46 protein-coding genes, 1 tRNA gene and 1 pseudogene (1 of these 48 running past the window's edge) are annotated in these 57,671 nt (G+C 69.4%); 19 read left to right on the top strand and 29 right to left on the bottom strand.

What is annotated here, in order from left to right:
- Positions 1-84: the beginning of a type II toxin-antitoxin system Phd/YefM family antitoxin gene (locus tag BL254_RS19880; protein WP_047223212.1), read on the bottom strand. Its footprint begins 162 nt before the window's first position; 84 of the gene's 246 nt are visible here — the first part of the coding sequence; the start codon lies at positions 82-84; its stop codon lies off the left edge, out of view.
- A gap of 978 nt (positions 85-1,062) precedes the next feature.
- Here BL254_RS19880 and modA point away from each other — a divergent pair.
- Positions 1,063-1,869: a molybdate ABC transporter substrate-binding protein gene (modA, locus tag BL254_RS19875; protein ID WP_047223213.1), complete on the top strand. Its 807-nt coding sequence runs from the start codon at positions 1,063-1,065 to the stop codon at positions 1,867-1,869.
- Between the two features lie 263 nt (positions 1,870-2,132).
- Here the strand turns inward: modA and BL254_RS19870 are convergent, their stop codons facing one another.
- Entirely contained in the window at positions 2,133-2,393 is a 261-nt protein-coding gene (locus tag BL254_RS19870; protein WP_052914614.1) for a hypothetical protein, read from the bottom strand.
- A 3-nt stretch (positions 2,394-2,396) separates the two neighbouring features.
- On the opposite strand from BL254_RS19870, the gene BL254_RS28675 reads away from it, so the two are divergent.
- Positions 2,397-4,094 carry an aspartate-semialdehyde dehydrogenase gene (locus tag BL254_RS28675; protein ID WP_254858317.1) on the top strand — a complete coding sequence of 566 codons (1,698 nt, stop codon included), beginning with the start codon at positions 2,397-2,399 and terminating at the stop codon, positions 4,092-4,094.
- Positions 4,091-5,317, top strand: coding sequence for a hypothetical protein (locus BL254_RS19860; RefSeq protein ID WP_052914615.1), 1,227 nt, complete (start codon positions 4,091-4,093; stop codon positions 5,315-5,317). Before BL254_RS28675 ends, BL254_RS19860 begins: the two co-directional genes overlap by 4 nt.
- A gap of 112 nt (positions 5,318-5,429) precedes the next feature.
- Here the strand turns inward: BL254_RS19860 and BL254_RS28670 are convergent.
- From BL254_RS28670 to BL254_RS19845, 3 genes and pseudogenes are all read right to left on the bottom strand, one after another.
- Positions 5,430-6,497 (bottom strand): annotated as a pseudogene (locus tag BL254_RS28670) (M14 family metallopeptidase).
- A gap of 42 nt (positions 6,498-6,539) precedes the next feature.
- Entirely contained in the window at positions 6,540-7,829 is a 1,290-nt protein-coding gene (locus BL254_RS19850) for an MFS transporter (protein WP_047223215.1), read from the bottom strand.
- Between the two features lie 548 nt (positions 7,830-8,377).
- Positions 8,378-8,575: a hypothetical protein gene (locus BL254_RS19845; protein WP_013872887.1), complete on the bottom strand. Its 198-nt coding sequence runs from the start codon at positions 8,573-8,575 to the stop codon at positions 8,378-8,380.
- Positions 8,576-9,492: 917 nt separating this feature from the next.
- Here BL254_RS19845 and BL254_RS19840 point away from each other — a divergent pair.
- Complete coding sequence (locus BL254_RS19840) at positions 9,493-9,726, top strand: ferredoxin (protein WP_083731228.1); 234 nt, start codon at positions 9,493-9,495, stop codon at positions 9,724-9,726.
- Positions 9,727-10,250: 524 nt separating this feature from the next.
- A complete protein-coding gene (locus tag BL254_RS19835; protein ID WP_371391002.1) occupies positions 10,251-11,423 on the top strand; it encodes an aminotransferase class I/II-fold pyridoxal phosphate-dependent enzyme in 1,173 nt (390 codons plus the stop codon).
- Positions 11,424-11,673: 250 nt separating this feature from the next.
- Here the strand turns inward: BL254_RS19835 and aat are convergent, their stop codons facing one another.
- The 5 genes from aat to BL254_RS19810 all read right to left on the bottom strand — a co-directional run bounded on the left by aat (position 11,674) and on the right by BL254_RS19810 (position 18,028).
- Positions 11,674-12,594 (bottom strand): leucyl/phenylalanyl-tRNA--protein transferase, encoded by a 921-nt coding sequence (gene aat, locus BL254_RS19830; protein WP_047223293.1) that lies wholly within the window; start codon positions 12,592-12,594, stop codon positions 11,674-11,676.
- A 5-nt stretch (positions 12,595-12,599) separates the two neighbouring features.
- Positions 12,600-14,492, bottom strand: coding sequence for a bifunctional diguanylate cyclase/phosphodiesterase (locus BL254_RS19825; protein ID WP_076844522.1), 1,893 nt, complete (start codon positions 14,490-14,492; stop codon positions 12,600-12,602).
- The gene (locus BL254_RS28665) at positions 14,477-14,965 is read right to left on the bottom strand and encodes a hypothetical protein (protein ID WP_254858314.1); all 489 of its coding nucleotides are present in this window, start codon (positions 14,963-14,965) and stop codon (positions 14,477-14,479) included. Before BL254_RS28665 ends, BL254_RS19825 begins: the two co-directional genes overlap by 16 nt.
- A gap of 640 nt (positions 14,966-15,605) precedes the next feature.
- Positions 15,606-16,601, bottom strand: a complete 996-nt coding sequence (locus BL254_RS19815; protein ID WP_076844518.1) for a pirin family protein — start codon at positions 16,599-16,601, stop codon at positions 15,606-15,608.
- Positions 16,602-16,924: 323 nt separating this feature from the next.
- The gene (locus BL254_RS19810) at positions 16,925-18,028 is read right to left on the bottom strand and encodes a ferritin-like domain-containing protein (RefSeq protein ID WP_371391012.1); all 1,104 of its coding nucleotides are present in this window, start codon (positions 18,026-18,028) and stop codon (positions 16,925-16,927) included.
- Between the two features lie 783 nt (positions 18,029-18,811).
- Between BL254_RS19810 and BL254_RS19805 the strand changes: the two genes are divergently transcribed.
- From BL254_RS19805 to BL254_RS19795, 3 genes are all read left to right on the top strand, one after another.
- Complete coding sequence (locus tag BL254_RS19805) at positions 18,812-20,320, top strand: CoA transferase (protein ID WP_139342412.1); 1,509 nt, start codon at positions 18,812-18,814, stop codon at positions 20,318-20,320.
- A 99-nt stretch (positions 20,321-20,419) separates the two neighbouring features.
- Positions 20,420-21,172: an oligoribonuclease gene (gene orn / locus BL254_RS19800; protein WP_076844513.1), complete on the top strand. Its 753-nt coding sequence runs from the start codon at positions 20,420-20,422 to the stop codon at positions 21,170-21,172.
- Positions 21,173-21,422: 250 nt separating this feature from the next.
- Positions 21,423-21,495, top strand: a tRNA-His gene (locus tag BL254_RS19795).
- Positions 21,496-21,668: 173 nt separating this feature from the next.
- Here BL254_RS19795 and BL254_RS19790 read toward each other — a convergent pair.
- The 4 genes from BL254_RS19790 to BL254_RS19775 form a co-directional block, all read right to left on the bottom strand.
- Positions 21,669-22,658 carry a 2-hydroxyacid dehydrogenase gene (locus BL254_RS19790; RefSeq protein ID WP_047223221.1) on the bottom strand — a complete coding sequence of 330 codons (990 nt, stop codon included), beginning with the start codon at positions 22,656-22,658 and terminating at the stop codon, positions 21,669-21,671.
- A 123-nt stretch (positions 22,659-22,781) separates the two neighbouring features.
- Positions 22,782-23,828: a hemolysin family protein gene (locus BL254_RS19785; protein WP_047223222.1), complete on the bottom strand. Its 1,047-nt coding sequence runs from the start codon at positions 23,826-23,828 to the stop codon at positions 22,782-22,784.
- Complete coding sequence (locus BL254_RS19780) at positions 23,825-25,321, bottom strand: hemolysin family protein (RefSeq protein ID WP_076844511.1); 1,497 nt, start codon at positions 25,319-25,321, stop codon at positions 23,825-23,827. Before BL254_RS19780 ends, BL254_RS19785 begins: the two co-directional genes overlap by 4 nt.
- Before the next feature lie 389 nt (positions 25,322-25,710).
- Entirely contained in the window at positions 25,711-26,412 is a 702-nt protein-coding gene (locus BL254_RS19775) for a response regulator transcription factor (RefSeq protein ID WP_076844509.1), read from the bottom strand.
- 512 nt (positions 26,413-26,924) lie between these two features.
- Between BL254_RS19775 and BL254_RS19770 the strand changes: the two genes are divergently transcribed.
- Complete coding sequence (locus BL254_RS19770; RefSeq protein ID WP_047223296.1) at positions 26,925-28,493, top strand: aldehyde dehydrogenase family protein; 1,569 nt, start codon at positions 26,925-26,927, stop codon at positions 28,491-28,493.
- A gap of 222 nt (positions 28,494-28,715) precedes the next feature.
- Here BL254_RS19770 and BL254_RS19765 read toward each other — a convergent pair whose 3' ends face one another.
- Positions 28,716-29,636 carry a polysaccharide deacetylase family protein gene (locus BL254_RS19765; RefSeq protein WP_076844507.1) on the bottom strand — a complete coding sequence of 307 codons (921 nt, stop codon included), beginning with the start codon at positions 29,634-29,636 and terminating at the stop codon, positions 28,716-28,718.
- A gap of 178 nt (positions 29,637-29,814) precedes the next feature.
- Positions 29,815-31,908: a serine/threonine-protein kinase gene (locus BL254_RS19760; RefSeq protein ID WP_076844505.1), complete on the bottom strand. Its 2,094-nt coding sequence runs from the start codon at positions 31,906-31,908 to the stop codon at positions 29,815-29,817.
- A 407-nt stretch (positions 31,909-32,315) separates the two neighbouring features.
- Between BL254_RS19760 and thiO the strand changes: the two genes are divergently transcribed.
- The 10 genes from thiO (at position 32,316) to BL254_RS19710 (ending at position 44,231) form a co-directional block, all read left to right on the top strand.
- Positions 32,316-33,599 carry a glycine oxidase ThiO gene (gene thiO, locus BL254_RS19755; RefSeq protein ID WP_047223226.1) on the top strand — a complete coding sequence of 428 codons (1,284 nt, stop codon included), beginning with the start codon at positions 32,316-32,318 and terminating at the stop codon, positions 33,597-33,599.
- On the top strand, positions 33,596-33,802 hold the full coding sequence (gene thiS, locus BL254_RS19750) for a sulfur carrier protein ThiS (RefSeq protein WP_047223227.1): 207 nt from the start codon (positions 33,596-33,598) through the stop codon (positions 33,800-33,802). Before thiO ends, thiS begins: the two co-directional genes overlap by 4 nt.
- Before the next feature lies 1 nt (position 33,803).
- A complete protein-coding gene (locus tag BL254_RS19745) occupies positions 33,804-34,577 on the top strand; it encodes a thiazole synthase (protein ID WP_047223228.1) in 774 nt (257 codons plus the stop codon).
- A 269-nt stretch (positions 34,578-34,846) separates the two neighbouring features.
- Positions 34,847-35,401, top strand: a complete 555-nt coding sequence (locus BL254_RS19740) for an Hsp20/alpha crystallin family protein (RefSeq protein ID WP_052914621.1) — start codon at positions 34,847-34,849, stop codon at positions 35,399-35,401.
- Positions 35,402-35,922: 521 nt separating this feature from the next.
- Entirely contained in the window at positions 35,923-37,410 is a 1,488-nt protein-coding gene (locus tag BL254_RS19735; RefSeq protein ID WP_076844503.1) for an NAD-dependent malic enzyme, read from the top strand.
- Positions 37,411-37,635: 225 nt separating this feature from the next.
- Positions 37,636-38,001 carry a hypothetical protein gene (locus BL254_RS26365; RefSeq protein ID WP_139342411.1) on the top strand — a complete coding sequence of 122 codons (366 nt, stop codon included), beginning with the start codon at positions 37,636-37,638 and terminating at the stop codon, positions 37,999-38,001.
- A 249-nt stretch (positions 38,002-38,250) separates the two neighbouring features.
- Positions 38,251-39,069 carry a hypothetical protein gene (locus tag BL254_RS19725; protein WP_047223231.1) on the top strand — a complete coding sequence of 273 codons (819 nt, stop codon included), beginning with the start codon at positions 38,251-38,253 and terminating at the stop codon, positions 39,067-39,069.
- A gap of 232 nt (positions 39,070-39,301) precedes the next feature.
- Entirely contained in the window at positions 39,302-41,359 is a 2,058-nt protein-coding gene (locus BL254_RS19720; protein ID WP_076844499.1) for a fumarate reductase/succinate dehydrogenase flavoprotein subunit, read from the top strand.
- Positions 41,359-42,117: a succinate dehydrogenase/fumarate reductase iron-sulfur subunit gene (locus BL254_RS19715; RefSeq protein ID WP_047223233.1), complete on the top strand. Its 759-nt coding sequence runs from the start codon at positions 41,359-41,361 to the stop codon at positions 42,115-42,117. The genes BL254_RS19720 and BL254_RS19715 overlap by 1 nt, the downstream gene beginning before the upstream one ends.
- A gap of 281 nt (positions 42,118-42,398) precedes the next feature.
- Positions 42,399-44,231 carry an SdrD B-like domain-containing protein gene (locus BL254_RS19710; RefSeq protein WP_076844497.1) on the top strand — a complete coding sequence of 611 codons (1,833 nt, stop codon included), beginning with the start codon at positions 42,399-42,401 and terminating at the stop codon, positions 44,229-44,231.
- On the opposite strand, the gene BL254_RS19705 is transcribed toward BL254_RS19710, so the two are convergent.
- From BL254_RS19705 to BL254_RS19640, 13 genes are all read right to left on the bottom strand, one after another.
- Positions 44,188-45,426, bottom strand: coding sequence for a glycerate kinase (locus BL254_RS19705; protein ID WP_083731226.1), 1,239 nt, complete (start codon positions 45,424-45,426; stop codon positions 44,188-44,190). The two genes, BL254_RS19710 and BL254_RS19705, sit on opposite strands and share 44 nt — an antisense overlap.
- A gap of 546 nt (positions 45,427-45,972) precedes the next feature.
- Positions 45,973-46,821 carry an ABC transporter permease gene (locus BL254_RS19695; RefSeq protein WP_076844492.1) on the bottom strand — a complete coding sequence of 283 codons (849 nt, stop codon included), beginning with the start codon at positions 46,819-46,821 and terminating at the stop codon, positions 45,973-45,975.
- 13 nt (positions 46,822-46,834) lie between these two features.
- On the bottom strand, positions 46,835-47,626 hold the full coding sequence (locus tag BL254_RS19690) for an ABC transporter permease (protein WP_254858312.1): 792 nt from the start codon (positions 47,624-47,626) through the stop codon (positions 46,835-46,837).
- A gap of 902 nt (positions 47,627-48,528) precedes the next feature.
- The gene (locus BL254_RS19685) at positions 48,529-49,245 is read right to left on the bottom strand and encodes an SDR family NAD(P)-dependent oxidoreductase (protein ID WP_235433856.1); all 717 of its coding nucleotides are present in this window, start codon (positions 49,243-49,245) and stop codon (positions 48,529-48,531) included.
- 241 nt (positions 49,246-49,486) lie between these two features.
- Complete coding sequence (locus BL254_RS19680; protein ID WP_076844489.1) at positions 49,487-49,801, bottom strand: cytochrome C oxidase subunit IV family protein; 315 nt, start codon at positions 49,799-49,801, stop codon at positions 49,487-49,489.
- Between the two features lie 4 nt (positions 49,802-49,805).
- Positions 49,806-50,351, bottom strand: a complete 546-nt coding sequence (locus BL254_RS19675) for a cytochrome c oxidase subunit 3 (RefSeq protein WP_076844533.1) — start codon at positions 50,349-50,351, stop codon at positions 49,806-49,808.
- Between the two features lie 95 nt (positions 50,352-50,446).
- Complete coding sequence (locus tag BL254_RS19670) at positions 50,447-51,250, bottom strand: hypothetical protein (protein WP_139342410.1); 804 nt, start codon at positions 51,248-51,250, stop codon at positions 50,447-50,449.
- A gap of 334 nt (positions 51,251-51,584) precedes the next feature.
- A complete protein-coding gene (locus BL254_RS19665; RefSeq protein ID WP_076844485.1) occupies positions 51,585-52,505 on the bottom strand; it encodes a hypothetical protein in 921 nt (306 codons plus the stop codon).
- A 9-nt stretch (positions 52,506-52,514) separates the two neighbouring features.
- Positions 52,515-53,240, bottom strand: coding sequence for a VWA domain-containing protein (locus tag BL254_RS19660; protein ID WP_052914994.1), 726 nt, complete (start codon positions 53,238-53,240; stop codon positions 52,515-52,517).
- A gap of 118 nt (positions 53,241-53,358) precedes the next feature.
- Positions 53,359-54,537, bottom strand: a complete 1,179-nt coding sequence (locus tag BL254_RS19655) for a protein kinase domain-containing protein (protein WP_139342409.1) — start codon at positions 54,535-54,537, stop codon at positions 53,359-53,361.
- Positions 54,534-55,283 (bottom strand): protein phosphatase 2C domain-containing protein, encoded by a 750-nt coding sequence (locus BL254_RS19650; RefSeq protein ID WP_175648424.1) that lies wholly within the window; start codon positions 55,281-55,283, stop codon positions 54,534-54,536. Before BL254_RS19650 ends, BL254_RS19655 begins: the two co-directional genes overlap by 4 nt.
- A gap of 95 nt (positions 55,284-55,378) precedes the next feature.
- Positions 55,379-56,011 (bottom strand): VWA domain-containing protein, encoded by a 633-nt coding sequence (locus BL254_RS19645; protein ID WP_157180656.1) that lies wholly within the window; start codon positions 56,009-56,011, stop codon positions 55,379-55,381.
- A 147-nt stretch (positions 56,012-56,158) separates the two neighbouring features.
- On the bottom strand, positions 56,159-57,229 hold the full coding sequence (locus BL254_RS19640) for a hypothetical protein (RefSeq protein ID WP_139342408.1): 1,071 nt from the start codon (positions 57,227-57,229) through the stop codon (positions 56,159-56,161).
- Between the last annotated feature and the right edge of the window lie 442 nt (positions 57,230-57,671).

Here is a 57,671-nt window from a genome sequence, read left to right as displayed (position 1 = left end):
GATCTCGACTGGCTCCTGGTCGGCATTGACCTGCTCGATCAGCGGGAACAGACGCTTGCGGGCCTCACTGGCGGTGACAGCCATAGCAACCTCCAAAGTAGTACAAGATATTGTACCGCTCCAGCCGACATCCCGCCCCGCCGACCATGCCAGCCGTGCTGACGATCGTCCCAATGGATGYCAACGACCGCTGGCGCGTACGTAGCGCTACCACCTGRGACTCGGGGAGCCGTCCGCACACCCGGTGAACACCGGCATGGAACCCGGGGTGACCGGGATGTCGGATGGCTTTCCGCCATGGGATCCGATTGTCGAATCTCCGGTCCGGGCCACGTGGCCGCGGATTTCCACTGGGTGTCCCAGCTGTGTCCTAACGATTATCAACCCCATCCTCGACCGTCTTTTCCTGTAACGGGAAGACCCGGCCATGACATCCGAAAATCATGATCGTGCGTTCCTCGCGTCTCCGCATCCACCGGGAGCACGTCCACATCGCGGATCAGGAGAGAGAGGGGGAGACAAACCGTGGATACGCTCGATAAGGTGCCTGGGTGGCGAATCTGCGGATCTCGGATGAAGCCGGCCGACCGGTGGCGCTGACGGCACCGACCGGCAGCGGACAGGCGCCGGCGGGCTACTCCGCTTCAGGACGCAGACCCTCGGCGGGACGTCGGCGGCTCACCGTCGCGCTCCGGGCGGGCGGGGAGCGCACGGCATCGGCCCACGGGTTTCCGTGAGCATGACCGCGGACGCGGCGGTAACAGGCAGGTCTACCCGCAACTACCGACCAACATCATAATCTGTGCCAGGCACGACGGCGTGCCAGCTCAGATGAGGATCCGGACCGGTCCGCACCGGATCGCATCCTCGGCGTGCCGTGCGCCCACGGCCGGCCCCGGCCCCGGCCCTGACCCCGGCTCCGGCTCCGGCTCCGGCTCGGTCACCGCGATTTCGGCGAAATCCGCCGACGTGGTGACGGAATTTTCTCAGCAACGTCGCTGAACCATTGTCCGGCCGGCATCGCGACTCCGGCGGATATCTCGACGACAGTGAGGGGGACGCGTGAGAACACGTTCGAAGCTCTGGGCGCTGTGCGCACTGCTGTGCGCGCTCCTGGTGGGCTGTGGCTCGGACACGGACAACACCGGTCCGACGACTCCGTCCGGCACGGCGACGACGACACCGTCTGTGACCGGGACAGTGACGGTGTTCGCCGCCGCGTCGTTGACCGAGTCGTTCACCGAGCTCGGCAAGCAGTTCGAGGCGGCGCATCCCGGGGTGACCGTGAAGTTCAACTTCGCCGCGAGCTCGGCCCTGGCCACCCAGATCAACCAGGGGGCGCCGGCGGACGTCTTCGCCTCGGCCAGCACCACGAACATGACCACGGTCGTCGACGCCGGCAACGCCGCCGGCCCGAAGACGTTCGCCCAGAACAAGATGGCGATCGTTACTCCGCCCGACAATCCCGCGAACATCGCCTCCGTGGCCGACCTGGCGAGGCCCGGTGTGAAGGTCGCGCTCTGCCAGGTCCAGGTCCCGTGCGGCGCGGTCGCGGCGAAGGTCTTCTCGAACGCGGCTGTCACGGTCACGCCGAAGACCTACGGCGCCGACGTGAAGGGTGTGCTGACCACCGTCGAGCTCGGTGAGGTCGACGCTGGCGTGGTGTATGTCACCGACGCCCAGGCCGCCGCGGCAAAGGTGAAGAGCATCGAGATCCCCAAGGAGCAGAACGCCTCCACCACCTACCCGATCGCGGTCCTGGCCAAGGCGCCGAACGCGGGCGGCGGGCGGGCGTTCACGGAGTTCGTCCTGTCGTCGACCGGCCAGGAGGTACTTGCCAAGGCCGGCTTCGCCTCCCCCTCCTCATAAGGCTCCCTCCTCATAAGGCTCCCTCCTCCGTAGCTGGCATCCGCCTTCCTGCGCGAGCCCATTTCGGGGGTGTACTCCGGTTCCCCGTGAGCCGGAGTACACCCCCGAAAACGTCACCGGGACCTCTGCGCCGCATATCCGACGCGCCAGTGCACGGTCCATCGGACGCCGGTGGCCCCTGGTCACGTCCAGCTCCGCCGACGTGACCAGGGGCCACCGAAAGATGACCGACCCGACCGGGTTGCTCCAGCTGACAGGATCTGTCAGCTACCGACCTTGACGAGCTTTATGGAGACGATGCCGAAGACGTAGCGGCCGCCGTGCAGATCGCCCGGGGATGTCACCCGCGGGCCCTCATCGTCCAGCGGAGCAGCGTCCTCACTGACAGCCACCAGCACCTGCCGGCCGCCGAAGTTCGGGTCGATCTCCCCCCATGACCACACCGATTCGTAACCGTCGCTGGCCCTGCCCAGGCCGACCGGGTCGCGGACTTCACACTCGCCGCCAGCAGCCGTTACCAGCACCTCGTGGTCCAATCGCTTGAGGCCGGCGAAAGCCTCGAGTCCGCGCTCCGGGACGACCGCTGCCCGCCGGAGGCGGACATTCTCGTGATCTGCCCGGACCTTTTCCTCGTCTCGCCCAGCCCGGAGGCGGTGGGCGAGACACGCCGGATCGCGGTGCTGCCGTGTGGGTCGACCCCGGTCACGGACGAACAGGTCGCCTATTTCCTCTCTGTCGTCGAGCGGACCGACCCGGTCGCGCTGGAGGCACGCGCCATCCGGTTGTTCGAGGCCCTCGAGGACTCCGAGACCGTCACCCTCACCGACAGTGATCGTCAGGCGTCGGCGACCTTCGGGGTGTGGGGTGACTACGAGTGGAACCAGCAGGCAGGCGTCCTGGAAGCGGGCGAACAGCAGATCGCGCCCTCCGGTGAGGCCAGTGCCGTCCCGACGGATCTCTTCCGCTTCGACAGCTCGCGCCGGCTCGACCTGAACGGTTCGATCGCGGTCTACGGCGCGCCCATCGTGCACCGTGGCGACCAGCCCGAGATGCTGGCGGAGCAGGCCCGCCTGTTCGACGACCTGGACGTGCTGCGCGAGCATGCGATGATCTTCGAGGTGACCGACGGAATGGTCACCGGCTGCCGCCCCGTCGACCCGGGCGCGAAACGCGCGGTGGCCGCGCTGACCGAGCTCTACACCGTGGACGACAACTACCGACTGGTGTGGGAGTTCGGGATCGGCCTGAACACCGCTCTACGTCAGCAGCCGGGAAACTGCGGGATGAACGAGATGTACGGCGCCGGCAACGGCGTTGTCCATCTCGGTTTCGGGCTGACCCCGACGACCCGATACGCGCTCACGTTCACCCCCGCCGGGGTGGACGCGGCCGTCTTCAGCGCGGGGGCGCCGATCAGCCGGCAGTGGGCACCGACCGTCGGCGCCGCCGGGGCGCTCGTCGTGGACAACAGCTCCGCGTTCCGGATGGACGACGACGTGCCGCTGGTCGTGCCCGAGGTCAATCCCGACGCGCGCGCCACCAGGCCGGCGCGCAACATCGTGGCGAACCCGAACTGCTCGACCATCCAGCTCGTCCGCGCGCTGYACCCGCTGCGCTCACTCGGCACCCTCGAGTGGGTGGTCCTGTCCACCTACCAGTCCGGCYCCGGCGGCGGGCTGCGCGGTCTGGAGGAGCTCGCCGCGAGTACCCGGGCCGTGCTCGACGGTCTGCCCCCGGCCACCAGCCCGAGCAGGTTCGGGCATCCACTCGCCTTCAACCTCGTCCCCGAGATCGGTCTGCGGGACGACGACGGGATCTCCCACGAGGAACAGAAGCTGCGCCGGGAACCCCGCAAGATTCTCACGATGCCATCTCTGCGGATCACGGCGACCGCGGTCCGAGTGCCAGTGATCAACGGCCATTCGGAGGCGGTCCACCTGGGCTTCGACCGTCCGGTGTCGCCCGCCGACGCGATCGCCGCCCTGCGCGGCGCGCCGAACCTGCGGGTGTACGGCGCCGACGACGGCTACCCGATGCCCCGGCCGGTGTGCGAGTCGCCGACGCAGCGCAGGCTCGTCCACGTCGGACGGGTCCGCTCGGACCCCGACGACCCCCGCTCGCTGTGGCTGTGGGTGGTCGCGGACAACCTGATCGTCGGCACCGCGCTCAACGCCCTTGAGATCGTGCGTCTCGCCACCGGGACGACCTGGCTGACCCGGCGGTGACGGACGAATCGGGCGTCGCCACCGCCGTCCCCACCGGCATCACCGACGACGGCAACAGCGACGACGGCGACGTCCTCGTGCTGAAGTTCGGCGGTGCCGCGTTCGCGGCGGCAGGGGCGCACCGCGCCATCGCCCGCCATGTCACGAGCCGGCTCGCCGGCAGTGTCACGAGCCGGCACACCGGCGATGCCGTGGGCCGGCACACCGGCGGTGCGGCGGCGGGCACACGGACCGCCGTGGTGGTCGTCAGCGCGGCCGCGGGGGTGACGGACCGGCTCGGCGCTGCCCTGCGCGCCGTCAGCGCCAGCCCCGACCGGGATCTGCTCGCTGCCACGCTCATGACCGGTGAGACCATCAACGTCCAGCTCATGACCGCGGCCCTGCGCGACGCCGGGCTGGCCGCCGTGGCACTGACCGCCGCCGACACCGGTTTCCTCGCAGGAGGCGAACCCCACCACGCGGACCTGCACGAGGTGGACGCCCGGGCGCTGACGGATGCCGCCGCCCGCGCCACGGTGCTCGTGCTCCCGGGCGGGCAGGCCAGTGGGCCCGACGGACGGCCGGTGATGCTCGGCCGTAACAGCTCGGACCTGTCCGCGATAGCCGCCGCCATCGCCCTGGGCGCACCGGCGTGCGAGATCTTCTCCGACTCCCCAGGGATCTGCACCGCGGATCCCCAGCTCGTACCGGAGGCCCACACCCTGCCGCGGGTCGACTACCAGACGATGACCACGATGTCGGTCCACGGCGCGAAGGTCCTGCACCACTCGGCCGTCGCCTGGGCCCGGCGACACGGCGTCGAGATCCGGTGCCGGTCGCTGCTGCCGGACGGCCGCGTGCACTCGGTCGTCTCCGCGCGGGCGTCCGCCACCGCGGCGGTCATGGCGCACCGCAACGCGGCGGTGTGGGCGGGACGGGCCGAACAGGTCCGGTCGTTGCTCGACACCCCGCGCTGCGCCGGCTCGGACCTCCTCGTCGTTCCGGGAGCCGAGGACGGGGCCGATGTCACCTACCTGGTGCTCGCCGACACCGCCCGTGATCTGAGCGCCGTCGGGCTTGCCCGCCGTGATCTCCAGATGGTCACCACGCTGTTCCCGGACGGCCGGCTCGACCGTCATCTCGTCCCGGCTGCCGACGTACCCGCGCTGCCCGGGCGCAGCACCGGCTCGTCTGCTCCTGAGAGCCGGCTGTCGCCGCCTCGCTCCGGCCCCGACCTGGCTTGAGACGGACAGCCGGTCGGGAGCCGGGCCTGAGGTACATCCAACGCCCCGGAGCCGCCGTGTGCTGGCCGCATCCACCGCGTGCCTGCCCAGCCTCCTCAGTGGTGCCATCTGGTCAGGGATGGGCCGCGATCCGGGCGGCGGCCCGCTCGACGACGACCGACCCGTTGCGGAGCACGTCGGCGCGCCAGTGGTCGTCCTCGGGGTCGAACGCCTGGCGCATCCGCTGCCGGATCTCCGCGACCCGCGCGCTGTCCACCGGTTCGTGCTGCTGCCAGAGCCAGTTGTCGGCCTGCAGGGCCCGCAGCACCGTCAGCCCGTCCTCGGTGCCGAACTCGAGCGTGATYGCCGTCAGCTCGGCGTCGGGAAGTTCCCGCATGAGCGCCTGAGCGGTGTTGCCACCGATCGGTGTCGAGCTCGACGTCCCGGTCTCGGAGCGGGTGASGGCGTCGCCGAACCAGTCCTGGGCACGGGCGAGCGCGCCTTCGTCCGCGCCACCACGAAAGATCGGCTCGGCGGCGCCGCGGTGGCCGAGCCCGGTGTGCAGGTCGATGTAGGCGATCCGCTCGTATCCCGCCAGGTGTTCCCGGATGATCGAATGCCAGATGTCGTTGGATCAGCAGGCGGCTTTTCCACCGTAGAAAAGCCCGTCGGGATGCTCGTACTGGCCTTCGGTAATGATCTGTTGAATCGTGCGGATTCCCTGGCTGGCGACATGTTCCATGAGCTGCCTGTCCGCGACGGCGTGCGCGGGGCCGTTCCAGTCCGCGGGCAGGAGCGCGGCATGGAGCGCGAAATACGCGCATCTGTGCGGCAGCCGGCCGTGGTCGACGAAGTTGCGGTTGACGTCGATGTTCTGTTCGTTCACCCGGCGCCGGTGGGAGAAACCGAACGGGTTGAGAGCGTGTACCAGCACGATGGCGATGCCGGGCCAGGAGCTCTCCCTGAGGAGACGCAGCTGGCAGGCTGATCCGGCGAATCCCTCGGCACCGTGGGTGCCGCTGACCAGCACGAGCGCGGACCGGGCACGGGCAGCACCGAAAAGTGCCACGTCGGTGCGCAGTTCCTCGCCCTCGGCGCCGCTGTACGCGCTGTTGACGAGCGTCTCGATCCGCGCGCCGCGATCGCCGGCCGCCGCCAGGAAACGCTGCCGGGCCTGCCCGTAGCTCACGGAGAAATACATCTGCCCGCCCATGTCACGCATCCTTCGTCCAGCCGGCGGATATTACTTTTTCAGCGGGTGAGTCGCCGCCCCGGCCAGGTCATCCGGCCGGGAGACGGACCCTGGTGCGACAGCCGCGGATTCCTGGCTGGGCCGGGGACGGCGTGGCAACTGGCCAAGCACCGCGATGGCGCATGCGATGGCGACGAGAACCGCGGACAGCCCCTGGTAACCGGCGATTCCCACAATCAGGCCGGCGACGACCGGGAAGACCAGGATCGCCACCTCGAACAGCAGCCCGGCCATCGGCAGCATGCGCACCCGGTCCGCCGCGTCGGCAAGATTGACCGCGCGGGCCTGGAACGCCGGCAGGCCGAGGCCGTAGGTGCAGCCGAGCAACGCCGACGCCACCACGTAGAGCGCCGCGTTCGATCCGACGAACGCGAAGGCAACGGCGGCCACGGTCATACCCACCGTCGTGGCCGCCACCACCCGGTCCGAGGCGCTGTCGGCCAGGAAACGCGACAGGCCGAGCCGCACCGTGATGACCGCCACCGTGTACGTCACATAGAAAAGATCGAAGTCGAGGCCGTGGCTGTCCGCGAACGTCGTCTGGAAGCTGTTCATGGTGGTGAAGACGCAGGCGCACAGCAGGACCATCGCCAACGGCACCGCGCTGGGCGACCGCAGCGGGCTCCGCCGCCGGGGCGCCGGGGACGGGTGGGGCCAGCGGGCAGCCGGAGACGGTGTCGTGTCAGGCCGGACGTCGGCCGCGCCGGCGGGCTCGCGGTCGTCGGCGGCGTCGGCGACGGGACCGGGGGTGGCCGTGGCCCGGCCCGCCTCATCCCGCTCTGCCGCCACCCGGCGTAGCTGCACGCCCAACGGCACCACGAGCAGCGCGGCGCCTGCGGCGAGCAGCGCCCCGGCAAGGAAGACCTGCTGGTAGGAGAAGTCGGCCCGGCGCAGGGCGTTGCCAAGAACAGGGCCGATACCGAAGCCGACCTGGATGGTCCCGGTCGCGTAGCCGATCAGCGTCGCGCGGTTGTTGTCCACCGCCAGGTCGGAGGCGATCATCGGCGCGGCCGTGTACGCGACCGCCCAGGCCGTTCCCAGGACGATGGACGCGGCCACAAGCTGGACGTTGAGGGAGTGCATGGCCGACACCAGCAGGGCGGCGCCCGCGTACAACCCGCAGGATCCCGCGAGGAGACGATGGGCCGGCACGTCCCGCGGGAAACGCAGCAGGAGCAGCAGCACCCCGGCGGTCGGCGCGGCCGCGGCGGCGCACAGCATCCCGTAGGTCGCCTCACTGCCACCGACCGTCTTGACGAACGGCCCGACCAGCAGCAGCACACCTTACGAGCTGGAGATCAGCAGTGTGCAGCCCAGCAGGAGCAGAAGCACTTTCGTCTCGCCGCGCGGCCGCCGCCCCACAGCCGTCGCACCGGAGGTGACGTACCCGTTCCCGATGGCTCCTCCTACCCCTGTGCCGGCCCGGCGCCCCGTACAGCTCGTCCACATCAATCGCACATCTACGGATGAACAGTAGCAGATTGAACGTATCTGCGTATTAAGACTGCGAAAAACACCGTAGATACGGATATCGATCAGACGTCTCCGCCGGACCAGTCGCCCGTCACCCGCGAGGCAGGGAGGGCTGCCGGCACCCAGATCAAGAAGAAGATCAGAAATGGCCCGAGGCGAGTGCAGGAGAAGGATGACGACGGGAGGACGGCGGGGCGGGCTCCTCGACGCTCCAGCGCGGTCCGCGTCGGAGCGTCCGGGCCGACGCGGACCGGGAGTCGATCAGGGCCCGTCCGCCCTCGCGGCAGCCGGAGCGGGAGTGCCGTCTGATCAGGGATTCGGCCAGGGATCCCGGACCGGGCCAGAGCAGCCGATGATCATGATGTCAGCGCTCCCCCGCCGCCGCACCATGCGCAGTCGGTGACCTCGGCGCCGTCGAAGTGGCCGTCCCGGTCGCGTTCGAGCCGTGGGACCTCCTTACGGCCGGTGCCCCGGCAGTGGGGGCAGGTCCGCACCCCCCGGTTCTCCCGCTCGGCCTCTTCCCGCCTGGCCGTGTCGCGTTTGTCCCGTGCCATGTCACCTCCGTATCCACCGACTCCGCCGATGTGGCGGAATCAGCGACAGAGATGCTACGGACGGGACATGCCCGAGAACTCCGTACGGGCACCGACACACCGTTGTCCGTGACGTGGTCTTCGGTACCGGGCTCCCACATCGCGGGCGGCCCGACACCGATTCGCCACACGATGTCGACTCATCACGCCGGCCCGTCACGTCGACTTGTCGCGCCAACTCGTCACATCAGTTCATCACGCGGATTCATCATGTCGGCTCGTCCGTGCGCCGCCCGGTCCGGGCCACGGTGGCCCGCAAGGAGTCTGCCATGAGGATTCCAGGCTGTCGCCGCCCGTCATATGTCCTTTTTCGCCGAGACATCCGTCCGTTCTTCGCCAGGCGTTCGACACGGTGGGTATGGTGCATCCTGGCGAGTGGCCCGTCGATTCGCATACATATCGTGTTTCCAACCGGTAAAAGCAGGATGACCCAGTCGCTCCCGACGATGGGTGGCGGACGGCCGGTAACGACTCCCGCCCGGCCCGGAAAACCCGTGACAGCGGCACCACCGGGCCCACACCGACGGGCACCGGAACTCCGCGGGCACCTCCGACACCGGCAGCGGCTACCGGATCAGCCCCGCGAGCTGCGGCTTCAGCCAGCAGACAACCGTCCGCATCATAATGGTTACACGTTTTCCGTCTCCCGGAAACGGGCCGGTCCAATATTTCACAGGCCCGCCGCGAGCGGCTCCCGAAGGCCGGGTACTCCGGCCCGGGACTCTCCGGCCACAATGCCCGGGCACGCTTTTCGCCGGCCCCGCCCGGCGACCGGCAGCGGCCGGCAGCCGGTGGCTGCCGTCGATAGAATCTGCTGAGCAGCCACCGCGAACGCGCCACAACTAATGCACGGCGCCACAACGAATGTGAGGTGTGACGTGGCGAGCGAGAAGCGCCGACTTCCCATGAACGTCGAGGGACCTTTCTTCGTCGATTCCGAGTGCACCGACTGCGAGAACTGTCGGGGAGTCGCACCGGACTTCTTCAGGCACGACGAGGAGCGCGAGGTCCACTACATCTGCCGGCAGCCGGCGAACGAGGACGAGGAGGAGATGCTGCTGCAGGCTCTCGAGTTCTGCCCGGCCGAGGCGATCGGGCGCGTGGCGGCCTGACGGGCCGGGACAGCACGCTCACAACCCCCTCGTACCAGGGGTTCCCGCCGGGTCACCCCACCGGCTCGGCGGGTCCGGCGGGCCGGGTCCTGCCCGGCCCGCCGGACGGGGCGCCGACGGAACAACCGACGAACGAAGCGCCGATGAGCCGCCGGCCAACAAGCCGTGACAGGCCGACGGCGGGAATCCAGACGGATTCACTCGATCTCGTTGAGTGACATTCCGGGCACAATTTCCGCCGTCCGCTACTAAAAGAGATCACCGTCTACCGGCAGGTAGTCACTCGACAAGCGGCTGACATATAGTCGACACAATGGCCGATTACAGCGCTCTGTAACGCTGCGATCATCGAAAATGCGGTTAGCGTGGACACCCTCGCCTGTTGAGGAGGGAAGTTGTCAAAGACCGCGCAGGATTTACCTTCACTCCACGCTTCTCCTGAGCGCCCGGAAGCCCACCGTTGGCTACCAGCCCGGCCACTCGGTCCGATGTCAGAGATGGCACGGCTACGGAAAACACATCCGATGATGGAGGCGATTGTCGACGAGGTGGACGGTCGCCAGATGCGGGTCGGCGACCACTGGCTGACCGACTTCGCGTCCTGCAACTACCTCGGCTTCGACCTCGAGCCAGAGATCATCGCAGCAGTGCCGGAGTACCTGGCCAGGTGGGKCACGCATCCAAGCTGGTCACGGATGATCGCGACCCCACGGCTGTTCATCGAGATCGAGCAGGAGCTCACCGACCTGCTCGGCGCCGAGGACAGCCTGGCGCTTCCCACGATCACGCACATCCATCTGTCGGTCATCCCGGCCCTCGTCGGGCAGGGAACGATCTTCCTCGATCGCAACGCGCACCGCTCCATCCACGACGGCTGCCTCATGGCCCGGGCCTGGGGCGCGACCGTGCAGCGCTTCGACGACAACAACCCCGCCGAGCTCGAGGAGATGCTGCGGGCCTGCCGCAGCCACCCTCGGCTGGTGTGCGTCGACGGGCTGAACAGCATGACCGGCAACATCCCGCCGGTGGCGGAACTGGYCCGGGTGACCCGCGCGAACGACGCGCTCCTCTACATCGACGACGCGCACGGTTTCGGCGTCATCGGCGAGYGCCGGCCCGATGAGCTGAGCCCCTACGGCAGCCGTGGCAACAGCCTCATCCGCCATGTCGGCGAGAGCTACGACGGGATCATCCTGGTCGCGGGCTTCTCCAAGGCCTACTCGTCCCTGCTGGCCTTCCTCGCCTGCCCGACCGAGGTGAAGAACCACCTCAAGGCGGCCACCGCCCCACACACCTTCTCCGGGCCGTCCCCCGTGGCCTCGCTCGCGACCGTGCAGGCCGGGTTCGCGTTCAACGCCCGGCGGGGCGACACGATCCGAGCGGACCTCCACCGCAAGACGGCCCGGATCCTCGACGGGCTGGGGCAGCTCGGGCTGACCTCGCCAAACCGCTCGGGCAGCCCGATCATCGAGATACCGATCGGTGCCCCGGAACGCATCGACGCCATCGGCGACCACCTGTTCGACCGGGGGATCTACACCACCCTGGCGCCGTACCCGATGGTGCCGCGCGAGAAGGTGGGGTTCCGCATCCAGGTCACCGCGGCCAACACCGACGAGGAGATCAGCCACCTGCTCGAGGTGCTCGCCGAGGTCGCCGACATGCTGTCGGACTCCACGCCCGCCCGGGACGAGTAGCACCCGTACCCGCGTAACGCCATGACAGCCGCCCACCAGCCGGCTCGGGGGAAACGGCGGGGCGCAGGAAGCCGTACAAGGGAGCCCGACAGGGATCGGTGGGCAGCCGGTCAGGTCGTGCCGTGCCCGGCGCCCGGATGGCCGGGCACGGCCCCGGGTTCCCAGCCGGCGGACAGCCGGCCCAGTGGCAGGGCCCGCTGCCGGCGCTGCCATGCCTGGCCTGCCCGGATGCCCGCGGCACCTGTCGGGCCTACTCGGCCTGCTCGGCCTTTTGTACCTGCTGGGCCTTTTGCGCGTGCCGAGCCTTTCGCGCCTGTCGGGCCAGCTCGGCCAGGCGGGTGACCGGTAGGCGGCCGCGATCAAGCCGCACCTCTGCGTCCCGTACCTGCCGCAACACCGTGAGAAAGCGCACACGCGGGATCTCGACCGCTCCCATGGACTTCGCGTGCGCGGTGACGAACTGCACATCGACGAGCCGRCCACCGACCGGCGCGAACCGCGCGTCGAAATCGACGAGCGCGACCTTGGACGCGTCGGTGCGCACGTGGAACATGGACTCGGCCATGAAGACGGCGCCGACGAGCACGCCGAACATCCCGCCGATGAGCTCGTCGTCCTGCCACACCTCGATGCTGTGCGCCCAGCCGAGCCGGTGCAGTTCCTGGTAGGCGCCGGCGAGCTCGGTGGTGATCCAGGTACGTCGGGTGCCCTGGCCGCAGTTGTGCACGACGTCGGCGAACGCCTGGTCGAGGGTGGTCGTCCAGTCGCACGCGCGCATCCGCTTGAACAGCGACTCGGGCACGCGCACCCCACCGATGGGCAGCACACCGCGTGGATCCGGGCTCCACCAGGCGATGTCGGCCCGTCCTCGGGCGTCCCGCGACAGCTCCTGGGCGTCGCGCGACAGAACGGGTGGTCGGGTGCCGGTCGCTGCCGGGTCACGGGGGCCCGGGGCGTTCGCCGCCGTGGTCGGGCCGCCGGCCGGCTCGTCGAGCGGCCAGGGAAAGACCCCCCGCCGGTAGGCCCCGACCAGGGTCGCCGGGGAGAGATCACCGCCAAAGGCGAACGGCGTGTCACCGGGATCAGCCGGATCGACCTCCGCCACGGCGTCCCACAACGACCAGCCAGGATGCCGGGGCGTGCCGCCCGGATCTGTGCTGCCCGAACTCATGCTGGTCAGATCCACGGGCGGCCGGCGCGGGCAGGTTCGGCCCGGTCGGCCATCAGGTCAGCCGCTGTCACTCGCTCTAATCGGGACGGCGGGCAGCCGCCCTCCCCGGAGGAGGAGGAAGAGGAATACGCGCAGCGGTTGCGATGCCACAGCAGCGGGGTCAGCTTGTCGGCGGGCTGGGGGGCGCCCAGGTAGAAGCCCTGGGCGAAGTCGCAGCCGTAGTCGGCCAGCCGCCCCATGGCTGTCTCGGTCTCGACCCCCTCGGCCACGATCCGCAGGGCCAGGGAGTGCGCAAGCCCCACCGTGGACTGCACGATGGCCGCTGAGAGCGGGTCGGAGTCGAGGTGGATGACGAACGACTTGTCCAGCTTGAGCACGTCCACCGGCAGTTCCCGCAGGTAGGCCAGGGACGAGTAGCCGGTGCCGTAGTCGTCGACGGCAATGCGGACGCCCATCTCCCGCAGGCTGCCGAGCACGGCCGCGGTCCGGATCCGGTCGAGCATCAGAGCGGTCTCGGTGATCTCCAGTTCGAGCGCCCTCGGTGGCACCCCCTTCGTCGTGAGGAGCTCCCCGACCTCGGCCGGGAATCCCTTGTCGAGCAGGTTGGGCGCGGAGAGGTTGACCGCGACGCCGATCTGGAGGCCGGCGTCCCACCACTGGCGGCACTGGTCGAGGGCCAGCCCGAGCACCTCGAGGGTCAGCGTGCGCATCAGCCCGGTGTGTTCGGCCATGGGCAGGAACTCGTTGGGCTGGAGCAGCCCCCTGGTGGGATGCTCCCAGCGCACCAGGGCCTCCACCGCGTGGCAGTTGCCCGTGCGCAGGTCGACCTTCATCTGGTAGTGCAGGCGCAACTGGTCCTGACCGAGCCCGGCCCGCAGGGTCTCGATGACGTCGAGGCGGTCGAGGATGTGCAGGTCGGCGCCGGGCCGGTAGTGCTCGATCCGGCTGCGGGCGGCCTTTGCCGCGTACATCGCGATGTCCGCCCGCTGCAACAGGACGTTCCCGGCCACCGCGTGATCGGGGTAGACCGCGACTCCGATGCTGGCGTCGACGTGGAAGCTCACCCCGTCGACGTCGAACGGGCCGTCGAGAGCGGCCAGCACCCGCTCGGCGACGGTTCGTGCCGCGGTGGCGTCGGCGTCCTGCAGGAGCACGGCGAACTCGTCGCCGCCGAGCCGGGCCAGCAGGTCTGTCGGGCGCAGCGCCGTCTCGATCCGGCGACCGACGAGTTTGAGCAGGTCGTCGCCGACCTGGTGGCCGAGAGAGTCGTTGATCTCCTTGAAGCGGTCCAGGTCGAGCACGAGCAGCGCGAAGCGCGCGGCGCCGCCGCCGCGTGTCTCCTCCTCGTTGAGACGCTCAAAGAAGCCACGGCGGTTGGCGAACCCTGTCAGCTCGTCCGTGCGTGCCTGCATCTTGCTGTCCGCGAGCTGACGGACCTCGGTGAACGTGATGCCGGCACGGACGATGGCGGTCAGGACCGTCCCGGCGGCGAGCACGACGGTCAGCGGCGGCAGCCTGACGAAGGCCCCGAGCACCAGCAGCGTGAGCGCGCTGACGGCGAAGAAGACTGGGACGAACAGCACCTCCCAGCCGGCGACCCGTTCGGACATCTCCCGCGGGGTCCGTTGCCACGCGGCGCAGGCCGGCAGGACGAGCGCGAGCACCCAGAGCGCCTCGACCGGGCCACCCGGGACATAGGTGCCGCTCGCCATTGCGCCGGTGACGATCGTGTCGGCGACCGCGAAGCCGGCAAGGGAGACCCCCAACAGCCACCAGGCCTTCTCGGGGCGCCAGCCCCGCAGCCCGAACGCGCTGGCCACGAGCACGAGCAACATCAGATCGGCGAGCGGATAGGCGATGTTCAGGCCGAGGACCGACAGCCCTACCGGGTTGTCCACCCCGATGACAGCGGCGGCAGCCCGCTTGCCAACGCGGCCACGCCGAGGCCGCCCACCAGCGCGTCCAGCCACACGCTGGGGTGAAATCGGGTGACCCGCCCACGCAGCAGGAGGATCACGGAGATACAGGTGGYCACATAGAACACGAGCCAACCGATGTCCGCCGGTGACGGCGTGCCGACATGCTCCATGATCTCGGTGAAGTAGATGCTGCCGGCGCCGTAGAACAGCAGACCGGTGCCGAGCACGGCCCAGGCGAGCCGCTCACCGCGGACCAGAATGGCACGCAACATACAAAAGCCACCGGCGGCGACGCTGAAGCTGTTGCCCAGCCATCTGTCGACCTGGTTGACGACGGACGACACATCACGTAGGCCGGTGAGCGTCGTGACGGCGAAAAATACGGCCGCCACCAGCAGCACGACCCGCCCCGCACCGATCAACCGCAGCCGACGAGCGGTGTGAACTGACATCGTCAAGCGGTCATCTCCCCATTATCGCGTCAGCGGGATACATTCTGACACCACGACACCTATTCATCCTGAACCACCCACCCGGTAACCCGGAGCCCGGGGCCGCGGCTCGGGGATGTCAGGGCCGCTGGCGGTACCGGCGAGGATCATTCCCGGGTTGCCGTCACCCCGCTGGGATGCGGCCGAACGGACCTGCCAGACCCACGATCCTGGTGGGCCAGGGGCGGCGTGACCATGTTCCCGCCACGCCCGGAACACCTGGATCACCAAAGGTGGGTTGCTTCCGCGCGGAACGCTCCCACACCGCWAGTTCAACACCGTCTCGCCGCGACGGCACGCCGAACCCTCCCGGCACCCAGCCAAAGACGTCAAGAGGACGACGAAAAGTCAGGCAGGTAAACGCACATCGTATAAGCGACTACAACGGGCCGCAATCGACGTGAACCCGTCACGCTCCGTGCTGTCGAAGCGTGGCGGGTTCAAAGCGTGCACACCGGAACACGTATATGTATCGCCCCGGCATCTGCACCTGCATCTGCATCTGTTTTTGCACCGTATACCGATCTCCGGCATTACCGAAAGAAGGCTCGATTCTCCGGTTGACTGCCGATAATCGATCAACTACGGATTTCGCATTTGGTCACCCCGATCGACGGGCGACCCGGTGCGGCATGAGGGCGTTCGGGGGAATGACACCGAGACGGCCCTCCTGGTAGTCGGCCACCGCCTGGCGCAGTTCCTCCTTGGTGTTCATCACGAACGGGCCGTACATCTCGACGTGCTCCCGGATCGGGCGCCCACCGAGCAGCAGCACCTCCAACCGGCCATCCGTCCCGGACTGCTGGTCGTCGGCCGCGAGCGTCAGGTAGTCGCCGGGCCCGAACACGGCGAGTTGCCCGGTGCGGACCGGCCGACCCTCGCCACCGACCCGCCCCGAGCCGGCAAGGATGTAGGCCAGCGCGCTGAAACCCGGCTCCCAGGGGACTGTCACCCGCACGCCCGGGAACAGGGTCGCGTGCATCATCGTGATCGGGGTGTGGGTGGCGCCCGGCCCACGGTGACCGGCCGCGTCACCGGCAAGACCGCCAGCGATGATCCGCAACAGCGCGCCCCCGTCCGGCGACGCGAGCAGTGCGACCTGGTCGCCTTCGATGCTCTGGTAGCGCGGCGGGCTGAACTTGTCCCGCGCCGGCAGGTTGACCCACAGCTGGATGCCGTGGAAGAGCCCGCCGCTGACGACAAGCTGCTCGGGCGGGGTCTCGATGTGCAGGATGCCGGCACCCGCGGTCATCCACTGGGTCGCCMCATCCGTGATGACCCCGCCTCCACCGTTGGAGTCCTGGTGCTGGAACGTCCCATCGATCATGTATGTCACGGTCTCGAAGCCGCGATGCGGATGCCACGGCGTGCCCTTGGGCTCACCGGGCGCGTAGTCGACCTCACCCATCTGGTCCATGTGGACGAAGGGGTCAAGATCGGCAAGGCTGACCCCGGCGAACGCACGGCGGACGGGAAAGCCCTCGCCCTCACGGCCCGACGGCGCGGTCGTGACCGACCGGACGGGCCGCTCCACCTGGCCGGGCAGAGGTACGGCCAGACGCGGCAGGGTGGTTGTGTCGGCGGTAACGGCAGGCATGCTGTCCCTCCCAGAGTTTCGTTGCTAATGCAACTACTGGAAGAGGATAACTCCGAATCGCCCGGATCGCTTCCCGAGAACCGCGGCCTGCCACGCCGCCGATCATCACCGTAAGTGACCGTTCACCGTCATCTATAACAGACAGTAACTTTTCGTAGCCGTCTTTCCCGGATTGGATGACCATACGACCGATCGACCGGCCATCTACATGTCCGCGGTAACCAGCTGGTTGCGCAACCGGCCAGGCAGGCCAACCGGCTGGTCATGCACCCGGCTGGTCATGCACCCGGCCGGTCACGTGACCAGCTGGGCAGGCGCTCAGGTCAGAGCGCCGTGGCGATCGTCTCCGCCACCTGCTCCCGCCGTCTGGCGAGCTCGGCATCCTGCGCTCGCGTCCGGTCGAGGCCGTCGGCGATGTCGGCGTCCCGGCGCATCAGCTCGGCAAGATCGAGACCGGCCAGCTCGAGGACGCCCATCCGCTCGTAGGCGGTGCGGACCCTCTCCCCCCACAGGCCGATGTCCTTCACGCACGGCACTATCCGGCTGAACAGCAGCTTGCGGAAAGCCCGCATGTACTCGGAGGTCTCCACCGCGGYGAGGCAGGCGTCCACGTCGAAGCCGAGGTTCTCCCAGACCTCGGCGCCGCGCAGCCGGTCACGCATCAGCCAGCAGCTCTCGACGACGAACTCCTCGCGTTCGTCGAGCTCCCGACGGGACAGCTGCGCGTAGTAGTCACGCAGCGCCAGCCGTCCGAAGGCGACGTGCCGGGCCTCGTCCTGCATGATGTAGGAAAGGATCTGTTTGGGCAGCGCCGCCGTGGCGACGTCCCGCAGAACGCCGAAGGCGGCCAGCGCGAGGCCTTCGATGAGCACCTGCATACCCAGGTACGGCATGTCCCACCGGCTGTCGCTCAGCGTCGTCTCCAGCAGCGAGCGCAGCTCGGGGTTGATCGGATACAGGAGGCCGATCTTCTCCCGCAGGAAGCGGGAGTAGATCTCCGCGTGCCGCGTCTCGTCGATCGTCTGGGTCGCGGCGTAGAACTTCGCGTCCATGTCCGGGACGGACTCGACGATCCGGGCGCTACAGATCATCGCGCCCTGCTCGCCGTGCAGGAACTGGCTGAACTGCCAGGCCATCAGGTGCTGGCGCAGTTCGCCGCGCTCCCGCCGGCCGAGCTTGTCCCACAGCGGAAGCCCGTAGATCGGGACCGTCCGGTCGGACAGCCCCAGCGGGTGGTGCGGATCCACCTCCTGCGACCAGTCGATTCTGGTCGCGGCATCCCACTGCTTGTCCTTGCCCTGCTGGTAGAGGGCCAGCAGCCGGGCCCGGCCGTCGGCGTAGTCCCAGGAGAACCGGGCGTTGCCGGCCATGGGGACGCTCCAGGTGCGATCGCCGGCCGACGCGTCGTAACGGTCATGTGCGCTGATGGGCCGAACCTCCAGTCACCAGGCCCGGACCGGCCGGCCGGCAGCGCGATCCCGGTCATTCGTACCGCTGGAGGCCGCTCGCGCGGGCCGGGCAGGCAGCCCCGGTGGGACGCCACGACAGACCGGCCACCCACTGCCGGGCCGGTCGTACCCGCCCACATCGTCCATGCCCACATCGTCACGGTACCTGGTGGGTCACACCACCTGCTGGACAGCCACCGTGCCGTTGGACGGACGCCGCGCCGCTGGACAGCTGTCGCGTCGATGTCATATCAACAGACGCACAACATATTGACATTGAGTGACGACGTGGCCGGACGCCGCCCCACCCACCCCCTGCGGGGGCTCATCCCCTGGGGGGGTGATGGTGCCCGACACGCCGCCGGTAAAGTTAATGGTTTGTGACAACTGGCCCCGAAAGCCGACTGGACCGCTACCGTCGGGGCCGTGGACCGCATCTGCAGTCGACCGGATTTCCTGCGACAAGAGCGCCTGCGAGCGGCGGGGCGCCTCCGGAGCCGTCAACGTCCCCGTGACAGCCATCGCCACCGTCGGGTGGCGGTCCGGCCGCCGGGGCGTCCGGCCCGGCGCCGCTGAAACCGGACGGACCGCCCCTTCGCGGACCGGTATGGCAGCTCGGAGCGCTCACCAGCTCGGCGGCCCGCCGTACACGATGTCGCGGAAGCCGTACGCGATGTCGCGGGAAGGGCGCAGATGCCGATGTCCGAGCCTGGAAACGGGCCACCGGTGAGTGACAAGTCACATTCCCGTCATGTTCGGGAGATGATCGCCGAAGCCGCGCGAGCGCTCGGCGGCGAGTTCCCCGGCCAGGACGCGGTGACGATCACTGGCCCACCGCGGACCCTGCCGTCACGGCTACCGGTCAGCGCGCTCGCCCAGGCGAGCGTGGCCGTCGTCGGGCTCGCGGCCGGCGAACTCAGCGCCGCGCGCGCGGGAGCGGGCCCACAGCGCGGGGAACCGCTGACGATCGACAGTGGTGCGGTGGCCGCGGCCTTCACCAGCGAACGGCACCTGCGCCTCGACGGGCAGCCACAGATCGGCATGGATCCGCTGTCGGCCTTCCTGCCGGCGGTGGACGGCTGGGTGCGGCTGCACGGCAACTACCCGCACCATCGCGCCCGACTGCGGGCGGCGCTYGGGATCGCCGACACCGTGACCGACCCGACGGCCGCCGTCAGGGCGGCCGTGGCCACCCTGCCCGCGACCGAGGTCGAGGACAGGGTGGTGGCACACGGCGGCGTGGCCGCGGCCGTGCGGGACACCGCTGGGTGGCGACGGCACCCACAGGGCCGCGCCCTCGCCGAGCTGCCCCTGGCAGGTGTGCGCCGGCTGGACGACGAGCACGCGCCCGGTGCGGGACACCCGGCCCACGAGCGCGGCCCGGTCGACGAGCACGGCCTGCCCGCCGCGGGGATCCGTGTCCTCGATCTGACCAGGGTCATCGCCGGCCCGATCGGCACCAGGATCCTCGCCTTTCTCGGCGCCGACGTTCTGCGGGTCGACAGCCCGCGGCTGCCCGAGATCCCGGCCCAGCACCTCGACACCGGCCCGGGCAAGCGATCGGCCTTTCTCGACCTCGAACGCCCGGCCGACCGGCAGGCGTTCGAGGAGCTGCTGGCATCCGCGGACGTCGTCGTGAGCGGGTACCGCCCCGGAGCGCTGGACCGGTTCGGGCTGTCACCGCGGGCGCTGCACGAACGGCGCCCCGGGATCCGTCCCGGGATCGTGGTGGCGACACTGAGCGCATGGGGACCGACCGGGCCGTGGGCCGGGCGGCGCGGGTTCGACAGCATCGTCCAGGCCGCCACGGGCATAGCCACGACAGAGGCCGGCGACGAGCCGGACGGCGGCCGGCCAGGGGTGCTGCCCGCCCAGGCACTCGACCACGCCACCGGCTACCTGACGGCGGCGGCTGTCCTGCGCGCCCTCACGCTGCGCCACCGGGAATCCGGTTCCTGGCACGTCCAGCTGTCACTCGCCCAGACCRCCACCTGGCTGCTCGCCCGGCGCGCGAGAACCGACGGGAAGGCCGACGGAACCGTCGGAACCGTCGCCGGTGCTGCCACGGCTGGCGGCGTGGCCGGCGGCACGGCTGCGGCGGGTGCCTCCGCGGATGCCTCCGCGATCGGCGTGATCCCGTGGCTGGACACGGTCGGCAGTCACGCCGGACGGCTGACCTACGTACTTCCGCCTCTGCGGGTGGACGGCGGCCCGCGCACCTGGTCCCATCCGCCGCTCCCGCTCGGTGCCTCACCCCCGGCCTGGCTGTGATCACACTGCCTGCGATCACGGTGTGGCGGCGGCCTGTGACCGGCGAGGAGCGGGCCCGCGCGTGACGTTCCGGCCCGAAGACCCTATGGTCAACCAGATATGGATCGCCTCGTCTGGATCGACTGTGAGATGACCGGGCTCGACGCCGCCTCCGATCTCCTGCTGGAGGTCGCATGCCTGGTCACCGACAGCGAACTGAATATCCTTGGCGACGGTGTGGACGTGGTCRTGTCCGCGCCGGAGACCGCACTGGCCGGGATGGATGCCGTAGTCCAGCAGATGCACGCCACCTCGGGGCTGACCGAAGCTGTACGGGCATCGACGCTGACCGTGGCCGACGCCGAACGACAGGTGCTCGACTACATCCGCGATCAGATCCCGGACGCGGGCAGGGCCCCACTGTGCGGCAACTCGATCGCTACCGATCGCAACTTCCTCGCCCGGTACATGCCGGCGCTCGACAGCTACCTGCACTACCGAATGGTCGACGTGTCGACCGTGAAGGAACTCGCCCGACGCTGGTACCCGCGGGCCTACTATGCGGCACCGGCCAAGCGTGGTGGGCACCGCGCCCTGGCCGACATCCAGGAGAGCATCGACGAGCTGCGCTACTACCGAAAGGCGATCTTCGTACCGCAGCCGGGACCCACCAGCGAGTTCGCTCGGGCAGCGGCGCAGGAGATCACCCGGGCAGCGGGCCGGGAGACCGGCACGGACAACGCGGGCGACGACGCGGGCAGCCCACCATCCGCGCCGGCGGGCGTCCCCCGGACGGGCACCACCTCGGCAGAGACCGCCCCCACCAGCCGCACCCCGGCGGATGCCGCGCAGACCCCACCGGCGGCCGTCTGAACGACCAGAGCGGCCGTCCGGGCGCGGCCACCGTCCGGGCGCGCTCGCCATCCGCCGAACACAGCCACCATCCGAAAGTAGTAACCGTCTGATCACGCTCTCGACCCACCCGTGGCACCGCAAGGCGTTTCGCCAGAAGGACGATCGGACCGGTACTATGGGCCGGGCCTGAACAGTTGGCCGGCTGGTCACGGGTGTACGACCGCTGACGGCCGACGGTTCGGTTTCAGTGTGCGGTTTTCAGCACGTGGTGGGTGTAGCTCAGCTGGTAGAGCACCGGGTTGTGGTCCCGGGTGTCGCGGGTTCAAGTCCCGTCACTCACCCTCGGTTGGATCCTGTTCGGTGGCCTTCGGCCACCTTTCCAGGCTCCCGCGTCATGCTGGCCCAGGGGGGACCCCCTGGAACCCCCATGTCAGGGGGACTCCGTCCCCCCGACACCTCCCTGGCGGCTGGTCGAATGCCTGGCTGGCATCGAAATATCGATCATTGTGTTCAGTTATGGCGCTGGGATGGCGATCTCGGAGGGTGACGCCGGGGCCGCCGGGCCGGCGACGATCGCCCGGAGCGTGTCGCCCGCGGCGAACCGGGCGATCTGGTCCCGGAGAAACGCGGCGGCGCGGGGCTTGAACGCGCTGGTGTTGCCGCCGAGATGCGGGGTCAGCAGCACACCGGGCACGGACCACAACGGGTGCGCGTCGGGCAACGGCTCCGGCTCGACGACGTCCAGAGCCGCCAGCAACCGCCCGTCGTGCAGCTCACGGAGCAGGGCGTCGGTGTCGACGACCGCTCCCCGGGCGACGTTGACCAGCAGCGAGCCGTCCGGCATCGCGGCGAGGAACCGGGCGTCGGCAAGGCCGCGGGTGCTCTCGTTGAGCGAGCAGGCCAGGACGGCCACATCCTGCTCCGGGAGCAGGGCCGGCAGTTCGGTGACCGCGTGGACGTGACCGCGCCCGTCGTCCCGGGCCCGGCTCGCGACGCGGGTCAGCGACACCTCGAACGGTTCGAGCCGGGCTGCGATGGCCGTCCCGAGGCCGCCGGCGCCCACCACGAGCACCCGCCGGTCCGCCAGCGAGCGCAGCGTGCGCGGCTGCCAGCGTCCCCGCGCGGCGCCGCTCGCGCGGACCGCGGCCGGGATCCCCCGCAGCTGCGCCAGAATGAGCCCCACGGCCAGCTCGGACGTGGAAGCGTCGTGCACACCTGCCGCATGACACAAAGTGACCTTCGGGGACACGTTCGCGATGGCATCCTCGTAACCCGCGGTAAGCGTCTGCACGACCCGCAGCCGGGGCAGGCTGTTGACCAGGGACCAGTCCGCCCGCTTCATGTACGGGGGGACGAGGAACTCGGTGTCCAGCACACCCGCCCGCCGCGGGTCGGAATCGGCGTCCCACACCACGGCCCGCACGGCCGGGATCGGGCCGACCAGGTCGATCCAGCGCTTGTCCGGAAGGCTGACCACGACCGTGCCCGCTTCGGTTCCTGCCATGGACGAAGGCTAACCGGCCCGGAGCGTCACGATCACGCTCCTTGCGTCCCGGGCGCCGGGGCACCCGCGAGCCAGGTCACCGGTCACCGGGGCGCTCAAGAACCGGGTCGCTCGAGAGGCGGATCACCAGGCGGCCGGCTGGTTGTCGTCCCGGATCTCGCCGACAAGTTCCTCCAGGACGTCCTCCAGCGCGACGACCCCGAGGATCCGTCCCTCCTGGTCGGTGACCCGGGCCAGATGCGCCCCGCTGCGCTGCATCGTGGCGAGCACCGTCGCGAGCCGGTCGTCGGAACCGACCCTGGCCAGCGGGCGGACCCACTTGGCGGGGACTGGCGCCGCCCGCTTGCGCGGGTTGGTTTCCAGAACGTCCTTGAGATGCAGGTATCCGACGAGCTCGCCGGTGGCCGCCCGGACCGGGAAGCGGGAGAATCCGGTCCGGGCAGCCACCGCCTCCACCCCCCGGGGGGTGACCCCGACCTCGACCGTCTCCAGGCTGTCGAGGGGCAGCAGGACGCTGCGCGCGCTGCGTTCGTCGAAGTGCAGCGCCCCGGAGAGCAGCCCGTGCTGGTCGGCGTCGAGCAGCCCCTCCCGGCGGGACTCCTCGACGAAGCCGGCGACCTCGTCGCGGGTGAAGGCGCTGGCCACCTCGTCCTTCGGCGCCACCCGGACGATGCGCAGGCTGAGGTTGGCGACCGCGTTCAGGGCCGCGATCGCCGGGCGCAGGTAGCGCACGACGCCGACGAGCGGCGGGACGAGTAACAGGGCGCTGCGGTCCGGCCCGGCCAGGGCGATGTTCTTGGGCACCATCTCGCCGATGACCACGTGCAGGAACACGACCGCCGTCATGGCGACGGTGAGCGCGACCGGGTGCAGCAGGGCGTGCGGCATCCCGGCCGCCTCGAGCGGGCCTTCGAGCAGGTGCGCGACCGCGGGCTCCCCGAGCGAGCCCAGCCCCAGGGTGCAGACCGTGATACCCAGCTGGGTACCGGCCAGCATCAGGGAGACCTCCTCCATCGCGCGCAGCGTGATCCGCGCGCGGGCCGAACCGGCCTGTGCCAGCGGCTCGATGGCGCTGCGCCGGGCCGAGATCAGCGCGAACTCGGCTCCCACGAAGAAGGCGTTGGCGAGCAGCAGGACGACGGTGAGGAAGAGCGCGAGCGGGATGTTCACCGCAGCGCCCCCATCGCGTCCTCGGCGGCGCAGCCGCGCCGCCCGCCCCTGGGACGGCCGCTGTTTCCGGAACGGTCGCCGTCCGCGGAACGGTCGCCGTCCGCGGAACCGTCACCGTCCCTGGGGGACGCGCCTCCCACGGGAGAGTCACCGTCCACGGGAGAGCCGCCGTCCGTTGGCGGCTCGCCGTCGGCGCGGACATGCGCGGGAACCAGGCGGACCCGGTCCACCCGGCGGCCGTCCATCAGCTGGACGGTGAGGGTGACGCCGTCGACCTCGACCACGTCACCGGCGACCGGCACCCGGCCGAGACGGTCGGCGACAAGCCCGCCAAGAGTCTGGTACGCCTCGTCCACCGGCAGGTGGACGTCAACGGTCTGCGCCACCTCGTCGAGGCGGAGCAGACCGGAGAGCAGCCACGTCCCGTCCCGGCGCCGGGCCGCGCGCAGCCCGACCCGGTCGTGCTCGTCGACGACGTCGCCGACCAGCTCCTCGATCAGGTCCTCGATGGTGACCAGGCCGTCCGTGCCGCCGAACTCGTCGATGACGACCGCCATCTGCAGCCCGCCGCGGCGCAGTGTCTCCAGCAGCGGATCGAGTTCGATCGTGGACGGCACGCTCAGATGGGGGATCATCACGTCGCTGACGGTCACGGTGTCCCGGTCGTCCTCGGAGACGGCGACCGCGTGCTTGACATGGACCAGGCCGACCACGTCGTCGAGGCCCTGCCCGACAACCGGGAAACGCGAGTGCCCGGTCCGACGGGTGAGCGCGATCACCTCACTGACCGGGTCGCCGACCCCGACCGTCCACATGCGGACCCGGGGGGTGAGGACGTCCGCGGCCTGCTTGTGCCCGAACGCCAGCGAGCGTTGCAGCAACGTCGCGGTCTCCGGCGCGAGCGTGCCCTGCTCCGCGGACCGGCCGACCAGGGAGAACAGCTCCTGCGCGGAGCGGGCCGAGGCAAGCTCCTCCTGCGGCTCGATGCCCAGCCGCCGCAGCAGGCCCTCGGCGGCGCCGTTGAGCAGGCGGATCAGGAAGGATGCCGCCCGGCTGAACCCACGCTGGAACCCCTGCACCATCCGCGCGGTCGCCAGCGGCCGGGCCACCGCGAGGTTCTTCGGGACGAGCTCGCCGTAGATCATGGTAATGCCCGTGGCGAGCAGCACGGCGACCGCCACGGCGACGCCGGTGGCCATTCCCGCGGGTATCCCGACCGCCTTCAGCGGGCCGTGGAGCAGACGCGCGATCGCCGGTTCGACGAGGAATCCGATCGCCAGATTGGTGATGGTGATGCCGAGCTGAGCGCCGGAGAGCTCGGTCGAGAGGTTCCTGAGCGCCTTGAGGACGCCTCTGGACCTGCGGTCACCGACTGCCGCGGCACGTTCGACGGTCATGCGGTCGACCGTCACCAGGGAGAATTCGGCGGCGAYGAAAACGCCGCAGACCCCGACCAGCGCGACGCTGATCAGGACGAGGAGCCACTCGATCACTGTCGCCTGCCCAGGTCGGCCCGGTCCAGGGCAGGCATCGGACTATGACTGGGTATATCGGGACTAGGCATGGCCCTCTCGGAGGTAGGCGTGACAGAACCCGCCGCGGGCGGGAAGGCGGCCCACCGGCGGTGCCCGAGTGCTCCCGCGGGGCGCCTGCACGCACACACCACAAGGATGCCCGGGTCCGGCTGCCTTGGACAGCCATCCGAACGGGTCGGACCAGCCCATGCGCCGCATGTGTCTCCCACGCTTCCCCGGCCCGTGGCACCGGCCYGTGACACCTCGGCCGCACACACGGCCGACCCGCGAGGCAGGGGCCGGGGAGCCGCACGGAAAGCACGATCCGGGGAAAGCCTCTGGTCGACCCCGCTCCGGTCGATCTCGCTTTATTCGATCTCGAAGAGGCCCTGCCGGACGGCGTACATGACGGCTTCCATCCGCGAGTGCAGCTGCAGTTTGTCCAGGATGTTGCGGACGTGGTTCTTGACCGTGTTCTCGCTGATGAACAGCTTCCGGGCGATCTCCCGGTTGGCCCGTCCCTCCGCGACCAGTTTGAGGACCTCCAGTTCGCGGGCGGTGAGATGAGGGGCAGGTACCCGGCTGGGCCGGTCGTCGGAACCGCGGGCGAGCGCGGCGAACTCGACCATGAGCTTGGACGCCATCGACGGGCTGATCAGGCTCAGCCCGTTGTGCACCGCGCGGACCGCGCTGGCCACCTCGTGCGGCGGGATGGACTTCAGGAGGTAACCGACCGCCCCCGCCTTGATCGCCTCGAAAAGATCGACTTCGTCGTCRCTGACCGTCAACATTACGATCTTCGYGGTCGGCACCTCACGCTTGATCGCGCTCGCGGCGTCGATGCYGTCGCGGTAGGGCATCCGGACGTCCATCAGGACGATGTCCGGCGTGGTCCCCGTGGCTATCGTGACAGCCTGCCGGCCGTCGCCGGCGCGACCGACGACGGTGATGTCCTCTTCAAGATCGAGAACGGTCTCCAGACCCTGGAGGAACAGCTCGTGGTCGTCGACCACGAGCACCCGGATGGGCTCGGACTGAGGTGCCACAGGTGGCAGAACACCAATCATCATCACAGATCGGAGCTATCTGGCACGGATGGTCCAACAACGGGCTGCYGGACGGACAAACTGCGATCGACGCATGTGCCCACTCTATGTGATGGGTTACTTACACAGAGCCGTGTCTCCACACCGGCACCGATCGAGTCATGCACGGATACCGCTTCCGACATATCGGAATGATACGCGCCGCCATCTTGCTAGGACGCTTGCTATGACGCTGACGACACACCGTCACCATACCCGCGAAGGGGGTGAATCATCAACCCCGAACTGGGCATATGACGCATCCCCCCATCGGGCCCGCGACCGGGACCAACAGGCCCGCGGGAGTGAATTCGACGCCGAGACCCCCTCAACGACGACTACTCTGTGTAATAGTTCGGACGCTCAGATGGCGATACTCGCCGCCGTTGCCCGAACGCCCGACATGCCACCGTCGCTCACGGCCGGACTCCCGCCGTTCGCCACTTCGAGGTGTGGTGCTGGTGGCGCTCAGGGCCGATCACGGGCAACCTGTGGTCATGGTCACACCTTCCCGCAACACGCTCCACCATCACGTCAAGCCTGGTAAGAGCTGGTCCGAGGCGTACGCCCGATGTCACGAGGCCGCGCCCGAGGCCTTCGACTCGGACCGGCTGCGCAACCTGTGGGGCGGCCAGTGGCGCCGCACCGGGGAACCACTGCGCAGCGTCACCCCCGTTGACGGATCTTCCATCGCCGGCCCACCGATGATCGAGCCGGACGAGGCGCGCGAGGCGATCCGCGCCACCCTCGACGACCACAAACACTGGCGTGACGTACCGGTCGCCGAGCGCAGGGCGCGGGTCACCGCCGCGGTGGACGCCATGGACGATCACCGTGACCTGCTCGCGCTGCTGCTGGTCTGGGAGATCGGCAAGCCGTGGCGGCTGGCGCGCACCGACGTCGACCGCGCGCTCGACGGCGTCCGCTGGTACGTCGAGGAGATCGACCGGATGATCGACGGGCGCGGCCCGCTGCCCGGCCCGGTCAGCAACATCGCGAGCTGGAACTACCCGATGAGCGTGCTCATGCACGCCATGCTCGTCCAGGTCCTCGCCGGCAACGCCGCGATCGCCAAGACCCCGACCGACGGCGGGGCCGCCTGCCTGACCCTCGCCTGCGCGCTGGCGCACCGCGCCGGGCTCCCCGTGGCGCTGGTGTCCGGGTCCGGCTCCCGGCTGTCGAGCGCGCTGGTGCGGGCACCGGAGATCGGCTGCCTGGCGTTCGTCGGCGGGCGTTCCGTGGGCGGGCAGGTCGCCGCGGCGCTCGTCGACACCGGCAAGCGGCACTTCCTGGAGCAGGAGGGCCTCAACACCTGGGGCATCTGGGAGTTCTCCCAGTGGGACCTGCTGGCCGCGCACCTGAAGAAGGGCTTCGAGTACGGCAAGCAGCGCTGCACCGCCTACCCCCGTTACGTCGTCCAGCGCCAGCTCTTCGACCAGTTCCTCGCGGCCTACCTGCCCGTGGTCGCGTCGGTGCGCTTCGGGCATCCGCTGGCCGTCGCGCACGATGACGATCCCCTGCCCGAACTCGACTACGGGCCCGTCATCAGCGCGGTGAAGTCCGCCGAGCTCGCCAGGAAGATCGACGAGGCGGTCAGCAAGGGCGGCGTGCCGCTGTACCGGGGGACGATCGCCGACGGCGCTTTCGTGCCCGGGCAGGACACCTCGGCCTATGTGCCGCCGGTGGCCATCCTCGCTCCCCCGCCGTCGTGCGCGCTGCACCATGCCGAGCCGTTCGGCCCCGTGGACACGATCGTGGTGGTCGATTCCGAAGCCGAGCTCCTCGCCGCGATGAACGCCTCCAACGGCGCGCTGGTCGCCTCGCTCGCCTGCGACGACGAGGCGCTTGCCCGACGGCTCAGCGGCGAAGTCCAGGCATTCAAGATCGGTATCAACAAGCCGCGGTCCCGGGGTGACCGGGACGAGCCGTTCGGCGGCCGCGGCGCGTCCTGGAAAGGGGCCTTCGTCGGCGGCGACCACCTCGTGCACGCCGTCACCGTGGGCGACGACCCCGGGGAGCGACTGTACGGCAACTTCCCCGGCTACTCGCTGTACCCACCAACCTGACGTTCCCGGGCCACTGACCCGCCGGGCCGGTGGCCCGCGCCGCGCCAGCGCACCGGCCGGACAGCCCCGCGTCCCCCACGCTCTTCTACAGTTTCAACCAGGAAATTCCAGCCAGAAAAGCGACTGCCAGAAAAGCGAGTACGTAAACGGCTGCCAGCGCGTTTGTTCCCCCGCTTCGTGATTCAACAGAATTCGATCACGTGATTCCGGGACGGGTTCGCGTTACCCGACCGGCGCTTCGGAGGCGCGAGGGCCGTGTGTGGCCAACKGGCCGGGAGGGCGAAGGTCGGGCTCGGCCAGCGGGCCAGGGAGCAGGCCATGCTCGGCCAGCGGGCCGAGACGCAGGCCCCGGTCGTGGCAGCGGGCGGCAAACTCGGGCAGGGCGCCGAGAGCGCTGTGCCACGCCTGCGGCGCGGACGTGCAGTCGCTGTCGTGCAGCAGGACGGTCCCACCACCGCGCAGGTCCGGGGTGAGGGTGTCGAGAACGGTCAGCGGCGTGGCCGTCGACGTCCAGTCCCGGCCCCAGGCCGTCCACAGCACCGGGGTCAGCTCCAGCCTGCGGGCGGCGAGGAGGAACCCCGCAGACAGGATGCCGTGCGGCGGCCGGACGAACCGCGGCGGCCGCCCGGTCAGCGTCGTGATCAGCTCCCGGGTCCGGTACAGCTGCCGGTAGGTGGAGCGCGGCCCGCGCAGCAGCATCGGCCGGTGGTCCCAGCCGTGGACGGCCAGCTCGTGGCCGGCGTCCACCATCCGCTCGGCCAGGTGCGGCGCGCGTTCCAGCATCGTCCCGAGGACGAAGAAGGTCGCCCGCAGGTCCAGTTCGGCCAGCACGTCGAGGAACAGCGGGGTGGACGCCGGGTCCGGGCCGTCGTCGAAGGTGAGCGCCACATGGTCCGGCGCGCCGATCCCGGCGAGCGCGGGCATCAGCTGGGTTCGCAGCCGGCGCAGGGCGGCCACCGAGGGGACCGCGTGGGTGAGAAGCGCGGCGGCACCGGCGCCCGCGGCTGCCCGGGCGAAACCCGCCACCCCGGCGTTCCCGGCCCGCCCAACCACGTTCCCGGCCCGCCCGACACGCCCGGCCGGTCGGGTCGGCCACCACGACGCCGCCTCCTCGACATCCTCGATGCCTGGCAGGTACGTCATGCCGGACACCTTCCCACACCGTTCACGGGCCTGGCGAAACCCTCGGGGCCTGGGACGGGACAGCGGCCGTGGAACGAAACACCGGCCAGGGGTTCCACGGCCGCCGGTCTGACCGCCGCCGGGACGCCCCGCGGAACGGGAACACCGGCCCCGGCGCCGGGTCTGCCGGCGCCGGGGCCTACAGGTACGACGAGCATGTGGGCACCCCGGGAATCGGTTCGTTCTGCCCTCCCTGGGCCACCACGGTCGCCGGCAGATACCCCCAGGCGACCGTGTACCCGTGGGTGTTGGGCCGGGAACTGTCACCCTGGGTGTACAGCCACCAGGTGTTGGTGTTGCCCTGCACCACGGGATTCGCCCGACCCTGCAGCTGGCAGACCACCCAGACGGCCGACGCGGCGTTCATGTAGCCGCTGTCGTCGAGATCCTCCGACCCCTGTGCGGCCCGGACGTTGGCGTAGACGGCCGAACCGGCGTAGGTACGGCAGTTGTACGTGGGGAAGGTACGTCCAGCGTAGTCCGTGACGTTCCGGTTACGAGAGGTGCAGCTTTTCGTGGGATCCGGTTGTGACGGGACAGCACTGCTGGGCGCCGGCGAAGGCGCGGGGGGAGACGGCGGGACCACCGATACCCCCGTGTTCGGCACCTGGTTGCCCGGCGGCCCCGCGCCGGATGCCGTCGGGCCTGGCCCCGCGGCACCGGGCGCCGCCGGGGCGACCGGCACGGCGCCGGACGCTCCCGCGGCGGGCGTCCCCGCGGGGGAAGCCGACACGGCCGGGGCAGCCGAGGCGGCAGCGGACGCGGTGGGGGTGGCGCCGCCCGGCGCGGACGGCGGGGCCGCCGAGATGGTCACCCTCGGGGCTGGGGAACGCAGCCCGACCCCTGGTAACAGCAACAGCAGCAGTGCCGCCACCGCGAAGCCGCCTGTCACCGGTACCAGCACGCCCAGCACACGGCGGCGCTTCCCCGGCCCGGCGGCGGCCGGCACGACGGGCTCCTGGACGACGCGCTCCTGAGCGACGGGTTCCGGGACGACCGCCGACGTGGTGGACGCCGGCTCGGCCGGCGTCGGGGCCACGACCGCTGCCGCGGCGAGCTGCGAAGAAGTGGAGCCAGCCACGACGGCAGAGGCAGAGTCCACGCTGGCAGGCCCGCCGCCCGCGCCCGCGGCTGCGGGCGCCGGGGCGACATGGCCCGCGGCGGCCGGATCTGTGGTGGACGGGTCTACAGCAGCCGGATCCACGGTGGGCGGCCTGGGGATGTCGGCTGCCGGCCCGACCGGTGACACGTTCCCACCGGCGACGTGACCCGCGCCTGGGCGTGGTGGCAGGGTCGGCGCCGTGCTCGTCCCGCCAGGCGGTGCGGCGGGCCGCGGCAGCCGGGGAACGGGATCCGCGAGCCGGCCGGTGACCGTCGACGTCTTCTTCGGATCGTCCGCGGAGACGGGCGCGCCGACCTGGCCGCCGCGAGCGGCCTCTATCGCGCGCAGTTCCGCCAGCACACCCGCGGCGGTGGCGGGACGCTGGTCCGGCGCGGCTGCGAGGGTCCGCCGCACCAGCGCGACCAGCTCGTCGGGGACGCTGTCTGCCAGTTCGTCGGGCAGCGCCGGTGGCGGCCCGTCCAGCATCTCCCGCAGCAGCTGCGTCGGCATCCGGCCGGTGAACGGTGGCTGTCCGGCCAGCAGCGTGAAGAGGGTGGCGCCGAACCCGAAGATGTCGGAGGCAACGCTGTGCTCCCCACCCTGGAGCACCTCGGGCGACGCGTAGCGGGGCGTGAACGCCACCGACGCGGTCGTGTTCTCCGCCGCGTTCTCGACCACGGCGATACCGAAGTCGCTGAGCACGGCGGTCCCGGACTCACGGATCATGATGTTCGCCGGTTTGAGATCACGGTGCAGGACGCCGTGGCGGTGGGCGGTCACGAGGGCATCGGCCACCTGCGCACCGACGCGCAGCACCTCGTCGGCGTCCAGCCGCCCGGCGCCGGCCAGCCGGTCGGCCAGCGACCCGCCCGAGACGTACTCCATCGCGATGTAGGGACGCCCGTCCCGGGTCGTCCCAGCGTCGAAAACCGAGATGATGTTCGGATGGCCGGTCAGGCGCCCGGTCACCCGGCATTCACGCAGGAACCGCCGCTTCGCGTCCGGATCGGCGAGGACGGCGTTCATCACCTTGACCGCGACCCGGCGGTCGAAAATCTCCTGTCGGCCCAGGTAGACCGTGCTGAACCCACCGTAGCCGATCGGCTCCAGCAGCCCGTAACCGTCGATCATGTCAGGTACCCGACGGCCACCGCCGGCAGCCGCCGGGCCGGACGAACCGCATCCCCGGCCAGGCCGCCTGCGGTGGATCGCCGGCCGCGTGGGCCAACTCCTCCGTCCACCGGCAGCCGTCGGGCACAGGCTCGTTGGGCACAGGCTAAATGCGGAGCGCCGTCAGGCGGTACCACGATATCCGGTATCTCCTTGTTCGGTACCGCCGCGCCCGGTACCACCGCGATAAATCCGATCATAATGATTCAGCCCATGACAGGCGCCTCACCCATCGACGGGATGTCTTTCCGCTGCCCACCGCTGCGGGACAGGCCAAACTTGCGATTGAGGCTGACAGTATCGGGTGAACGGTATCGGGTGAGCGGTATCGGTGAGGACAACGACACCCCAAGTGTATAAGGAGGCTCATGCCGGCAGCCATCATGCCGCCAGGCGCAGCCGTCGCGCCGGCACGCGCGGCCGGGGCCCGCGACCGGGGTGCGCCGGGGTCCCGGCCGGACGTCATCGTCGCCGGCGCCGGTGTGATCGGGCTCGGCGTGGCGTGGCGTGCGCGTCTGCGCGGGCTGACCGTCACCGTCGTCGATCCCGCACCGGGATCGGGCGCCAGTTGGACGGCCGCGGGCATGCTCGCCCCCCTCAGCGAGCTCCGCTACGGCGAGCAGCCCCTGCTCGCGCTGAACATGGCATCGGCACAGCGCTACCCCACGTTCGTCGCGGAGCTGGAGCGCAGCAGCGGCACCGAGGTCGGCTACCTGCGCTGCGGGACGCTGGTCGCGGCCTGGGACAGCGCGGACATGGCCGGTCTGCGCGACATCCACGGCTTCGCGCGCTCGCTGGGCCTGCGCACCGAGCTGCTGACCCGACGCGAGCTGCGCGCCCGCGTCCCGGCGTCGGCGAGCGGCCTGGCCGGCGCGCTGTCGGCACCCGACGATCACCAGATCGACAACCGGCTCCTGCACGGCGCGCTGCTGCGGGCCTGCGTGGCCGAGGGGGTGACGCTGCTTCCCGCCGCCGCGCGGCGGTGGCTGCTGCGCGGCGACCGGGTCGTCGGGCTGGGGCTGGCCGACGGCACCGAGCTGACCGCGCCGGTGGTCGTCCTCGCCTGCGGAGCGTGGTCGGGCCAGATCGACGGGCTGCCGCCCGGGGTACTGCCGGCGGTCCGCCCGGTCAAGGGCCAGACCCTGCGGCTGCGTACCGTCGGGCCGCCGCTGCTGACCTGTGTGCTGCGGGGCACGGTGCGCGGCCACCCGGTGTACCTGGTGCCCCGCGCCGACGGCCGGATCGTGGTGGGGGCCAGCAGCGAGGAGGCCGGCTTCGACCTGCGGCCCCGCGCGGGCGCCGTGTACGAGCTGCTCCGGGACGCCCAAGCCCTCGTCCCGGGGGTGGGCGAGGCGGAGCTGGAGGAGGTCAGCACCGGCCTGCGGCCCGCCTCACCGGACAATGCGCCACTGATCGGCCCATCCCGGATACCCGGGCTGCTGCTCGCCGTGGGTCACTATCGCAACGGTGTGCTGCTCACCCCGGTGACGGCGGACGCCATCGCCGGCCTGCTGGCGGACGGTGCCCTGCCCGACGAGGCCGCTGCATTCACCCCGGCCCGGTTCGACCACGCCGGGAACCGAGCCACCGAGGGACGCGTCGCCGATGACCAGGCCGTCGAGAACCGGCCGACCAGGGAGGACGTCAGATGACTCTCACCGTGAACGGCAAGGCCATGCAGGTGCCGGCGGGGACCACGCTGCATCAGCTCATGATCATGATGAGCGTTTCCGCCGCCGGCCGCGGGAGCGCCGCCGCGGTCGACGGTGTCGTCGCCCCCCGCAGCCGGTGGGAGAGCCTGGAGCTGCGCGCCGGCCAGCACGTGGAGATCCTGACCGCCACCCAGGGAGGCTGACATGGCCGACGACGCGTTCACGATCGCCGGTGAGGAGCTTGGCTCCCGGCTGATCCTGGGCACCGGCGGCGCGCCGAGCCTCGCCGTCATGGAAGCGGCGATCAGAGCTTCCGGCACGGACATGTGCACGGTGTCCATGCGCCGGGTGGACACCACCACCCCGGGGTCGATGCTGGACATGCTCGCCCGCTGCGGCGTGCGGGTACTGCCCAACACCGCCGGCTGCCGCACGTCCCACGAGGCCGTTCTCACCGCCGAGCTCGCCCGGGAGGCGCTGGAGACGAACTGGGTGAAACTCGAGGTGATCGCGGACGAGCAGACCCTGCTGCCGGACCCCGTCGAGCTCCTCGACGCGGCGGAACGCCTCGTCGCCGAGGGGTTCACCGTCCTGCCCTACACCAACGACGACCCGGTGCTCGCCCGGCGCCTGCAGCAGATCGGCTGCGCGGCCGTGATGCCGCTGGGCGCGCCCATCGGGACCGGGCTCGGTATCCGCAACGCCCACAACATCGAACTGATCGTCGCCGAGGCGGAGGTCCCGGTCGTCCTGGACGCCGGGATCGGCACCGCCTCCGACGCGGCGCTGGCCATGGAACTCGGCTGTGACGCCGTCCTGCTGGCGTCGGCGGTGACCCGCGCCCAGGATCCCGCCCTGATGGCGGCGGCGATGGCGGCCGGCGTCACCGCGGGACGGTTCGCCGCGCGGGCCGGGCGCATCCCACGCCGCCACCATGCCCGGGCGTCGTCACCCGTCCACGGCACAGCGGTGTTCTGACCCAGCCCGGCTCCGCCGGCAGCCCCGTTCCGTCGGCGGCATCCGGTCCGCGTCCGGCGGCGTCCGGTTCCCAGGCCGGGATCCCGCCGCCGGCGCCGTTTGCCTGCCCGGGTAACGGAAAGGAGCCGTATGGGGTGGTGCCCACCCCGGGAGGCGCACCAGCCGGCATACCGGCACCGCGTGCCGGCGTCCCACCGCCTGTCACCGGTCGCGTCGGGCCCATCGCCAGCAGTGAGTCGCCAGGAACAACCGCGAAGGAGTGATCGACCATGACCGTTCCGTCTGTGCTCAGCCGTCCGGGCCCCCTCACCCGACGCGGGTGGGACCCGTTCGCCGAGTTCGGCGACCTCTACGAGAGGATGGGACGGCTGCTCGACGTCTCGTTCCCGGAGCTGACGGCCAGGGAGCGGCGTTCCTGGGCGCCGGCGGTCGACGTGGAGGAGACCGAGGACTCCTACCTCATCGACGCGGACCTGCCCGGTGTGCCCGCACAGGCCGTCAACATCGACGTCCGGGGGAACGAGGTCACCATCGCCGCCGAGATCACCGAGCGGGAGCGCAGCGGAGTGATGCGCCAGCAGGCGCGCCGCACCGGCCGGTACGAGTACGCCGTACGGCTGCCCGGGGACGTCAACGCGGAAAGCTCCGAGGCCCGGCTCGCGGACGGGGTGCTGCAGCTACGCCTGTCGAAGGTGTCCGCGACGTCGAGCCGGCACGTCCCCGTGCTCGAGGCCGGCGAGAAGAACGGCCGGAGCGAGCAGGCCGGCGGCGCCACGGCATCCGGACGGGGCACCGAGTCCGGCTTCCGCCCCGCGACGTCCTGACCGTCCTGGCCGGAACTCCCCACGCTTCCGCCCGCTGTCCACGTCCGCCTGTCCGGCCTGCCTGCCACCGGCCTGCGACGGCGGCAGGCGACGGCCGACCGGACGGAAGCGGTGCTCTTCTGCCGCCCGCCCGTCAGGGCCACCCGTTCCGGCGGGCGGGCGGCACGTTGTCGGCCACCGGCTGCTCACCTGCTGCCCCGGGCGCCTGCCAGCGCCAACTGTCCCGGGTACTTCCCCCGGTGTCCGAAGACGTGTCCTGGCCGCGCAACGTCCTGGCCATCGTGTTCCGGCCCGGTCGGCGCATCCCGGCCCGGGCTGGGCGCGTCATGGCAGGCCGGGCGCGTCCTGCGCGGGCCGGGCAAGGCCGGCGCCCCATGCCGGATATCCCCGCTCCCGCCGTCCCCGCTCCCTGTGATCTTTGCTGCCACGCCCTGGCCTACGCCGGATTCGGGACCGCGGCTGCGAGCATCGATGCGGGCACCTGCCCACGTTGTCGCTCGAACGACAGATGGAGCACGTTCGTGGCCGTCCCCAGCGTTTCGTTCTCGATAACGGTGCGCCTCGACGTACCCGCATCGTCACAGACCGTCGGTGAGATCACCACCGCCGTCGGCAAACTGGGCGCGGTGGTCACCGCCCTCGACGTCGCGGAGYCGCACGCGGGCCGGCTCGTGCTGGACATGACCTGCCTGTGCGTTGACGCCGAGCAGGCACAGGCCATCGCCGAGACCCTGCGCCACATGCCGGACTTCGTCGTCCGGCGAGTCAGCGACCGGGTGTTCCTGCTGCACCTCGGTGGGAAGATCGAAGTCGCGAGCAAGGTCGCGCTACGGACCCGCGACGACCTGTCCATGGCCTACACCCCCGGTGTCGCCCGGGTGTGCCTGGCCATCGCCGACCGGCCCGACGACGCCCGGCGGCTGACGGTCAAGCGCAACAGCGTCGCGGTGGTCTCGGACGGCTCGGCCGTGCTTGGCCTGGGCAACATCGGCCCCACCGCCGCGATCCCGGTGATGGAGGGCAAGGCCGCGCTGTTCAAACGGTTCGCGGACATCGACGCGTGGCCGATCTGCCTCGACACCCAGGACGTCGACGAGATCGTGCGCACGGTGGCGCTGCTCGCGCCCGTCTTCGGCGGCATCAACCTCGAGGACATCGCCGCGCCCCGCTGCTTCGAGATCGAACGGCGGCTGCGCGGCCTGCTCGACATACCGGTCTTCCACGACGACCAGCACGGCACCGCGATCGTCGTTCTCGCCGCCCTCACCAACGCGCTGCGGATCGTCGGCAGGTCGCTGGGCTCCGTACGGATCGTCACCAGCGGGGCGGGCGCGGCGGGCACGGCCATCCTGCGCCTGCTGCTGCGGGCCGGCGCGGGCCGCGCGGGCGGCAGCGTGATCGCGTCCGACATCGGTGGGATCATCTCGCCGGCCCGCGACGACCTGGACGACAACGGCCGGTGGATCTGCGCGCACACCAACCCGGGCAGGATCACCGGGACGCTGCGGGACGCCCTGATCGGCGCCGACGTGTTCATCGGCGTGTCCGCGCCGGGCATCCTCACCGGCGCGGACATCGCGACCATGGCCGACGACGCGATCGTCTTCGCGCTGGCCAACCCGGACCCCGAGGTCGACCCCGCGGACGCCCGTATGTATGCGACGGTCGTCGCGACCGGCCGCTCGGACGAGCCGAACCAGATCAACAACGTGCTGGCCTTTCCCGGCGTCTTCCGGGGGCTGCTGGACTCCCGGGCCCGTGACATCACCGAGGACATGCTCCTTGCCGCGGCCCACGCGCTGGCGGCGGTGCTGCGCGAGGACGAGATCAACCCGCTCCACATCGTGCCGAGCGTCTTCGACGAGCGCGTGATGCCGGCCGTGGCCGAGGCTGTCAGCGCCGTAGCTGTCAGCGCCATGGCTGTCAGCGCCGTGGCAGTCAGTACCGAGGCAGTCAGTGCGGTTGCGGTCGGCACAGTGGCGCGGCAGGCACTGGCCGATCAACCTTAGCCCACGACCAGCCAGGCCGTGGCCGGACGGGGCCGCGACCGACTTCAGGCACTTCGAGACGGGAAAAAAGTCCGTCCCGCTGGCCGGTTCGCCATCATCCGGATCATACTGCTATGTGAACGCAATATTTCATGCACATGACCGGCACGGTGGTTTTCCACGGACACGGACACCCGTCCAGGCCACCGTCGACCGGTGACCGGAGTACCACGGAGGTGGCGAATCGTGCAGTCGACAAGCCTGCGGGGGGAGCTTTCTGCCGTAACCACAGCGGTTCAGGAAGCACAACGCCATATCCAGCGCCTGCGCATTCAGGCACCGAACTCAAGGGCTGCCGATCGACTGGCGGCGGACGTCCGCCGGGTCATGGAGGACATTGACGACCTGGCCGCCGAAACCGTCGTTCCGACGGAAATCGACAGTTCCGACAAACCGCCAACAGACACTACCCGCGAATCCCCCGAGCCGGTGTTCGTACCGGCCCGCCACGGTGAGTCGGAATTCCAGCCAGAATGCGACGACGAGGGCGTCGCCGGCGGCTGGCAGCGGCATCGCGCCGTGTCGTCGCGACGGCGACGCGCCCGGGTGTGACGCCGCGACGGCGATCCGGAGCACGGACCACAGCTTGACGCCGGCATCGACCGACGACACGACCACCACCACGGAAAGTAACCACTGGAGGCGCGATCACGAGCGACCCGGGTTACCCTGATCGCGCCTCCAACGGCTGACGGCGGGTGGCCGGCAGGCTGAAGGCCCAGTAGGGCCGGCAGACCGACGGCCACGCGACCATGGCTCCTCTCGCGCCGCTCCGGAGGCCTCACAAGGGCGGGGAGTGCTATGGCGACGCAGACGCACACCCGTGCCGACGGTCGGGGACCCGCCGGCACGGCCACCGGCCGCGGCGGCGCGGCCCGGGCGAGCCTGCGGCAGGACCGCTGGTGGGTGACGCCCGCCGTCACGGTGGCGGTCCTCACCGGCTTCGTCGGCTATGGCATGTGGGCGGCGTTCCGGAACGCCGCCTACTACGCCGACCCGTACCTGTCACCGTTCTATTCACCCTGCCTGACCGACTCCTGCCCGCGCGACGCGCTCGGCTCCGGATTCTTCGGCGATCTTCCCTGGATCTCGCCCGCCATACCGATCCTGATTTTTCCACTCGGTTTCCGACTTACCTGCTATTACTACCGGAAGGCGTACTACCGGTCGTTCTGGTGGGCACCACCGGCCTGCGCGGTGCCGGACGCCCGGCGGAAATACAGCGGCGAGACCCGGCTGCCGCTGATCATGCAGAACGTGCACCGCTATTTCCTCTATTTCGGCATACTGTTCATCGGCCTGCTCGCCTATGAGGCCGTCGGGGCGTTCGGTTTCGACGGTCATTTCGGCGTCGGGGTCGGTACCGGCATGCTCGTGGTCAACGTGGTCCTACTGGGTCTTTACACCTTTTCCTGCCATTCCTTCCGGCATCTGTGCGGGGGCGGGCTGCGGACGCTGTCGGCGCATCCGATACGCCGACAGATGTGGCAGGCGGTGTCGGCGCTCAACCGGCGGCACATGGTGTGGGCCTGGGCGAGCCTGCTGTGGATCATGATAACCGACCTCTACATCTGGCTGGTCGCGGCAGGGCATCTGCACGACTACCACTGGGTGGCCTGAGGTGCCGGGCGCTCCGAGGTGTCGCCGCCGCACACCCGTCCGGATCCCGCCGGCGCCAGGACCGGCGCGGATCCGGCGTCCCATGAATCCCATGAATCCCATGAACCGGACGCCCCACCAGGCTGGGTACATCCCACGGATCGGACATACACGGATCAGACGTACTTTGCCGGCCGGACACCTGGTGAACCAGGCATCCCGCGAACAACGTGCGGTGGTGACCACATAAACCATGAGCACATCGGAAAGACACACATACGACGTCGTCGTGATCGGCGCGGGCGGAGCGGGCCTGCGGGCCGCGCTGGAAGCGCATGAGCAGGGTGCCCGGGTCGCCGTCGTCTGCAAGAGCCTGCTCGGCAAGGCCCACACCGTGATGGCCGAGGGTGGTATCGCGGCCGCGATGGGCAATGTCTGGCCCGAGGACAACTGGCAGACGCACTTCCGCGACACGATGCGCGGCGGGAAGATGCTCAACCAGTGGCAGATGGCCCGGATCCACGCCGAGGAGGCCCCGGCACGGGTCTGGGAACTGGAGGAATGGGGCGCGGTCTTCGACCGGACGCCGGACGGCCGGATCCTCCAGCGCGACTTCGGCGGTCACCGTTTCGCCCGGCTCGCGCACGTCGGGGACCGTACCGGCCTCGAGCTGATCCGCACTCTGCAGAACCGGCTGATCAGCAAGAGGATCGACGTCTTCATGGAGTGCACGGTGCTGCGCCTGCTGACCGTGCCGGGGGCAGCGGATAGGCCGGGCGCCGGGCGGGCGTCGGACGAACCCGAGGCACTGTCCGCCCCGGCGCGCGAGCGCAGCTCGGCGCGCGTGGCCGGGCGGATCGCTGGCGCCTTCGCGTACTGGCGCGAGTCCGGCACCTTCGTGCGTTTCGACGCGCCCGCGGTGGTGCTCGCCACCGGGGGGATCGGCAAGTCCTACCAGGTGACGTCGAACTCGTGGGAGTACACCGGCGACGGCCACGCGCTCGCGCTGTGGGCCGGGGCCGCGCTGATGGACATGGAGTTCGTCCAGTTCCATCCCACCGGGATGGTCTGGCCACCTTCGGTGAAGGGAATCCTCGTCACCGAAGGTGTCCGGGGCGACGGTGGCGTGCTGCTCAACTCCGAGGGGCGCCGCTTCATGTTCGACTACATCCCACCGGTCTTCGCCGCCGAGACCGCCGACTCCGAGGAGGAGGCCGACCGCTGGTACACGGACAAGAAGACCGCCCGCCGTCCGCCGGAACTGCTCCCCCGCGACGAGGTGGCGCGGGCCATCAACGCCGAGATCAAGGCTGGCCGCGGCTCACCGCACGGCGGGGTCCATCTCGACATCGCCTCGCGCCGCGACCCGGAGTACATCCGCCGCCGGCTGCCGTCGATGTACCACCAGTTCACCGAACTCGCCGACGTCGACATCACCCGGGAGCCGATGGAGGTCGGCCCGACCTGCCACTACGTCATGGGTGGCATCAAGGTCGACCCGTCGACCGCCGCGGCGACCGTACCTGGGCTGTTCGCCGCGGGCGAGTGCGCCGCCGGCATGCACGGCTCCAACCGGCTCGGCGGCAACTCCCTGTCCGACCTGCTGGTCTTCGGACGGCGGGCAGGGCTGCACGCGGCCCGTTACGCCCAGTCGCTACCGGCGCACAAGCGGGCCGTGGCCGACGACGCGCAGATCGACGCGACGGCCGCGGCGGCCCTCGCGCCCTTCGCGGCGGCCCTCACCCCGGGCTCCGCGCAGGCCGGCACCGCCTCCGCCGAGGGCACCGCCAGCTCCGCCGGGGGTACCACCTCCGCCAGGGACAGCGCCGGGACCAGCGTCTCGCCGTCCCATCCGCCGGAAAACCCCTACCAGCTCCAGAACGACATCCAGGACGTGATGCAACGCCTGGTCGGGATCATCCGGACCGAGTCCGAGCTGGTCCGGGCACTCAAGGAGATCGAGACGCTGCGCTCCCGCGCACGGCACGTCGCGGTCGTCGGGCACCGCCAGTACAACCCGGGCTGGCATCTCGCCCTCGACCTGGGATCGCTGCTCACCGTCGCGGAGTGCATCACCACGGCCGCGCTGGCCCGCCGGGAAAGCCGCGGCGGGCACACCCGCGACGACTACCCGTCYGCGGACCCGGCGTTCGCGACGCTGAACCACGTGCTCCGGCTGCGTGACGGGCGGCTCGTGCTCACCACCGAGYCCCTGCCCGCGATGCCACCGGAGCTGGCCRCATTGTTCGAGGATGCCGGTGCGGAATCCCGGGCGGATCGGGGCGCACCGGCCGGTGGGAAGGGCTCCTGATGGCAGCCTACGATCTTTCACTGCGGGTGTGGCGGGGCGATTCCGACAGCGGTGATCTCCAGGACTACACGGTCGGTGTCGAGGAGGGCATGGTCGTCCTGGACGCGCTGCACCGGCTCCAGCAGACGCAGGCGCCCGATCTGGCCGTCCGGTGGAACTGCAAGGCCGGCAAGTGCGGGTCGTGCAGCGCCGAGGTGAACGGCCGCCCCCGGCTGACGTGCATGACCCGGCTGAACCTGTTCGCGCCCACGGACACCGTCACGGTGACGCCGCTGCGGACGTTCCCGGTGATCCGGGATCTGGTCACCGACGTCTCGTACAACTACGAGAAGGCCGCGCAGGTGCCGGCGTTCGCCCCGGGAGCACCGGCAGGGGACGACGGGCACCACCGGATGAAGCAGTCCGACGTCGACCGCGTCCAGGAGTTCCGCACGTGCATCGAGTGCTTCCTGTGCCAGACGGTCTGCCATGTCATCCGCGACCACGAGGAGAACAAGCCCGTCTTCGCCGGCCCACGGTTGATGATCCGGTATGCCGAACTGGAAATGCACCCGTTGGACACACATGATCGGCGAGATCTGCTGCGCGGACGGGCCGGCATCGGGTACTGCAACATCACGAAATGCTGCACGGAAGTCTGCCCGGAGCACATCTCGATCACCGACAACGCCATCATTCCGCTCAAGGAAAGGGTCGTCGACACCGCATACGACCCGATCACGCGGCTCGGCAACCGCATCCTGCGCCGTCGGCGCTGACCCGCCCGCCCCGGCGCCAGTCTGCCCGCATCCCTGCCCACCTTGGCGCTGAGCCCCCCGGCGCCGGCCCGGCATCCCGTCCCGGCGCCATGCTTGCCCGTCACGACCGAGTCGGTTACCCTTCGCATCGAAATGTATTCGGCACTTCCACGTGTGCCGCTTTCAGGTGTGCCAATAACGGCTCAGGCTTCGGGGGCGACGCGGTGGCCGGATGCGGATCCGTCCTCATATCAGGGACGACCGAAAGACCAGAAACAGCTCGATCGTTTTCCTTTCGCACCGTGGGTGGGCCGGGTTTCCGGATCACCGCCGGAGTCGTCGTCCCCACGGCCCTTCTCACGATTCTGATCATTACGGGGCGGCCCGCCGCCGCCGAACCGGGCGACCCCACCGTGCGGACCACCCCGACGCAAACCGCCGCCCCCCAGCCGGGGAACGCCGCGGACGTGGTGACCCCCCACCTTTCGATCGTCCAGCTCGGCGATTCGTACGCCGCCGGGAACGGCGCGGGCGCCGGCACCTACGACACCGGTGACGGACCACGTGGATGCCACCGTTCGACAGTGAACTGGGGCGAACAATATGCCCAGTGGCTGCGCGACGAACGCGGATACGACGTCACCTATGTCAACCGGGCGTGCAGCGGCGCCACCACGAACGATCTTCTCAACCCACGCAGGATTGATCAGCACACCTACCGGACCCCACTGCGCGGCGGCGAGACCGCGAACGATCCCGCCGTCTCTGACCGCCTGTCGCGGGACTGCTCGTCCGGGTTCGGGTCGGAGGAAACCGCCGATATCGGCCCGGTCGATGTCACCTACGGCATCGCGTCCGCCGTGTGCACCCGGGTGGTCACACCGCAGCTCGACGCGGTCGGCGCGGACACCGACCTGGTCCTGCTGACGATCGGCGGCAACGACGTCCAGTTCTCCGACATCGTGCTGCGCTGCTTCGCCTTCGATGTTCCGAAGCTCTTCGGGATACCCGCCGGGGACATCGCCGAATGCGAACGGCTCACCGAGCGGGCAACGGACGAGCTCACGGAGGTCCGCAGCCGCCTGGTCACCCTGCTCACCCGCCTGCGGGAGCGGATGCCRCCCGGGGGGCGGGTGGCCCTGGTCACCTATCCGTACCTGTCCAGCCGGGAACACTACCTGCCACCAGGCGCACGGGACGCCCTGAACGGGACGGTCTTCGACCCGTCCGCCGCGGTCCGGGAACTCGGCGACCGCGGGGACGGCATGCAGATCGCCGCCGCGGACACGGTGAACCGCTCGTTGGGTTTCACCGGGCCCTCCGACCCCGACGCGCACAGCTGCTCGCTGGACGCCCTGCCGGCGGATTCGGTCGGTACGCCGGGCCGTTTCGTCACCGTGGTCGACACCGTCAAATGCCGTTTCGCCGGCCACGAACCGGACCCCGCCGTCGACCAGCGAAATCCGGACCGCTGGATACACGAGTTCCTCGACGGCTTCCTCGCCCTCGACCAGAGCCTGATCTACCATCCGAACAGCGAAGGTCATCGGCAGCTGGCCGATCTGCTCAGACCGTTCGGCGACTTCGGCGCCTCGGCCCGCTCCAGTATCAGCGGCAACGCCTACCTGGACGCCGACCGCGACGGGCGACAGGACGCGGGCGAGTCCGCCGCGCCTGACGTGGCCATCCAACTGACCGGCACAAGCCCGGACGGGACGGCCATCCTGCGGGAGACCACCACCGACGCGTCCGGAGAATGGGCGTTCGACGACCTTGTGCCAGGCGTGTACGCCGTCCAACAGGACACCTCGCGCGRCAGATCCGCCATCCGCGCGATCCTCGACCCGGACACGTTCAGCAACATCGTCCTCGACCGGGTCGGTAGCAGCGCGACCGGATACACCTTCGCCGTGCAACCGGTCGAATCCGTGCGGGCGGTCCAGACTGGGCAGGTCAGGCCGACGGAGAACACCGAGGAGGCCTACACGATAGCGCGGTCCCTACGCTCCGACCGGACGGGGGGCTCCGGCGGTGCCTTCCTTCCGCTCGCGGCGTTCGCGGCGCTGCTCGCCGTCGGCATCCCAGCAATGGTCATCTTCCGTCGCCGGCCTCCGTACGACCAGCGGGACGGGTAGCGGCCACGGAACAGGCCGGACCATCCGRCCAGGACCGATCGATCAGTCGGGGCGCGAGACGGCGCAGCAGGTCAGCCGCCTGGGACAGGCTCACCCGCTCATCCGGTTCCAGCTCGGCGAGGGTGCGCACCGCCGAGAAACCGGCGCCGGTCAGCGCCGCGGAATCCAGCAGCGAGCGTCCCGCCACCGCGACGACCGGTACGCCGGCCGCACGCGCCCGGGCCGCCACCCCGGCCGGGGCCTTCCCACGCAGTGTCTGCTCGTCGAGCGACCCCTCCCCCGTCACCACCAGATCGGCCCCGAGCAGCGCGTCGTCAATACCGACAAGATCGAGTATCAGGTCGATCCCGGGACACAGCCGGGCGCCGAGCAGCGACAGGGCGGCGAAGCCGACACCACCGGCGGCCCCCGCCCCCGGCGCCCATCGATGATCGGTCCCGGTCGCGGACATCACGATCGTCGCCCAGCGGGCCAGCACCCGTTCCAGGAAAGCGACGTCGTCCGGTGTGGCGCCCTTCTGCGGGCCGTACACGGCAGCCGCGCCGTGCGGGCCCAGCAGCGGGTTGTCGACGTCGCAGGCGACTATCAGCTCGGTGTCACGCAGCCGTGGGTCCAGCCCGGACAGATCGACGCCGTCGAGGGCGGCAAGAGCACCCCCACCCCGGTGACGCCGCCGCCCCGCGGGACTCCCGGGACGCTCTGGACTCCCGGGGCTTTCGGGGCTTTCAGGGCTTTCGGGAAGTAGGACAGCGCCCAGCGCCTCAACCAGCCCGGCACCGCCATCGGTGCTCGCGCTCCCCCCGATACCGAGCACCACCCGTCGGCAGCCGGCGCGCAGAGCGGCAGCGACCACCTGCCCGACCCCGTAGCTGGACGCCGCCAGCGGCGCGGGACGTCCGCCCGGCAACCGACGCAGGCCGCAGGCATCGGCCAGTTCGACGATCGCGGTGCCGTCGCGCTCGGCGTAGGCCGTGTCGACAAGCTCACCCGTGGGCCCCTCCGCGGTCACCGCGACCCGCCGGTATCCCGCTGACAGCGCGGCCTCGACCGTGCCGTCACCGCCGTCCGCCACCGGCAGGGACACCGTGTGCACGTCCGGGCGGGCCGCGCGCAGCCCCTCGGCCAACGCCGCGCACACCTCGGCGGCGCTCAACGATCCCTTGAACTTGTCGGGTGCCAGCACAACACGCGTCACAGCCGCCAGCCCAGCATGCCAGGACCTGCCGCGGCCAGCCCCAGCGTCCGGAAGACGCGTGACGCCGGCCAGGAAGGGGGTGTGCCGTGGAACAGGCCACCCGAGCGCGCGGAAGCATCCTGCCGTCGCCGTGGTGCCCGCACCGGCCTGGCGCGGGCACCTCCCAGCCCGGGTCTCGCCCGTATCCGATCGACAGTGCTGCCATCACGATCCGTGTTTCCCGTTACATGGGACCGTCAAATGGGAGGCCAAGGGGAAAGGTCTGCCCGGTCGCCCCGAACACGATGAAGAGCACCGCGACGATCTGGCAGTAGCRTGCCCCCCGACGCAGCGACTGTTCCTTTGCCGTCCGCGCTTCGCGGGAAAGGGCCCGAGAAACGAGATCGGYGGCATGTCGTCGCCCCCAGCATCCGATAACGAAGAACACGGCAGYGAACGCGAACTGCGCCAACATCGCGTCACTCATCGCGCCGTGCCGTCTCTGACGGGTGTCGAGCGAGACGAACGCGGTGCCGCCCATGCGGTCGAACATCTGCCGGACATGGTCTAGTACCCGATGGGCGCGCGCGTCAGCGACCCGAAGAACATCTGCTGGAACACCGCCCCGACCACGCTGACGATGACCAGATTGATCACCATGGACTTCGCCGTGTTCTTGCCGACCCCGACCGGCCCACCGCTGGCCGTGTACCCGTAGTAACAGCCGACGATGACAATCATCATTCCCATGATCGCACCCATGGCCAGCGACAACAGCACGTCCTRCCGGGTCTGGAAGGCCCAGAAGACGGAGAGATACCCACCCGCGGACACACTGTGGAACACGTGCACGTTCAGCACRTASTKGACGYAGTACATGATCCCGGTGCCYRYGATGAACATGAACGGCGTGACGAYGATGRTTGCGAGCAGCCGGGTGCTGATGAGATACGAGTGCGAGTCGAGGCCCATGACCTCAAGCGCGTCTATCTCCTCGCTGATCCGCATCGAGCCGAGCTCGGCGACCAGCCCGCAGGCGACCTTCGCCGAGAGAATCCACCCCCACATCTCGGGGGCGACCGTGTAGTCAGCCGTCGAGGTGAACACTCCCGTATAACTGCCGGCGCCCAGCTGGCTGAGAAGATAGTGGCCTTCCAACGAGGCCTCCGCGGCCAGCATGGCCATCATGAACCAGATGATCCCAGAACTGGACAGGATCATGATCCCGGCCTGGCGTAACACCTCGGAGCCGTAGTGCCGCACACCCGGCATGCGGCGCACGGAGGTCGCCGCGAACCTGGCGATCTCACCGAGGTCGTACACCAACGACCGGTCACTGCTGTAGGAACCGAAGCCACCGCCACCGCTGCTCACCGGCTCCGGCGTGGCCTCTTTCCGCTCGTCGGTCACGGTCATCGTCGAACGCCTTTCACCGGTTCACCAACATGTCGGGGTTCAGGCCCAGCATCGTCGCGTTCGCCACGAAGTTGATCACCCATACGGCGGCGAAACACAGCACCACCGCCTCGTTGACTGCCCGTCCGACACCCTCCGACCCACCACGCACGGTGAGCCCTTTCTGCGCGCAGACGAYGCCGATGAACAGGCCGGTRAGCGTGGACTTGATCAGAACACCGACCAGCTCGGGRGCGGTCAGGCTCGACAGGAARYTWSCRAARTARCCACCGRYGGACGTCGTGCCRARYACGGTCGCGGAGATCATGGCCATGATGATGCCGAGCAGRCYRCCGATGATGGTGAAGGCCACCGTCATGATCGTGATAGCAAGTACCCGGGGGAGCACCAGCGTGCGCGTCGCGTCGACCCCGAGCACCTTCAGCGCGTCGAGCTCCTCCCGGATGCGCCGGGCGCCGAGGTCCGCGGTCATGGCCGTGCCCATCACCCCCGCGACGGCCATGCCGGTACAGAACGGCGAGATCTCCCGGATACTCGCCATCACGAAGTAGGTGCCTATCCGGTTGTGCCCGCCGAGCAGGCTGAGCAGGTCGTACGCGTAGTTCGCGATGAGGAAGGTGAAGCCGCCGACCGCGAGCGTGCACGGCAGCCAGCAGAAGCGCAGCATCGCGTACATCTCGTCACGGGTGCTCCCCCAGTACCCGCGTGGCTGGCGTACCGCTGTGGACACCAGCCGCCCGAGTAACTGCCCGCTCTGTCCGACGTCGACGACCACTCGCTGAAGGAGCGGTGGCAGCACTGTCATAACGCTCCCGGCGATGGAACCGGAACGTGAGCGGTGGCTGCCAGGTTCGGTCGCAACCTGCTGTGTCATCTGTCTCCTTGATCAGTTGGGCGGTGCATCACGTCCACGGATCCACCGCACCGTCGTCAACGGAATTTCCGTCCCTTCCGACACTCGCGACGGCGAGAAAAACTACAGTTCCAGACGCATCACAACCATCCCTGCCGATCAGATTTCGGACGACAGAAAGAGAGCACCTGCCACTTCTCTCGCCCACCGAAGAAAAATGACCGTCCGAAAGAGCCGTACTGGCAGGCGGCGAGCGTCACCGATCAATCGTGACTTTGTACCCGGCGGCCGTCAGAAGGCCTTCCAGGAGCGCTTCTCCCGGCAGGATCCGCCGCGTTTTCCCTATGACCGGACCATCGCCGTCACATATTTTGGGCACCATACGAGCGAACTGCAGACCAATAGCATTATCGGCACTTTTCGGGCACATCCGTGTCACGCCCGAACAACAGGCTCGCAACAGGCGGAAGGGCAACGAGGGAGATGTATCCCCTCATCCGGGCAGGTCGTCCCGCGGGCCGGCGGCTGTACACCCCCGACGCTTGGTGCGGGTGCGGCCCGCCGAGGTGCGCTGGCCAGGTCATACGAAGCCATACGTGGTCCTGCTGACGACGGCGCAGCCAGCAGCCCCGGCCAACGGCTCCATCCACCAGCCTGTGGACGCCACCTGGAAAGCGTCTACCAGCCCTGTCGACGACCTGCTGTCAGGGCGCGCGCCGCGCCGCACCGCACCAGGCCAGGAGCACTTTCCCGGTCAGCACACCCGCGCCCGTGGRATCCGCTGTAATCGGCATGAACCGACCCAGGCCAGAAATTCGCAGGACAGCCCGGCGACGGGCAACGCCGACGCTCCTCTACTGGGCCGTCCAGCCTCCGTCCACCGGGATGACCTGGCCGGTGATGAAGTCGCTCTTTGGGCTCAGCAGGTAGACGACCAGGTTACCGACGTCCTCCGGCCGGCCCAACCGACCCGACGGAGTAGCCGCCGTAACCGTGGTGAGCAGCTCCTCCGTGATGTCGCCCAGCATGGGCGTCTGGGTGACGCCTGGAGCAATGACATTGATCTGGATGTTGCGCGCGGCGTACTCGACGGCCACCTGTCGTGACAGAGCGATGACCCCGCCCTTGGCCGCGGAGTAGGCGAGCACATTCTGCATACCAATGAGACCCGCCGTCGACGCAATATTGACGATCTTTCCGCCACCGTTTTCCAGCAGGGCCGGGACCACGGCCCTCGCACCGAGCCAGACACCCTTGAGATCGACGGCGAGAATGCGGTCCCAGCCCTCTTCCGTCTGCGAGAGCAGGCTGTCGACATCCGACACGATACCGGCGATACTGGCGAGCCCGTGGATGGAGCCATGCGACTCGATCACGCCGTCCACGAGGATCTGCCAGGCTGCGGCATCCGAGACATCGAGCGCCCGGGCCTCGGCCCTGCCGCCGGCCTCGGTGATGGCCGCGGCTGTCTCGTCCTGACCTTTCAGGTCGATCGCGATGACGAGAGCGCCCGCCTCGGCCGCCAGGTGCGCGGTCGTTCTACCAATACCGGAGCCGGCGCCGGTAATCAAAACCGTACGTCCCTCAAGAAGAGCACTTCCGCCTGATTCTGATGCAGTCACAGCATGCCCCTTCCGTCCTGTCGACTTACTGAGGACCGTGATACCCCGTCGGCCACGGTCACAGTCATTTCAGTATAAAACAACTGTTCGTTCCTGAACAGCACCACGATCGGCAACGGACACGCTCGGGAAAGACACCGGTCACGCCTCCGGAAAACACGGCCCCGCACCACGGCATCGGCCGCTCGTTTTAGTCGCCGGCAGTGAGGTACATGGCCACGAGAACCACACACACCACCACGGCCCACCCGGCGAACAGAAGATGCAGTATCTGCGGAGCTTCCCGGAGTTCCATGAAGTACCGGCCGACGAGGTACACCTTGAAAAACGCCACCACAATCACACCGACCGTCGCGRCCTCCCGGGCGCCGTGACCTTCCCCGAGATACCAGGAGAGCACGGTCGCGCCCATGAGCGCGAGCCAGGAGACAACGGTGGGATTCCTGACGACAGAAATCCTGGCAGCAGAACCCTTGACGACGGTGCTCCCGACATGCGTCGACATCTGGTCACCTCATCAGGTACAGCAGCGCGAACAGAACGATCCAKAGCAGGTCGACAAGATGCCAGTAGCAGGCTCCGGCCTCAAGATTACGTATGTCCCTGGCCTCCAGGACCGGCTTGCGGGCAATCCTGTACATGATCACAAGACCGATCATTCCGATCAGCAGGTGCAACAGGTGGATACCGGTGAAGACGAAGTAGTACATGTAGAAGCTGTTGACCGACGGTGTGTGTCCCGCGTCAATCTTGTCCGAGTACTCCAGGTACTTGTTGAGGACGAAGCCAGCGCCGCAGAGCAGCGTGACGAGAATCATCCGCGAGCCGGTCCGGGAAGCCCCTCCGCGCAGCGTGTTCAGGCCCAGCACGACGAACATCGACCCGGTCAGCAACAACAACGTGTTCACCGCGCCGAACGTCAGGTCCATGGTCTCGTGAGCGTGTTCGAAAAGCTCGACGCYCCGCGACCGTTCGTAGACGAACACACCGAAGAACAACCCGAAGACGAGCATGTCCCCGAAGATGAAAACCCAGATGCCGATCTCGCCCGGCACCCGGCCTCCGCCGCGAGGGCGCCACCGGGGCRCCCTCGCGGTGTGCGAGGCGAACGGATCCGCGAACGGATCCACCGCGGACGGCACGCTCATGGTCACGACACGATGGAAAGATCTTGCTCATRGACGAAGCCGCGCTTGACGTTCTGCATCGACAGGTAGCTGAAGTACAGCACCCAGGCGCCGAAGACCATGAACGGTATCCACAGGCACACCACACCGGTCCAGCCGAATGGCCCRCTCTTGAAGAACCAGACCGTCCCACCGGGCATGAAGCACACGCCTGACCAGATGCTGAAGTATCCCGTCCAGCGCGGGAAAACCGGTGTCGTCCTGTCCAGCAGGATGTTCAGTCCGAGCGCGATGGCCCAGATCGTGAACGGCATCCAGGTGCCGAGCAGGATGATGAAGCCCGCGTCGTTGAACGCCTGCGTGATCTCCGGTGACACGTCCCCGGCGCGGAAGGCCGCGGTGGCCCAGAGACCGCAGTTCACGACGATCTGTGCGGTACCCGCGGCCATACAGGTCAGYTGGACGTAGGTCAGAACCGGGAAGAGCCCCTCCTTGCGCCGGGTCTGGACAGCCATGCACACGCCCCAGACGCCCATCAGTGCGTAGGCCAGACAGGTGAACACGAGACCGACGCGGATGGCGTCCTTGTGGTCCCGGTAGTATTGSGCAACCTCCTGCGGGGAATCGCTCGGGTGGATGGCGGGTGGGAAGTACCGAGCGAGCCAGACGCTCCCGATCACAAATAAAACGACCATGGCCGGACCGCACCATGCGACAAGTAACTGCGAGTTGCGGCTCATGCTTTGGCGCTCGGCCCGAGCTGGACTGGAGCCGTTTCTGCTTGTTTCCCCTCCCACAGGGGACGTGATGACATCGGTAGCGCTCACAGGACCCTCCTTCTCCCTCGGTCGAGGTGGTGTAGGCGGGCCGAATAGCCCGTTATGTCCTACTTTGTGCCAGCATGATCCACCTTCGCGCCTCCCCGCGCGCGACTGCCACAGCCAGCAACAAACTCGACACTCCAGACGGTGATCACATTAACAAACAAGTGATTGTTTTCTGCCGACCATAGTTGGCCGTGTGACCTGTGTCAATGTCGCCGTGTCCACGACGACACACAGACGTATGATTTTTTCCCAGATCGTGCGGCAACGTGGCTCCACACCAAGATCTGTCAAATCTCACCAGCCGACGGCACCCTCCTGGACGATACCGGCTGCATCACTCCCCGAGCGGCAGCGTCCTGGGATGGGAACCCGCGCCGGAGCGCAGATAGCGGTACCAGACAAGCGCAGCCGGCCGGGCCCTCGGGTCGGCGGACAGACTGGCCCGCACAAGATCCACACCGGTCCGGTCGAGCACATCCTCGACAGCTCGCGTGGCGCTCTCCGGCGTGACCGTCCGGCCGGGCGCGAGGATACGGACGATGAACAGGCMGAGCTTGAACAGATCGGAGCTGATCGACTGCGGTTCGTGTATCACCGGGGGAAAGAAGTCCGGCGTGTGGCCCTGATCGACGACCGCCGCGTTACCGACCTTCCGCACCGCGTCACAGTCCACCAGGAGCACGTCCGGTGTCGGTCGCAGACGGTAGAGGACGTTACGGGCGGAGATGTCGCCGAAGACGATGCCCTGGTTGTGCAGGAACGCCACCAGGTAGGCCAGCCGCAGGCACAGCCACCACCGCTGCGCACGGTCCGGGAACGGCAGGCCGAGCGCCCGCATCTGCTCGGGTCCGGCGAACAGCGACCGCGCTTCGCTCGGCCGGCGCTCCGACCGTCCCGCCGTTGCCGGGAAAACCTGGAAGAAGGCATCGGGTATGAGCCGCATGACGACGCCGAGCACCTTCGCACGAGCGGAGGCGGCATCGCTGTCGACCACGATCCGCAACGGCCAGGCCAGATGCGTGTCGAACCACAGGCGCTGGTCCGCCGGCAACGCCAGCCGCAGCGCGATGATGTTGRCCAGGCCCTGGGCCGGCACCCGCCCCACGATGGAGCGGTACTCCTTGTAGACGAGCGGCACCCCCACCTCGGGAAGGCCGAATTCGGGCAGCCGGTAGACGACCGCCTGCCCACCCCGGCTCAGCAGATCGACCCGGCCCAGCCGCTGCCGCTCGACAGCGACACTCTGCCACTTCACAGGAGGCTCTCAATAACGAACATCCGGGTCGATCCAGGACTCGGGCGGATCGACGATGACCGTGTCGAGAGCATGGACGTCCGTTTCATCGATCACTACCATCTCCTGATGGCCCGAGGTCACGACACTTCGTACGATGATCTCGGTCAGATTTCTGATCGCGCTTTCCGGGCTGGCCAGCCGGCTTTGTATGAACAATGGCGTCGTCGGCGCCGGATGAGCCAGCGCCCGCATGATCTCGGGATTCGAGTCGGCGACGGCGCAGGGAATGATGTGCGGGGTGGTCGGGCATTCCCGAAGCAGGGTGGCAAACGCCTCCTCCCAGGCGCCGGGAGGATCGTCGAAGGGTTCGCCGTCGCTGAGAAAGAACACTCCGGGGCGGCCCACGGTGAAACCGTCGGCCGCCAGCTGGCGGCGGTCACGGTCGACGGTGGCCCGTAACAGGTTGAACGCGGGTGCGTATCGGGTGCCGTCGTCACGGCACGCCAGCTGAGGGAACGTCGTCGTGGTGAGCAGGTCGCACAACGGCAGCACCGTCCGGCTGCCGCCGGCAAAGTCGATCATGCCGACCCGGACCCGGGCGGCAGCGACCGAATCGCGGGCCAGCGCCTCCCCGATCCGCTGCAGAATGAGGTTCGCGGTGTCCAGCCGCGGCCCGTCCATGGACTGCGAGACGTCCACTACGAGGTAGAACGGAATCAGGGTGGTTCGTGGGTGCGTGTCTGCGGGGTACACGGTTTGTCCCCACCTCCTTCTGCCGACGCTGTTTCCGCCGATGCCCTGTCCGCGGCCGTCACGCGGCCCGCCCGGCGGCGTGGCAGCCGGCCTGTCTGGCGGACCTGCGGGCACCGGACTACCGGGCGACGACGGCAACGACGACCGCCAGCACCAGAAACARCAGAATCGTGACAGCCAGCACAACACTGRCAGCCTTCGTGGCGGGAGTGGCGGGAGCCGTGCCACCGCCGATGGCACTACCGCCGTCGGCGACGCCGTTCCCGGCGTCGCCGGTCAGGTCCGGCAGCGCCGGGAACGGATCAAAACGGCCGCTCCGGGCCCGGGCGCACCATGGGCATTCCGGGAGATGCCCACTGTAGGTGTGGCCTTTCCGGTTGCCGCATGTCCGGACGTCGTCCCAGGCCAGGTCGAGGGCTTCGGCCCATTCCTGCGCGGCCGGCCGCGAATTGGCCGCGCCGTGGCCCGCCCCGAACGCCTGCCTGGCCAGCGCGGCGATCCGCGGTGGAAGGACGTCGGGCTCGACGGCCTCGTCCGGGACCTCGACCTCGCTGGGCGCCGTCAGGACGGTGATGCCGTACTGGATGTTCGTCTCGGGTGACGGATCGACGTCCAACAGCCGGGCTGGAATGCCCTGGAAGGGATGGTCGCCGCACAGCAGCAACTGGCATACCAGCACGGCGAGGGTGAACCGGTCCGTTTCGACGCCTCTGGGGCCGGACAGCTCGGGCAGCAGTTCGGGCGCGGCATATTCCGGGGTGACGGTATGGCAGGCAAAAAGCTCCCCGTCGTACCGGAACTGCAGCGAGTCGCAGTCGAGAAAACTGATCAGACCRTCCGCCCGGACGTGAATGTTGGACGGCGCCAGGTCACCTACCACGATCTCCTGGTCGTGCAGAATGGCGACCAGCTGGCTTAAGTTGCTGGCCACCCCCAACAGAAACTTCCAGTCCTTGTCCGGGAAGTTCGTCAGGCGAGTGTAGTGCTCGAAGAACGTGCTCAGCTGCTGATCATCGGAACGCCACATGACGTATCCGAGAACCGCCCCGCTGGCGTCGCGGGCGAGTTTCTCCGGCCATACCAGCCCCGGATGACCGGAACCGGGGTCGACGAACTGTGACGCGTCGAAGGCCCGCAGCATGCACTCCAGCCGGTGGGTGCGCTGGACGTCGGGCTCCCGGTAGATCTTCACCGCCTGCCGGGMATCGCCGTCCACGGCGTGGACGACCGACTCGGTTCCAACACCGAGCACGGTCGAACAGGTCAGCCTGCGCCCGTTGACAAAGATCTCCGTCACCGACACAGGACCGCCACCACCAGCGTCGTGTCGTCCTGGGTCACTTCGGTGACGTCCTCCCGCAACAGCAGCCGGACGAGTCCGGAGGCATCAAAATGATCATCGTCGAGCAGTCTGAGCACGGTGTCGATGACCGGTTCCCGGGCCACCGCCAGCCGGCCGTCGGCGTCTCGTCGCAGGGTCGCGGGGATCAGGCCATCGGTCGATATGAACACACCGCTGATCCAGGGGTCGTAGAGGGYGTTCACCCGGGCGGCTCGGCTGGTGTCCGACGTCAGGAAGACCGCGTGGGTGGYGTGCTCGGCGTCGGCGGTCCCGGCGTCGAGCAGGTGCAGGTTGTCCTGTCCGCCCTCACCCGTGCGGACGACGATGAAGCCGTCCCCGATGCCGAGATAGCCGATGACGGGATGGGCGAGGACGACGACCGTCAGTGTCGTCGCGAACTCGTCGACGTGCTCCGGCCCGGCGATCGCGGCGACGACCCGCCGGAACTCGGCGACTATCTCCTCATGCGAGGCCGCCAGGATTCGCTGTAGTTCCGGCGCGGTCGTGGCGCGGCCGGCGGCATGGACACGGTCACGCACCAGCCGGGTGGCGATCGCGACCGCGAGCCGGGAGCCCTCGGCCGACCGGGGCGCGGATCCCGCGCCGTCGGCCACCGCCAGCACGTGGACGTCGGGCAGCGGCCCCCGCCCGTACAGCGACAGGTGAGCGAAGGAGTCCTCGCACCATCTGCCCTCCCGCACGTGCGAATACCCCTGGACGCTGGCCCCCCGGATACGCCACCGGTCGGGCCGACCGCCGGCACCGCCTCGGACGGCCACGGGCTGCCAGCCGGGGGTCACGCCTGCCTCGGCTGGTAGCCACGCAGTTTGTAGTTGGGGTCCTCCACGCTTCTGTCCAGCTGCACGAGAATGTCGCTGAAATCGAACCGTCCATACATCATGTTTCGCTCCGGAGCCAGTTCGCGCAGGGTTGCCTGGCCCTGGTCGTCGATGGGCGGAATACCGATCGCGAACAGCGCCAGTTTCTGGTTCGCCTCCAGCCCGCGGATCTCGCCTGCCAACGGCCGCCAGTCCGAGCTCGGATGCCCCTGGTCGTCGGTCGGCCGGCCGTCGGTGACCAGCCAGACGAGCGGACGTTTCCAGGTCACCCTGTCCCGGGCCAGCTGCCGCTTGCGCGCCTCGATGACAGAAATACTCAGTCGGACCGCCTCGACCAGCGGTGTCACCCCGTCGGCGATCAGCTTCGGTGGCTGGAAACTGTGGGCCGGCACGAACGGGGTCCGGTCACTGCGCGGATCGAAACTCTCGCTGCCACGCCATTTGCGTACTCCCCCGGCACCAAAGGTGATGAGCGCGAACTCGGTGGTCCGCGCCATCTTCTCGCCGGCCTGCATACTGCGCGCCCAACCGGCAAGCGCGTCGTTGAGCCTGTCGATCGCCTCGCCACGCATCGAGTACGAGGTGTCCATGCACAACACCACGAGCACACGATGGCTCGGCCGGGGAATGGGAATGTTCCCGATGATGTCCCGCGGCTGCTGACGATCCGCTGCCCTGTCAGAGCTGTTACGAGGTGCCATTTTCCGATGTATCCCCGTCTGCGTAGTCACTACGGACTACCGGCCTGAGCGGCCGTACGGTGGCCACGCCTGTAGTCCGTCCACCTCGTGCGTCGTCAGCCGCACCTGGTCGCCGACGCGGGGCCGACTCGATCCCGGGCCCTTCCAGGTCGCTCGGTAGAGCCCACCGTCGACCGCGACATAACCCTGCGGGCCGAAAACGGAATGTACGATGCCGAGCGGGCCGACGGCGACGTTCGGTTGCGCAACCGGAGACACCGGCCGTGCGCCGCCGTACCCGCCGCCCTCGTCGTCCCGGCCGTTGTCCTCGCCGACGTCGTTGTCATCATCCGCGCCGTCATCCCCTCTGCCCAGCAGCCCGCGCCGTCGGAGCACGGCGGCACCCAGCCCGAGCAGCACGATGACGATCAGTGCGTAGACCCAGAACGACCGGCCGGAGCCGCCCTGCCCCGACGGGGGCGGCTGCTCGGCCGTGGAGGCCAGGCCGGCCGGAACAGCCGACGTGTCCACCTGTAGCGCCCGCCTGAGGACGACGTCCAGGAGGAAGGGATCGGTGTTGGTGGTGTACACCCCCGATGCCCGTTCCGCCTCGGTACCCGCCACCTGTTCCTGGCACTGCCTCCCGCAGGGCGTCTGCTGCCCGCCCGCGCCGCTGTTGCGGGCGAGGGCCGCGCGGGCGGCGTCCGCGTCCGCGAACCGGTGGCCGGCCACGGCCAGCAGCACCGAACCGGCCGTCCCGAGATCAGGCCGCTCGCCGGCCCGCGAACGCTCCGGCAACGCGACCTGGACGGCAAGTTTGGCCCGATGATCGAAGATGGCGTCCAGCACGGCCGACTCACCCTGCCCGCCGAGCAGCGTGGACGCGCCGGTCACCCGGGCCACGACGACTCCGTCGCCGTCCGTAATCCCGTTGAGCAGGCTGTTCAGGGTTTCCAGAACGGCCCGGTCGACCTGCGGTGGCAGCTCCATGACACGCACCACGAACACCGGCTGCTGACCGGACGCCGGCGCGGCCGCCGCGGGAGACGCGGACAACGGCGACACGACCGGCACCACAACAGCCAGCCCCGCAACGGCCAGCCCCACAACGACGGTCGCCGCGGCCACCGATAACAGGGTCTGGAGCCGTAACCGGCCCGGAGACCGACGTCGCGGAACGCGCCCGGCATCCGTCACGGGGCAGTGATGACCGCCTTGCAGCACCGGAACCCCCCGACATTTACTGCTGCTCGTGACAGCTACAGGTCACTGTAGTCAGCGGAAAGCCAGCATAGCGACCCGATTGCCCCGGACCTACCGCCCTGCCCGACCCCACCAGAGCCCGGTCCGCTTCGCCGGCCCGATACGACGGCACGGCAGGTGGCACGACCGGTAGCGCGGCAGGACCGCCGCCACCGGCTCCTCCTCGGATCGCACGCCGGCAGACCGGTAGATGTCAAGTCAAATGAGACAGTTGGTCGTTACTCGGTTGGCTTGGGACTGGCTGGTTGATCCACACGGTCTCGGGTAGACGGGGTGGCCGTGGCCGGCGCGCGAACCGCTCGGGGTG

Origin of the sequence: Protofrankia sp. BMG5.30 (assembly GCF_001983005.1) — a bacterium.
Classification (GTDB): domain Bacteria; phylum Actinomycetota; class Actinomycetes; order Frankiales; family Frankiaceae; genus Protofrankia; species Protofrankia coriariae.
Note: the sequence above shows the minus strand (reverse complement) of the source record. Positions and strands in the feature narration are given on the sequence as shown.

What these genes read in the sequence shown, in the direction of transcription:
- thiS (WP_047223227.1), top strand. Translation starts at nt 33,596, where the DNA reads ATGACTCTCACCGTGAACGGCAAGGCCATGCAGGTGCCGGCGGGGACC.
- BL254_RS19725 (WP_047223231.1), top strand. Translation starts at nt 38,251, where the DNA reads ATGGCGACGCAGACGCACACCCGTGCCGACGGTCGGGGACCCGCCGGC.
- BL254_RS19645 (WP_157180656.1), bottom strand. Translation starts at nt 56,011, where the DNA reads ATGGACACCTCGTACTCGATGCGTGGCGAGGCGATCGACAGGCTCAAC.
- thiO (WP_047223226.1), top strand. Translation starts at nt 32,316, where the DNA reads ATGCCGGCAGCCATCATGCCGCCAGGCGCAGCCGTCGCGCCGGCACGC.
- BL254_RS19760 (WP_076844505.1), bottom strand. Translation starts at nt 31,908, where the DNA reads ATGATCGACGGTTACGGGCTGCTGGAGCCGATCGGCTACGGTGGGTTC.
- BL254_RS19715 (WP_047223233.1), top strand. Translation starts at nt 41,359, where the DNA reads ATGGCAGCCTACGATCTTTCACTGCGGGTGTGGCGGGGCGATTCCGAC.
- BL254_RS19770 (WP_047223296.1), top strand. Translation starts at nt 26,925, where the DNA reads ATGGTCACACCTTCCCGCAACACGCTCCACCATCACGTCAAGCCTGGT.
- BL254_RS19740 (WP_052914621.1), top strand. Translation starts at nt 34,847, where the DNA reads ATGACCGTTCCGTCTGTGCTCAGCCGTCCGGGCCCCCTCACCCGACGC.
- BL254_RS19845 (WP_013872887.1), bottom strand. Translation starts at nt 8,575, where the DNA reads ATGGCACGGGACAAACGCGACACGGCCAGGCGGGAAGAGGCCGAGCGG.
- BL254_RS19745 (WP_047223228.1), top strand. Translation starts at nt 33,804, where the DNA reads ATGGCCGACGACGCGTTCACGATCGCCGGTGAGGAGCTTGGCTCCCGG.
- BL254_RS19790 (WP_047223221.1), bottom strand. Translation starts at nt 22,658, where the DNA reads ATGGCAGGAACCGAAGCGGGCACGGTCGTGGTCAGCCTTCCGGACAAG.